Raw genomic sequence first — 55,015 nt, 5'->3', positions numbered from 1 at the left:
CCTCTCGAGGGACAGACGCTCTTCGGGCCACTGCAGCGGACGGTGCTCCCGCACAGCCATGTCGGATCGTTCGAGCAGGTGGTGCTCGACCGCATCCTGTCGGTGAGCTTCATCGCGACGCTGCCGGAGGCGGAACAGGCGCTGGTCGCCGATCGGCTGCGCGCGCTGAAGGATCGCTACGCGGAACTGCGCGAGCCGACGATCGCGTTCCCTTACGCCACCGAGGCCTGGCTCGCGGAGCGGCTCGTCACGGCGTGAACGCCGCCGCGCCGGCGGCGACGCAGGTGGGATTGTCCAGGCGGCTGGCGAGGAAGGCGGAGATGCGCCTTGTGTAGTCCTCGGGCGCGAAGTCGAACAGGTCCACGTGAGCGGCACCCGGCACCATCCACAAGGACTTGGGTTCGGCGGCGGCGGCGAAGAGCCGCTGCGTCTCCGCGGCAGGGGTGTGGCGGTCGTTGCTGCCGGCGATCACCAGCAGCGGCGCGTGCAGCTCGGCGATGTGATCGATCGGCCGCAACTGCTGCGCGGTGATGTCGAGCTGGAGCGGCAACTGCGACAGCAGCAACGGCGACAGTCCGCCGGCCCATCCGCCGAGGTGCAGCTTGAGCCGGTCGGCGACCGCGTCCTCGATGGTCGGGTACATCGACTCCAGCACCGCGGCGTCGATCCGCGGCCGGCCGCGCGCGAGCACGGTCGACGCGGCACCCAGCGACACGCCGATGACCGCGCGGCGCTCGCAGGGGACTTCCTTGGCGAGGAACTCGAGCGCGGCGACGACCGCTTCCGACTCGCGCCAGCCGAAGGTGATGGCGGTGCCGCCGCTTTCGCCGTGGCCGGGCAGGTCGATCAGCAACGCGCCGCGCCCCTGCCGATGCAGCAGTTGCGCGCGTTGCAGCATCTGGCGGCGGTCGCCGCGCACGCCATGCAGCAGCAGGACGGCGCCAAGGCCGGGACGACCGGGGCTCCACCACCCCGACACGAGCACGTCGGAGGTCGTCACCAACTGGATCTGTCGCGCCTGCAGCACGGGCGGCGGCGCGCCGATCGCGCGGAAGGCGGGCGCGGCGAGTTCCCGGCCGGCGAGCCAGAGCACCCCGGCGCCGAGGACGGCGAGCGCCGCGATCACGAGGAGGATCCGCGCCAGCCGTCTCATCGGCATCCGATCAGACCAGCTTCCAGCCGGCCAGCCAGAGTTGGTGGACGGCGGCGGCGTGGAGTTCGCGGCGCAGCGCGGCGGGACGTTCCCCGGGCCGCGAGACGCGCGGTGCGCTGAGCCACTGCGGGCCGACTTCGCGCGAGAAGCGGGCGCGACCATGGCGATCGGCGCGCAGCAGCGCGAGGCGCCAGGCGGCGTTCAGGCGCCGGGCCTGGCCGTCGTCGGCGAGCGGACCGATCCAGTCGTCGGCCTGGAGGCGGTGTGCGGCCTTGAGCAGTTCGAGGTCGGACGGGAAGCGGGAGAACTCGGCAACCGGTTCGCCCCAGGGATCGCGCAAGGTGCGCGGTGCCTGGACGGGCAAAGTGTTGGCCGTGGTGGAGGTGCGAGCGGCGCGGCGGCGGGACAGCAGCGAGTCGAACTGGGCCAGACGAGCGGACATGAAAAAACTCCGAGAGCCCACAGAGATCACCGGCGTTTGCCGGCCCGGGGGCAGTCGGAGCCGCAACGCTTTAGCCGCATTTGTTGATCGCCCGCAAGTAGTTGGTAAATCGGCGATGGCACAGGAGGGCTGGCGCCCGCGAGGTCCGGAACGGATTTAACCACAGGCGCCGGGCTTGAGTCGACGCCGGCGCGGCGTTGTTCGCACGCGGGTCGCACGGGGCGCTGCGATGGAGGGCGCAATCGAGGGTGGCTCGCCCGGAGCCCCTCGAAAGCTCGGATAGAATGCGAGGTGACGGGCCTCCTCGCATGGAAGCGCGGCCAACCGGGTCAGATGGGGAACCAAGCAGCCCTAACCGTTGTGACCAGTGCCGAGGGTAAGGCTCGTCAACCTCATTCAAGTGAAAACCGCCGGGAGGCGGTTTTTTCGTTTGTGGGCACTGACGACGGGACGCCTGGCTGCATCAAGATGCATTCCCCGAGAGGCGAACGTGGCACCGGTGAGTGCGGGGCCCCGACCCCGCTCCTTGAAGGTCTTCGCGCATTTCCGAGGGGCGCGCGACTCGTTCTCGATGCGGCGTTTCTTCAGTTGAGGTCGCCCGTGTAAATCAGGTAGTACACATAGACGTTGGTGGGCCTGGTTTCAGTGCTCTTGGAGCCGTCCACAGCCGTGCCAGTCACTCCGTTGCCGAGATTGGCGAGATAAACGCCGTAGTCGCCAGAAGAGTGGTAACCGTTTTGTTGGCCCAGTTGATGCGTATGGTCCTCAAAGCAGTAACCTTGAACGGTTCCCACCTCTGCACCACTGTTTCCACCCGGCGCCTGCGGCACTCGATAGACGGCGTCCGGATCCACACCCGCTCCGTCGTCCACGCCTCGCAGAAATCTTCCGCGCAGGTCGGGCACATTGAACAAGTTGTCGCCCTGCGAACCAAACGCCGTGCCGATAGAGGCAAACAGCCCTGGATATTGGGCGCTGGCGTATGAGGATCCGTCGCAATAGAGCCAGTTGTTTGGAACGGCTTCAGGATCACCGACAAAACTGATGATCGACCCAGGAAGAAGGTTGGTAGACATGGCGTCCTCAAACGGTTGGGGAAATGACTTCAATGAGAAGTGCTTTGGCGTTGCGGATGATTGCCCGGCAACAAAGTCACCCTATCGATCGCCACCGTCGAGGGCCATCAGTCAATTGCTGAGATGGGTCCTCGATGTGTCCCCAACCTCCTTTTCATATCGAGGCGGTCCAGATCGGTGCCCGCAGGCAGGCCTTTCCAAGTGACACTTGTGAAATGTCTGAAAGCTTCGATCTGCAGCGCTTTTGCGCAGCACAAACTTCCCAGGTCACCGACGTCGTCGCGGAACTGAAACGCGGCCGCAAGCTCAGCCACTGGATGTGGTACTTCTTCCCCCAGCTTCGCGGTCTGGGCGTCAGCAGCACGGCGCAGTTCTATGGGATCGAGTCGCTGGACGAAGCTGTCGCTTATCTGGACCATGAAGTGCTAGGGCCGCGCCTGCGCGAATGCGTGGCGCTGATGAACACCCACCGCAACAAGACCGCCGAGCAGATCCTGGGCGTCGTGGACGCGATGAAGTTCCGCTCATCGCTGACGCTCTTCGCGAAGGCGTCGGGCGACGAGGCCGTGTTCATTGAAGCGCTCGATCGCTACTTCGGTGGTCAGCCGGATCAGCGCACGCTGGATTTACTCGCCTAGCCGGCGAGCGCCGCTTCACGGCGTCGGTTCCGCCGCCGGCGTCTTCACGACGTCTTCCGACGGGTATGGCTGCAGCCAGGCGACGGCCACGTTCCACAGCGCCAGCACCACGAAGGCAGAGACTGGCACCGCCGCCAGCTGCACGATGTTGGCAATACGAAGCGAGGTCGGCGTGAGCGGAGGAACCAGCAAGGGCGTTGAGGCCGCAGGATTATGCGTGCCTCGGCCTTGCTAGAGTCACGGCATCCCGCACGTCGCGCCATGCCCGCCTTCACCCGCCTCCCCTGCCCGCTGCCCGGCATCGACATCGTCAGCGCCGACAGCGCGAGGGCGTTCCCGCGCCACATCCACGATGAATTCGGCATCGGCCGCATCGATCGCGGTGCGCAGAAGACCACCAGCGGCCGCGGCATGGTCCAGTCCGTCGCCGGCGACGTCATCACGGTCAACCCGGGCGAGGTCCATGACGGCCTGCCCCTCGGCGACCACGGACGCGCATGGCGGATGCTGTACCTCTCGCCCGACGTGGTCGGCGGCCTCGTCAACGACATCGCCGAAGGCCGCGGCACCGGGAACGTCGAGTTCCATCTCCCCACGCTGCACGACGACCGCGTCGCGGGTCGCTTCGAAGCGCTCTTCCGCGCGATGGCGGCCACGCCGCTGGACGCCGCCGACACGCTCCATGTCGACGGCGCGCTGATCCTGCTGTTGCAGTCGCTGCTCCAGCCGCGCGCGGCCGACCTCCCCGCGATCCCCGCAGGCATCGCGATCGCCCGCTCGCGCCTCGACGACGACCTCACCGCGCCCGTCAGCCTCGCGGACCTCGCGCGCGACGCCGGCCTCAGCCGCTTCCAGTTCCTGCGCAGCTTCACCCGCGCCACCGGGCTGCCGCCTCATGCCTACCTCGTGCAGCGCCGCCTGCAGCACGCGCGCCGGCTGATCGCCGTGGGAACGCCGCTCGCGGATGCCTCCGCCGCCAGCGGCTTCTTCGACCAGAGCCATCTGACGCGCCACTTCGTCCGCTGCTTCGGCATCGCGCCGGGCGCGTACGCCGCCGCCCTTCGCTGAGTCCTCGCCGAGCTCCTCGCTGAGTGCTTCGTTGAGCCCACTAGGTTGACTCGATGTGGCCAAACGCGACGGGCAGACGGCCCCGCCTGCAATTTCATCCAAGACGCGCCGCCAGCGCGCGCCGACGATCCCCTCCCCGCCTTCACCGCACCGAGGTCCGTCGTGCCCTTCTCCTCGCTCTCGAATCCCGAGTTCCTGATCACCTCGCTGATCGTCGTCGCCTCGCCCGGCACCGGCGCGCTGGTGACGCTCGCCGCCGGCCTGTCGGGCGGCGCTCGTGCCTCGCTCCACGCCGCCCTCGGCTGCACGATCGGCATCGTTCCGCACATGCTGGCCGCGATCACCGGCCTGGCCGCGCTGCTGCACGCCAGCGCCCTCGCCTTCGACGCGGTGAAATACGTCGGCGTCGTCTACCTGCTCTACATGGCCTGGATGTCGCTGAAGGAGCGCGGCCCGCTCGCCGTCGACGCCGACGGCCCGCCACGATCCGCGCGCGAGATCGTCTCCCACGCGGCCCTCGTGAACCTGCTCAACCCGAAGCTCTCGATCTTCTTCCTGGCCTTCCTGCCGCAGTTCATCGCCCGCGACGAGCCGCAACCGACGCCGCTGATGATCGAGCTCTCCCTCGTCTTCATGGCGATGACCTTCGCGGTGTTCGCGGTCTACGGCGTCTTCGCCGCCGCGATGCGCGACCGGGTGCTCACGCGACCGCCGGTGCTGCGCTGGATGCGCCGCGGGTTCGCGGCCGCCTTCGTGGGCCTGGGCGTGAAGCTCGCGTTGGTCCAGCGTTGAGCAGGCATTGAGAACACCGGCAGCGGCGCTTCAGGCGAAGCATCGACGAGGCATCGACAAGGCATCGACAAGGCGGCGGCGAAGCAACGCTTGACCCTCACGTCACGTGAGGCTTCATCATCGCGTCCATTGCCACGACTCCCTCGCCGATGCACCGATCGGCGCGGCCCCGCTTCATGGACTACACCGTCGGCGATCTCGCCAAGCGCAGCGGACTGACCGTCCGCACGCTCCACCACTACGAGCAGCTCGGGCTGCTCGTGCCCTCCACGCGCACCGACAGCGGTTATCGGCTGTATGGGGAGGCCGACGTCCGCACGCTGCATCGCATCCTGGCCTACCGCCAGATGGGCCTGGCGCTGAAGGACATCGGTCCGCTGCTCGCGCCCGACGCGGCACCGCCGTTGCGGGAGCTGCTGGCGCGTCAGATCGCCGTGGTGGAGGCGGAGGTCGCGGAGCAGCAGCGCCTGCTCGAGATGCTGCGGCGCGTCGAACGGCGCGCGGTCGAAGGCGCTGAAGACACCGAGGACCTGTTGCAGCTCATCACCGCCCAGCAGATCCTGCAGCGCCACTACTCGGACGAGGAGATGACGCGGCTTCGCGCCCTGCAGGATGCGATCCCGCGCGAGGTGCTGGAACAGCTGAAGATCGAGATTCCCGCGCTCCTCACGGCGTTCCGGGCCGCCAGGGACGCACGGCAGCAGGACCCCGACGCGCTGCTCGCCCTGGCGCGGCGTTGGCTGGCGATGGAACGTCTCGTTCCGGTGGACGACGAACTCCGCCGCAAGGGCCGGGAGATGCTGGGCACCGACACGGGCTTCCAGCAGATGAGCGGCATCGATCCCGGCTTGGCCCGGTTCATCGACGACGCGGTGGCCGCGGCCAAGGCGGCGGACGGAGACGACGCATGAGCACCGCGATCTCGCCTGATCCCCTCGACACGGAAGCGACCGCAGCTGCGACTGCAACTGTGACGGCGCCCTCGCCCCGCCTCTTCGCCGATCGCAATGTCAGGTGGCTGGCCGGCGGTGGACTGGTCTCGATGCTCGGCGATCAGTTCACGCTGCTGGCGCTGCCCTGGCTCGTGCTGCGCCTCACCGGCGATCCGCTCGCGCTGGGCACGGTGCTGGCCGCGATGGGGCTGCCCCGCGCGCTGCTGATGCTGATCGGCGGCGCCGTCGTCGACCGCCACGCACCGCGCCGCGTGCTGCTGGTCACGCGCCACGCCAGCGCGGTCCTGCTCGCGGCGCTCGCAGCGCTGGTGGCCAGCGGCCATGCATCGCTCGTGATGATCCACATCTTCGCCGTGGCTATCGGCATCACGACCGCGTTCTCCCATCCCGCCGCGAGCGCCCTGGTGCCGAGCTCGGTCCCGCCGGCGCTGATCCAGCCCGCCAACGCGCTGCTGATGTCGATGCAGCAGATCACGATGCTGATCGGCCCGCTGCTGGGCGCTGCGCTCATCGCGGGGAGCGGGAGCCACCTTGGCGGCGCCGACGCCGGGGGGCGGGATGTGGCGGGCCTCGCCTGGGCCTTCGGACTGGATGGCCTCAGCTTCGCCGTGGCCGCGCTCACGCTGCTGCCGGCGAAGCCCTGCGGGGCAACAGCGACGACGGCCAGCCCGTCTGCCGCCGGCGCGAACGATGCAGCCTATACCTTCGGTGCCGCCAGTGCCGCGGGGTCCGCCGGTTCCGCGCAGGCATCCGCCGCCAGCGCGCCCTCGCTCATGGCCTCGATCGCCGAAGGCCTGCGCGCCCTGTGGAGCGATCCGCTGCTTCGCGCGCTGTGCGTGTACGTGACGGCCATCGGGCTGCTGGTGGCCGGTCCGTTGCAGGTCGCCTTGCCGGTGCTCGTCCAGCGCCAACTCCACGGCGATGCCACGACGCTCGGTCTCCTCACCGCGGGTCACGGCGCCGGCATTCTCGTCGGGCTCTTGCTGGCGGGTCGCTTCGCCGGCGGGCGGATCGCCGCGCTGGGCTCGCTCGGCACGACCGTGCTCCTGATCGACGGCCTGGCGGGACTGGTCTTCATCGTCCTCGGACAGACCTCGCACCGTTGGGAAGCCGTCGCCCTGCTGGCGCCGATCGGCGCCATGGCCGGCTTCGTGCAGGTCGCGGTGATGAGCTGGATCCAGCGTCGCGTGCCGCCTCGCATGCTGGGTCGGACGATGTCCGTGCTGCTCTTCCTCATCCTGGGCTTGTCGCCGCTGTCGTCGGCGCTGGCGGGCTACCTGCTGCGCATCGTGTCCACGCCAGTCATGTTCGCGGCCTGCGGCCTGGCGATGATGGTCGTCGCCGCGATCGGCGCGATCGCGCTGCCGATGCGGCGCATCGACTGAAGCCCCCTCAGCCGGCCGCGCCAGCGGTCGGCATCGCGCCGTCGAAGTCGAACAGCTCCACCTTCTTCGGCTGCCCCGAGCGCCGCTCGACCTTGTGCTGCGGCCCGATCGCCTTGCCGGTGCGGGCGTCGATGAGCTTGAGTTCCACCGGCTCACCGGTCTCCGTGTCGATCAACCGCACCGGCTTGTTCTTCAGCGCCGCGTGCTTGTTGCCCCAGGTCAGCAGCGCCAGCATCACCGGCCGCAGGTCGCGACCCCGCGGCGTCAACACGTACTCGTAGCGCGGCGGCTTGTCGCTGTAGAGCCGCTTCTCGAGCAGCTCCCGCTCCACCAGTTCCGCCAGCCGGCGCGTCAGCGTGTTGGACGCGATGCCCAGTTCGGTCACGAACTCGTCGAAGCGGTGATGCCCGTAGAACACCTCGCGCAGGATCAGCATGCTCCAGCTGTCGCCCAGCATGTCCGTCGCCCTCGCGACCGGACAGGCCATGTCTTCAAAGCTCGTGCGGCGCATCGGGGGTCTCCTTGTCAGTGCCGGCGTCGGCGCCGCCGCGCCCGATCGGCGCGACGGCGGTCGGCCGTCCCGCGATTCTCACTGACTTTCATCATGGAAGTTACTTGACGAATCAGGAACAGTGCATTCCACGCCACGTGACTTCCATGATGAAAGTGACTTTCCTATAGTCCGCTCCATCGCTCGCCACCCGGCGGGTCCTCGATGCCGGAGTCCTTCCATGACCGCTTCAACGCCTTCCGCGCCCGCCGCCACGCCGGCCGCCGCCTCGTCCCGCCGGGCCCTCGGTCGTGCCACGCTGAAGTGGGCCGTGCTGACCGCCGCCGTGCTGGGCGCCGTCGCGTACGGCGCGCACTGGTGGACGGTCGGCCGCTTCCATGAAGAGACCGACGACGCCTACGTCGGCGGCGACGTGACCGTGATCGGCGCCAAGGTCACGGGCTACATCACCGAGCTGCCAGTCACCGACAACCAGTTCGTCCACGCCGGCGACCTGCTTGCACGCATCGACAGCCGCGACTACCAGGCCGCACTGCAACGCGCCATCGGCGCGGTGGAGGCGCAGGACGCCGCGATCGCCAACCTCGGCGCCTCCGCCGCGCTGCAGCAGGCGGTGATCGCGAAGACCCGTGCCGGCATCGACGCCGCCTCGGCTGAAGAGCAGCGCGCGCGTGACGACTTCGCGCGCTACAAGGACCTCGTCGGCCGCGCGGCCGTGTCGGTAGAAAGCAGCCAGCGCGCCGAGGCGAACTTCAAGACCGCGCAGGCCGGTTCCGCCCGCGCCCGCGCGGAGCAGCAGGCGGCCGAGCGCCAGCTCGACGTCATCGCCACGCAGAAGCGCCAGGCGCAGGCGGCGCTCGCCCAGGCAAAGGCCGAACGCGACATCGCCCAGCTCAACCTGGGCTACACCGAGCTGCGCGCGCCACGCGACGGCTACATCGGCAATCGCAAGGCGCGGCTCGGCACCTACGTCGGCGTCGGCACGCCGCTGCTGTCGGTGGTGCCGGCGCAGGGCCTGTGGGTCGACGCGAACTTCAAGGAAGACCAGTTGGCCCGCATGACCACCGGCCAGCCGGTGAGCATCCGCGCCGACGCCTGGCCCGGCGTCGTGCTGCACGGCACGCTCGGCAGCCTCGCTCCGGCGACCGGCGCCCAGTTCAGCGTGCTGCCCGCCGAGAACGCCACCGGCAACTTCACCAAGATCGTCCAGCGCGTGCCGGTGCGCATCCAGCTCGATCCCGCGGACGATCGCCTCGGCCGGCTACGCCCGGGCCTGTCCGTCGTCGTCGAGATCGACACCAACCACGCCGGCGCCGGTACCAGGAGTGCCACCGCGGAGGCGCCCCGAAGCGCCGCCAAGGCGACCACGGGCTCGGCCACGGGCTCGACTACAGCAACGGCGAGCGTGCAATGAGCGCCGCCCTCGCCCCGGCGGACGGCGGGGCGCCGCCGTCCGCTTCACCGCGCAAGCGCCCGCCCTTCTGGTCCGACATCGTCATCCCCATCGAGCAGTTGACGACCCGCGACAAGGTGCTGGCTTTCGCGACGATGTGCGTGGGCATGTTCATCGCGCTGCTGGACATCCAGATCGTCTCCGCCTCGCTGCGCGACATCGGCGGCGGCCTGTCGGCGGGCGCGGACGACACCACGTGGGTGCAGACCAGCTACCTGATCGCCGAGATCATCGTGATCCCGCTGTCGGGCTGGCTCGCGAGCGTGATGTCCACGCGCTGGCTCTTCGCAATCTCGGCACTGGGCTTCACGCTGACCAGCCTGCTCTGCGGCCTGGCCTGGAACATCCAGAGCATGATCGCCTTCCGCGCGCTGCAAGGCTTCATGGGCGGCTCCATGATCCCGATGGTCTTCACCACCGCGTTCATGTACTTCAGTGGCAAGCAGCGCGTGATCGCCGCCTCCACCATCGGCGCGATCGCGTCGCTGGCGCCGACGCTCGGTCCCGTCGTTGGCGGCTACATCACCGACGTGCTGTCCTGGCAGTGGCTGTTCTACATCAACCTGCTGCCGGGCCTGGTGGTCACCGTCGTGGTGCCGTTGATGGTCCGCGTCGACAGGCCCAACCTGTCGCTGCTCAAGGGCGCCGACTATCTGTCGATGGTGCTGCTCGCGGCGTTCCTGGGCTGCCTGGAGTACACGCTCGAGGAAGGCCCGCGCTGGAACTGGTTCAGCGACTCGACCATCATCGCCACTGCGTGGATCGCCGGCGTGACGGGCATCGCCTTCATCGCCCGCAGCCTGACGCACCCGCATCCGATCGTCGACCTGCGCGCGCTCAAGGACCGCAACTTCGCGCTGGGCAGCCTGTTCTCGTTCATCACCGGCATTGGCATCTTCGCCACCATCTACCTGACGCCGCTGTTCCTCGGGCGCGTGCGCGGCTACGGCGCGCTCGACATCGGGCTGGCCGTGTTCTCGACCGGCGTGTTCCAGGTGATGTCGATCCCGCTCTACGCCTTCCTCGCGAGCCGCTTCGACCTGCGCTGGATCCTCTTCGTCGGGCTCTCGCTCTTCGCGATCTCGATGTGGGAGTTCGCGCCGATCACGCATGACTGGGGCTCGCACCAGCTGCTGCTGCCGCAGGCGCTGCGCGGCATGGGTCAGCAGCTCAGCGTGCCGCCGGTGGTGACGCTGGCGCTCGGGGCGCTGCCGCCGGCGCGGCTGAAGTTGGCCTCGGGCTTGTTCAACCTGATGCGCAACCTCGGCGGCGCCATCGGCATCGCCGCCTGCGCCACCATCCTCAACGACCGCACCAACCTGCACTTCCAGCGTCTGGCCGAGCATCTGAACACCAGCAACGAGGCGATGACTCAGTTGCTAGCCTCGACCGGCGCATCACTGTCCGCCGCGACGCCGTCCGGCGACGCCGCCACCGCCGCGCTGCGCCAGCTCTGGTCGCTCACCTACCGAGAGGCGCTGACGATGACCTTCGCCGACGCCTTCCTGATCGTGATGGGCTGCTTCGTCGTCGCACTGGTGTTCGTGCCGATGCTGCGCAAGATCGCGCCACCGGCCGCGCCCTCCGCCGACGCGCATTGATGCCGTGGATCTCCACGGTCCGCCGCCCTCGCCTGTCCCGCCCCTCCTGACCCCTCTCGAACCCCTCGACTCCCTGGGAGACCCGCCATGGCGCGCCTGCACGCCGCTTTCCTCCGCCCGCTGATGCGGCTCGCGCCGCTGGCGCTCGCGGCCTTCCTCGCCGCCTGCGCGCAGATGCCCGGGCCGGGCGAACGCCCGCGCGCGCTGGACGATCACTTCGCCGGGCAAGCCCTGATCGCGCAGCATCAGGACGGCGCGGCGCCGGCCACGCTCAGCACCTGGTGGCAGGACTTCGACGATCCGTCGCTGACCGCCATCGTGCAGCGCGCGCTCGATCAGAACCTGGACCTCGCCGTCGCGCTGGCGCGCGTCGAGCAGGCGCGCGCCGCGGCGCAAGGCGCCGGCGCGCTGCGACTGCCGCAAGGTTCGGTGCAGGGTCAGGTGCTGAGCCAGCGCCAGTCGCTGAAAAGCCCCGAAGGATCGCTGGCGCGCGGATTCCCCGGCTACGACCGCAACCAGATGCTGCAGACACTCGGCGTGGGCGCGAGCTGGGAAGCGGACCTCGCCGGCGGCCTGCGCCAGGGGGAGGCCGCCGCCGTCTCCGAATGGCAGGCCGCCGAGGCCGCGCGCCTGGGCGCACGCGTGACCGTCGCGGCCGAGGCGTCCGATGCCTACTTCCGCGTCCGCGGCGCGCAGGCCCGCATCGAGGTCGCCGAGGCCCACCTGCGCACGCAGTCGCAATTGCTGCAACTGATCCAGGATCGCTTCCAGGGCGGGCTCGCCGCGCAGCGAGAAGTTGCCGAGGCGCAGGCGCTCCAACTGCAGGCGCGCGGCACGCTGCCGCCGCTGCGGGCCGAGCTCGCACAGCAGCAACATCGCCTCGACGTGCTGATGGGCGAGCAGGCCGGCACCTCGGCGGCGACGCTGACCGCGCCACAGCAATCCTCGCCGTCCTCGCCCGCCTCGCATTCATCGTCGTCTTCGCCGTCCTCGCGGGCTTCCACGTACCGAGTCCCCTCGCTGCCCGGCGATCTGACGCCCGCGACGCTGATGCGCCGCCGTCCCGACGTCATCGCCGCGGAACGCCAGCTCGACGCCAGCCAGGCGCGCATCGGCGTTGCGACGGCCGAGTACTACCCGCGCCTGACGCTGGGCGGCGTGCTCGGTGCGTCCAGCCTGCACGGCGGGCTGTTCAGCTCGGAGGCCTTCCAGCCTCAGGCGCTGCTCGGCCTGCATTGGCGGCTGTTCGACTTCGGCCGCGTCGACGCCGAGGTCGCGCAGGCACGCGGCGTGCGGGCGGAGGCGCTCGCGCAGGTGCGCCAGCGCATGCTGCGCGCGACCGAGGACGTCGAGAACGCGATCGTCACGCTCTCCGAGCTGGAGCTGCAACGCGGCGACCTTGCGCAGGAGGTCCGTGCGCACCAGGTAGCGCGCGACGCCGCCGAGGACGCCTACAAGGGCGGCGCGGCCAGCCTGATCGAGGTGCTGCAGGAGGACCGGCTGCTGCTCGCCGCGCGCGATCAGCTCGCGCAGCTGGACGCGAACCACGCACGCGCGGCGGTATCGGCCTTCCGGGCCTTCGGCGGCGGCTGGGACGCTGCGGAAAACCCGACGCGCTAGCCGCCCGGTCCACGGCGTGGCCTCGTTAGCATCAGGGCTCTATGAGCACGCCGCCCGCCTCGTCGCCATCGACGTCACCGTCGCCCAAGGTCCCCACCCCGTCCGCGCACGGCGCGGGCGGAGCCGGCGGCCTGCTGCCCCTGCTCTTCGTCGCCGTCTGGAGCACCGGCTTCATCGGCGCGAAGTTCGGGCTCCCGGACGCCGAGCCGCTGACCTTCCTGTCCTGGCGCTACGCGGCGGTCATCGCGCTGATGCTGCCTGTGGTGATGGTGCTGCGCGCGCCCTGGCCGCGCTCGATGGCCGCCTGCATGCACATCGCGGTGACGGGCCTGCTGGTGCACGGCGTCTATCTGGGCGGCGTGTTCACCGCGATCGGGCATGGACTGCCGGCGGGCATCACCGCCCTCGTCGTCGGCCTGCAACCGCTGGTCACGGCGCTCGGCGCGCGCGCGTTCCTCGGCGAACGCATCGACCGGATGCAGTGGCTGGGCCTGGCGCTGGGCTTCCTGGGCGTCGGACTCGTCGTCGCGCAGAAGATCGCGGCCGTCCCCGGCAATGCGCTGCTGACGATGCTTCTGCCGGCCGCGATTGCATTGATCGGCATTACCGCCGGCACGCTCTACCAGAAGAAATTCTGTCCGTCCTTCGACTTGCGCACCGGCTCGATCATCCAGTTCGTGCCCAGCCTGCTCGTCACCGCCGCGCTGGCCGCGATGACCGAGACGATGCAGGTGCACTGGACCGGCCAGTTCGTCTTCGCGCTGGCGTGGCTGGTGCTCGTGCTGTCGCTGGGGGCGGTCAGTCTGCTGAACGTGCTGATCCGCCGCGGCAGCGCGGTCAACGTCGCCAGCCTCTTCTACCTGACGCCGCCGACGACCGCGCTGATCGCCTGGGCGCTGTTCGGCGAGACCTTGAGCGGCCTCGCGATGGCCGGCATGGCGCTGGTCGCCATCGGCGTGTGGCTCGCGCGCCGGACGCGATGAAAAAAGGCGGCCACGCGGGCCGCCTTTCCTGGGGATGACAGCGGGATCAGTTGCGGTCGGCGCGTGCCGGCAGCGTACTGTCGGTCGTGGTCGTCGACATGTCGGTCGACGAGGTGCCCGCAGCCGGGGCGCTCATCGGCATCGGATCAGTCTGCGTGCGGACGTTGGGGTCCTGACGCTGCTCGGTGGTCGCATTGTTGCCGTTGTTCTGGCTGCTCGTGGCCGGCTGGCTGTTGCGCATGTCCGTCGCAGTCGCCGGTTGGCCCGTGCTCGGATTGGCGGCCGGCGTCGCGGGCGGCGCCTTGTTCTGGTCGTTGTTGTTGGACAGCGGATCATTGGTCTGATCGCGCGCGCCGACGGAGCCGGAGCTGCCGCCCTGGCCGCCGCTCTGGGCGTGAAGGAAGCCGACGCCGGAAGCCAGCGCAATCGCCATTGCCACGGTGGTGATCTTGGAACGGGGGTTCATGGTGGATCTCCTGGATGATGTGGATGGAAGGTCTTGCCGGGGGCCCGCCACTTGGTTCGCCATGCGTCCTATCGCATCTTGAGCCGTCGCAGCACCCTTGCAAGGAAAGACTGGCAATCCCGATGCCCGCTGGCTTCCCGATCACCCCTTGACCGTCGCGGTCTGCGCCGTCGAAGGCTCGAGTTCATCGAGCACGGCGCGGATCGCGACCGGCGCGCCGGAGGCGATCGGCATCACCAGCTCCTGCGCCAAGGGCTGCGCGAGCGCGCGGGCCTGCGCCGCACCGCGCGACTCCGCCGGCGTCGCGAGGCGTCGCAGGCGTTGCCCGATGGCATCGAGGCTCTCGGCCGCCGCTTCGTCGTCGTCTTGCGCGTCGAAGGGATCGAGGCTGATGCGGTCGGATGAGAGGCCGAGTCCCAGCGCGTGGAAGTAGCTCGCCTCGGTCACGACGCTGAGTTGGCTGGCGATCAGGCGATGGACTTCCAGGTCCGGCATGTCCAGCTGCAGGCCCTGCACCGTCGCAAGCACCGGCGTGCGCGTGATGCCGCCGGCAAGGCCCGCCAGGCGATGCGCGTTCGGGAGATGCGCATGCAGCACCGCCGCCTGCTTGTTGCGGATGAGCCCGATGAGCACCTGGATCGCGTGCCACGGCGGATCGTCGGGCATGGCGACGATCACGGTGTCGGCGCCCAGATCGCGCAACCGTTCCGCGTACGGTCCATCGGCGGGACAGACGACGGTGAAGCGCAGGTGGCCGCCGGGCCCATGCCGCTGCACGAGTCGCTCCACCAGCCGGGTCGCGCCGAGCCGATCCGACGCGGACGCGAGCGGGCACGCCTCATCGGGCGTCTCGTCCGAGGGCACGGCGCCGACGATCTCGACGATGTGCAGCGATGGCACGGGATTCGCTGTCGTCACGGCAGAGAGCGTCGGCGTCGCGCCGGGGCGTCGTTGTGCAGGGCGGTCCATCGCGAGCCTCTTCAAACCGCACCATGCGGTGACTATGCATGGCAAGGCTCATACCCGCGAGGGCCCTGGCGATCACAGAGGCTTCAACGACTGCAGCACGGTCGGGAGAAGTTCGCTCACCGTCGGGTGGATGCGCACGCCGCCGGCGGTGACGTCGGTGTACGGTCGCCTGGCCGCGATGACGTCGAGCAGCGATTGCACCGCCTCGTCGCCGTCGACGCCCAGCACCATCGCGCCGAGGATCGCCTTCGATGTCGCGTCGACGAGGATCTTGATGAAACCCTCGGTCTCGCCCTTCTCGATGGCCCGGCCGACGCGCGTCATCGGCCGCGTGCCGATCAACGCGGGGCGGCCGCTCGCGCGCACCTCCTGCTCGCCGAGACCGATGCGCGCCAGCGGCGGGTCGGTGTACAGCGCGTAGGTCACGACGCGGTCGCCGACGCCGCGATCGGCGCCGTCGAAGAGATTGGCCGCCGTGACCTCGAAGTCGTTCCACGACGTGTGCGTGAAAGCCCCGCGGCCGTTGCAATCGCCCAGGGCCCAGATGTGCGGCACGCTGCTGCGGAGCTGGTCGTCCACGACGATGTTGCCGCGCTCGTCCACGCGCACGCCGGCGCGGTCCAGGCCCAGGTCGTCGGTGTTGGGCTTGCGGCCGGTCGCGATCAGCACGTGGCTGCCGCGGACCTCGGGCTCGCCGGTCTGGCAGTTGACCTGGACGGCGACGCCCTCCTCCGCCGGCGCGAGCTTCACGCATTCGGCACCGGTGCGGATGGTCAGGCCTTCGCGTTCGAGGATGCCGCGCAGGGCTGCGGAGACATCGGCGTCCTCGCGCGGCACGAGCCGCGGACCGCGCTGCACGACGGTCACCTCGGAGCCGAATCGCCGGAACATCTGCGCGAACTCCAGCCCGATGTAGCTGCCGCCCACGACGACGAGATGCCGAGGAAGTTCCTGAAGCTGCATGATCGACGCGTTGGTCAGCCAGGGCACGGTGTCCAGGCCCTCGACACCCGGCTGCGCGGGGCGTCCGCCGACGTTGATGAAGAAGCGCTCGGCGCGCAGGCGACGCCCGTCGACGTTGACGGTGTGCGCGTCCTCGAAGCGTGCATGGCCCATGACGAGCTCGACCTTGGCCATGCCACGCAGCCATTTCTCGACGCTGTCGCGCGACTGGCCGGAGATGCGGTCCTTGCGCGCGATGACGGCCGGCAGGTCGATGCCGAGCGGCTCCGGCACCCGGACGCCCCAACGGGCGGCTTCGCGGACGACCCAGGCGGCATGGGCGCTGGCGACCATCGCCTTGGTGGGGATGCAACCGGTGTTGACGCAGGTGCCGCCGACGCGCGAGCGCTCGACGACGGCAACGCGCCAGCCGGCCTGCGACATGCGCTCGGCCAGCGGGGGGCCGGCCTGGCCGGCCCCGATGACGACGGCATCGAAGGCGTCGGGAGACTGGAGGGATTCACTCACGGCGACGCTCCTGGAGAGGGATCGTCGCGGAGTCTGCCATCGTCGCGCGGCGCGTCAATGCGCACCTGCTCTGCATCAATGCGCGTCGAGCAACGCGCGCAGCCCTTCGTCGCGGACGTCCAGGACGTCGAACAGTCCCAGCTCGCGCAGCGCGGGCAGCGCTTCCACGATGTCGCGTTCCGCATCGGCGCGGCGGTGGGCATCGACGGCGGGATCCCCCCACGCCTTCGCATTGACGAGGAACGCGCCGACGGTGCCCTTGCGGATCACGGTGCCGTTGCGTTCGATCTGGTTCTGCCCGTCGGGCAACATGTCTTGCGCCTTCATGCGTCTGCTCCTGGTGGTGAAAGGATGGACGGATCGTAGGCAGCGGCGCCTGGCCTGGGTACGGCATCCAGGACATAAGATAGTCCGATGACGCCACGACGATCCGCTCCACCCCGACGCGCGAAGTCCTTCGACATCGCCGCCCATGCGGATTCGCTGCTGCTGCGCGCGGTCGAGCAGACCTCCGTCGACGGCCGCTCGACGCGTCGCCATCGGCATGCGAGCGGACAGATGCTCGGCGCGATGCAGGGCCTGCTCACGGTCGACGTCAGCGACGCGCGCTGGGTCGTGCCAGCGACGCACGCGTTGTGGATCCCGCCGGACATCCCGCACGGCCTGCGCTCGCACGGCCCCTTCGCCGGCTGGAGCGTCTACGTCAGTCCCGAGGGCAGCGCAGCGTTGCCGGCGGAACCACGGATCGTGGCGGTGACCGGCCTGCTGCGCGAGGCGGTAGCGCGTGCGGCGACGTGGCCGGAAACCGCCCTCGCGCTCGACGCCGCGCAGACGCGGCTGGCAGGCGTGATCCTCGACGAGATCGCGGCCGCGGCGCCGGTCGCTCTGGGGCTGCCGATGCCTTCGGACCAACGGCTGCTCAAGATCGCCCGCGCGCTGTCGACCCGGCCGGACGACGAACGCCGGCTCGACGAATGGGCCGACTGGGCCGGCATCGCGCCGCGCACGCTCACGAGGCGCTTCGCCGGGGAAACCGGCTTCAGCTTCACCGAATGGCGCCAGCGCGTGCGCCTGCTGCGCGGGCTGGAGCTGCTCGCCGCCGGCAAACCGGTGACGGCGATCGCGCTCGAGCTGGGCTACGACAACGTGAGCGCCTTCATCGCGCTGTTCAAACGCACTTTCGGCGTCACGCCAGGGAAGTACGCCGGCCACGGGCCCGACCGCTGAGATCGGCTGGCCGCCGCGATCGATGGCGCCGAAAGGGCTGACGGCGCGGAGCCGATCAGGTCGCGCCGTGGCGCCGCCGGATCGCGGCCAGGGTGCCGCGCTGCTCCAGCACCTGGATCGCCTGGTCGATGCGGGCGAGATCGTGCTCATCGAGCCGTCGTCGGCTCAGCATCAGGCACACGGGCTGCACGCTGTGGCCGAAGGGCTGTCGCAGCAGGCGCACGTCCGAAGCGCGCGCCTGTGCGTGGACGTCCAGATCGTCGCCCAGGATCAGCGATGCGCGGCCAAGCCGCAGCATGTCGACGCCTTGGCGGGTCGTCTGGTAAGGCAGCAGCAGACCGGCGGCGCCGAGGCGTTGACGCCAATCCTCGAAGTCGGCACCGAGCCCTTGCGCGTCGACATGCAGCAAGGGGATGCGCCGTTGCAGCACCTGCTCGAACCCCTGCAGCCCGTCCAGGCGCGGATCGCGGCGATCGATGGCCGCGACCATGAAGGTTTCGTTGCGGTAGGGCCGGCTGTACATGACGGGCCGCTCGCGACCGGGCACCGGTGTCGCAGAGAAGATGACGTCGAACTGGTCGTTCAGCAGCTCGCGGAAGCGTCGCTTGCGCCATTGCGGCGAACCGCGGACCCAGCTGAGCTCGAACCCCGCCTGCCGGCAGATCGCCGCGAGCAGCTCCGCATCGAGCCCGCGCACGCTGCCGTCGGCGCCGGGTTCGAGGTAGGGCGGCCAGGATTCCACCAGGGCGCGCAGGACGCGCGGCCGCGCGCTCCCCCATACGGCGGGCCCCCAGCCGAATGCCAGGCCACCCACGACGGAGCGACGCCGGAGCCCTCGAACGGCGGACGGGCCGGATGAAGTCATTGCCTCTTTGAGAGCCATCGCGATGGGGATTCGAGCCAGTGTGCGCCTGGCTTCCGGTCGCCACAAGGCGGGGAGGACACGGGAGTCGACGACGCCCCTCGGATGGGGGCTGCTGGGGGATGGGGTCCAAAGAAAGTCACGTGGGCGCGCAACTGCTCGGTTTCCCATATGGTTTTGTCAATTCCAAAAGCGCAAAATTGATACATGAAAGTTGTTCTTGTCGAAGACTCCCCGCTGGTCCGCAAACATCTGTTGACGGCCCTGAAGGAACAGCCCTTCCTGTCGGTGGTCGGCCTGGCCGCCACCGAGGCGGAGGCCTTGTGCACCGTCGGGCTGACCCGGCCCCATGTCGTCGTGCTGGACCTGGCGTTGGCATCCGGCTCCGGGCTGGCGGTGCTGCGCAAGCTGCGCGGGGCCGGCTTCGGCGGAACCATCCTGGTGCTGAGCAATCGCGATTCGGAGGTCTACGGCCCGCTGTGCGTGCGCAACGGCGCGAACGCCTTCTACGACAAGGGCCGCGAGTTCGAACAGTTCCTCACCGACCTGAACATGCTGGCCGAAGCGCCCCGGCTGGCGGCCAGCCAACCGATGAGTTTGCGTTCGCTGCATATGCGCTGAGAACCCAAGCGCCCCTCTTCCCGGGCTCGCCACGGATCGCCGTCGAGAGTTTTGGAAGGGAGTGACGGAAACTGCCGCCAAGCTGCGCAGAAAAAAGAAAACCCGCTCTGGGCGGGTTTTCTAAGTGCTTGATCGAACAAGCTTTTCTGGAGGAGAGGGGGGGATTCGAACCCCCGAGACGTTTCCGTCCGCCTGATTTCGAGTCAGGTACATTCAACCACTCTGCCACCTCTCCGGAATTCGGTGATCGCCGTGGTTGTCAGCGACTAAGCCAAAGAGTTTAGCAAGTTTCCGACAGCCTGGGAACAACTGTAATCGGATTTGGGCGATTGCCGTTTCAACACAACAGTTGTCACCTCGCTCTCCGTAACAAGCGTCTTGTCGTTCAAGCCTTCAACACGTCCTTGCCGCCGAGGTACGGACGCAGCGCTTCCGGCACCGTGATGCTGCCGTCGGCCTGCTGGTAGTTCTCCAGCACCGCGACCAGCGTGCGCCCCACCGCCAGGCCCGAGCCGTTCAGCGTGTGCACCAGTTCGTTCTTGCCTTGGGCCGTCTTGAAACGCGCTTGCATGCGGCGGGCCTGGAAGGCGCCCATGTTCGAGCACGAACTGATCTCGCGGTAGGTGTTCTGCGCCGGGAGCCAGACCTCCAGGTCGTAGGTCTTCACCGAGCCGAAGCCCATGTCGCCGGCGCACAGCAGCACGGTGCGATACGGCAGGCCGAGCTTCTGCAGCACGGCCTCGGCGTGGGCGGTCATCTCTTCAAGCGCGGCCATGCTGTGCTCAGGCTGCTCGATGCGGACCATCTCGACCTTGTCGAACTGGTGCTGGCGGATCATGCCGCGCGTGTCGCGACCGGCCGAACCTGCCTCCGAGCGGAAGCACGGGCTGTGCGCCGTCAGCTTGACCGGCAGTTCGTCGACCGTCAGGACGCTCTCGCGCACCGAGTTGGTCAGCGAGATCTCCGAGGTCGAGATCAGGTACTGCTCGTTCTGCTCGTCGTCGCCGCCGCGCAGCACCCAGAACATGTCTTCCTTGAACTTGGGCAGCTGGCCCGTGCCCTCGAGGATCTCGCGGTTGACGATGTAGGGCGTGTAGCACTCGGTGTAGCCGTGCTCCTGCGTCTGCATGTCGAGCATGAACTGCGCGAGCGCGCGGTGCAGGCGCGCCACCGGACCCTTCAGGAAGGCGAAGCGCGACCCCGACAGCTTGGCGCCGAGCTCGAAGTCCAGGCCCAGCGGCGCGCCGAGGTCGACATGGTCCTCGACCGCGAAGTCGAACTCGCGCGGCTGGCCCCAGCGGCGCACCTCGACGTTGCCGCTCTCGTCCGCGCCCGCCGGCACGCTGGCGTCGGGCAGGTTGGGGACGCTCATCAGCATCGTGTTGAGCTCGACCTGGATCAGGTCCAGCTTCTCGGCGCCGGCCTTCAGCTCGTCGGCGATGCCGGCGACCTCGGCCATCACGGCGCTGGCGTCCTCGCCCTTGCCCTTCAACATGCCGACCTGCTTGGACAGCTGGTTGCGCCTGGCCTGCAGCTCCTCGGTGCGGATCTGCACCTGCTTGCGGTCGGCCTCCAGGGTCTTGAAACGCTCGACGTCCAGGAACGGTTGGGGATTCTTGCGCTGTTGGAGGCGCTCGATGACGGCGTCCAGGTCCTTGCGCAGCAGGGTGATGTCCAGCATGGTGTGTCTTTCGTGTTCTGCGCCGACGGCGGCCCTCTTCGGAGGGGCGTCGGCGATGAAGGGGGAATGTCGATCAGCGGGCGCTCGACGGGGAGCTCATCCGGAACTTGGCGGCGCCCCTCGGAAGAGGGTGGCCGCGACGATCAAGATCGACCGCTGGTGACTTCGGCCATGGACTTGTCGCCCAGCCCCATCGGCAGCGGGAAGCGCACGTGCTCCTCGACGCCCGGCAGCGTGCGCACCGTGGTCGCCCCCAGCTCGCGCAGACGCGCGATCACGGCCTGCACCAGCACGTCCGGCGCCGAGGCCCCCGCGGTAAGGCCCACCTTCGAGCGTCCGTCCAGCCATTCGGCCTGCACGTCCTCGGCGGCGTCGACCATGTAGGCCGGCGTGCCCAGGCGCTCCGCCAGTTCGCGCAGGCGGTTGCTGTTGGAGCTGGTCGGGCTGCCGACCACCACCACCACGTCGACCTGCGGCGCCATCACCTTCACGGCATCCTGCCGGTTCTGCGTGGCGTAGCAGATGTCCTGCTTCTTCGGCTCGCGGACCTCGGGGAAGTGCTTCTTCACGGCGCGCAGGATCTCGGCCGCGTCGTCGACGCTGAGCGTCGTCTGCGTGACCACCGCCAGCCGGCTGGGATCCTTGACCCGCACGTGCGGCACGTCCGAGGCTTCCTCGACGAGGTAGATCCCGTCGCTGAGCTGGCCCATCGTGCCCTCGACCTCGGGGTGGCCCTTGTGGCCGATCATGATGAACTCGTAGCCCTCACGGTGCAGCTTGGCCACCTCGACGTGGACCTTGGTCACCAGCGGGCAGGTCGCGTCGAAGATCTGGAAACCGCGCGCCTGCGCTTCCTGGCGCACCGCCTGGCTGACGCCATGGGCCGAGAACACCAGCGTCGCGCCCGGGGGCACCTCGGTCAGGTCTTCGATGAAGATCGCGCCCTTGGCCTTCAGGTCGTTGACCACGTAGGTGTTGTGCACGATCTCGTGCCGCACGTAGATCGGCGCGCCGAACTTCTTCAGCGCGCGCTCGACGATCTCGATCGCGCGGTCCACGCCGGCGCAGAAACCGCGCGGCTCGGCCAGCACGATGTCCTTCATGTTCACGTCCATCGCCGTCATCACAGCACCCCGATCAGCTGCACCTCGAAGCTGACGGGCTGTCCCGCCAACGGGTGATTGAAATCGAACAGCAACCAGTCCTCCCCCAGCTCGCGCACCACGCCGGCGTACTGGCCCTGGCCGTCCGGCGTCGGGAACTGCACGACGTCGCCGACGTGGTAGTCCTCGTCCGGATCGCCCAGCTGGCGCATCAGCGCGCGCTTCACGCGCTGCAGCAGCTCGGGGTTGCGCTCGCCGAAAGCCTCGCCCGGCGCCAGTTCGACGCGGGTGTGCGTGCCCTCGGCCAGGCCGACCAGGCGCGCCTCGATCGCGGGCGCCAATTCGCCGGCGCCCAGCGTCAGCGTGGCCGGCAGCTTGTCGGCGAACGTGTTGATCAGGTCCTGGCCGTCCGGCCCGCTCAGCCGGTAGTGCAGGGTCAGGAAGGATCCGGGTTGAACGAGGGTCACTAGTCAGGGGGATTTTGGGAATCGAGGCGTGATTTTAGGCTGGAGCGCCAAGGTCCTCCCGCCAAGACGCGCCATGCCCCTTTCAGACCTGCCCCCCGAAGTCCGTCCACGTGAACGCTTGACTGCCCTCGGCCCTGCCGCCATGACCGACTGCGAGCTGCTCTCCCTCATCTTGCGCACCGGGCTTCGCGGCGAATCCGTCCTTCATCTGTCCGCCAGGGTCCTCAAGCATTTCGGTGGTCTCCATAAGCTGATGCAAGCGGATGACGCCGCGCTGAGCCGCATCAAGGGCCTGGGGCCCGGGAAGCGCAGCCAGTTGCTCGTCATCACGGAAATGGCGCGTCGATCCCTGCGGGGACCTCTGGAGGATGTGCCTGTCTTTGAATCCTCGGAATCTGTCCGCACCTACCTGCGACTGCAGTTCGGCGACTTGCACTATGAATGCTTCGCCGTCATGTTCCTGGACATCCAACATCGGCTCATCGCCCTGGAGACCCTGTTCCATGGCACCCTTTCCCATACCATTGCCTATCCCCGCGAGGTGGTGAAGCGCGCGTTGGTCTTGAACGCCGCCGCCGTCATCCTGGTTCATAACCATCCGTCCGGCAGTACCAAGCCGTCCCCCGAGGACGTCAAGCTCACCCACGTGATGCTGCAGTCGTTGGCACTGGTGGATGTGAAAGTACTGGACCACTTCATCGTCGGCGCGGGCGACGCCGTACCGTTGACCGACCTGGGCCTGCTGTGACCGACCGACTGCGCAGCCTGCAAGACCTGCAGACGCTGCACCGAGAACTGAAGCTCCGCCAACGCGCGGAGGAAGAGCGCCGCGAGCGCGAGGCCGCGCTTGCGCGGCTGCGCGACGAGGAAGCCCGCATCTTCGAGCGCACCGTCGGCGTGGTCGTGCCGCTGCCGGAGACCAACCGGGTGATCCTGAACGCCGGTCGGCCCGAGCCGGAGCCGCGCCAGCGCGAGCTCGACGAGCAGATGGCCTGGAAGCAGGCGCTGTCGGACGATTTCGACGTCGACTCGCTGCTGGAGACGGACGAGACGCTGTCGTTCCGCAGACCCGAGATCTCGGCCGAATCGGTGCGCAAGCTGCGACGCGGCCATTGGGCGCTGCAGGCGCAGATCGACCTGCACGGCCTGCGCCGCGATCAGGCGCGCGAGGCGCTGGGCCTCTTCATCCACGACAGCGCCCGGCGCGGCCTGCGCTGCGTGCGCGTGGTCCACGGCAAGGGCAACGGTTCTCCCGGTCGCGAGCCCGTGCTGAAGGCACGCGTGCGCCGCTGGCTCGTCCAGAAGCAGGAAGTCCTGGCCTTCGTCCAGGCCCGCGCCAGCGATGGCGGCAGCGGCGCGTTGATGGTGCTGCTCAACAGCTGAGCGTCGCCGCTCTCCCCCTCTCCGCCCACGCGGGCTTTCCCCTCCCCCGAAGCGCGTTGTTTTCCGGAACACGCGATTGCGTCGCCATGCCCGCGTGGCTAGTCTGCAGACATGCCGGCGTAGTCGAGAACCGTTCTCAACAATTCTCAACAGATTGAGTCTTCGCAACCACGCAGCCATCGTTTCGATGGGGAGGGAACACGCATGTCGATGCACGCTCCGAACGCCCGCACCACCGGGCTCGTCCTGGTCGGCCTCGTCCACCTGCTGATGGTGGGCGCCCTGGTCAAGGGCTTCCAGCGCCACGCCGCCGAGGCGCCGCCGCTCATCCAGGTCAAGACGATCGACGAGCCCGAAAACAAGCCCAAGCCGGTCGAACCGCTGCGCATCCCCGAACCGGCGATCCCGATGCCGCGTGTGGTCGAGGTACCGATTCCCCCCGTGGACATCACCCCGACGAAGGAACCGGTGGTCGTCGCCGTGGGGGTCTCCGATGGCCGGACCAACACCCCCTTCGAGGTGAAGGACACCAGCCCCACGCAGGAAACGATCCCCGTCAAGACGCCGCCGGTCACCACCATCAAGACGGCCGGCGCAATCTGCACGCAGATGGCGGCGCCGGAGATGCCCGCGGTGAACTGGACCGGTGAGGCGGTGTTCCGCGCCGTGGCCGACGTGCAGGGCGGCCGCGTCGTCGCCGTGCAGCTGCAGGCGCTCGGCGGATCGATGGACGCCCGCACCCGACGCGCGTTCTCCAATGCGATCGAGGGCACGCTGAAGTCGCGCTACGTCTGCCCCGGCGAGCACCGCTTCCAACAGGACTTCGCGTTCCGCATGGACTGACTGCCCGCTGCGCGTCCGATCGCCCTCACGGGCGATCGCTGCGCCGCAATGAAAAACGCCGGTACGCAATCGCGTCCGGCGTTTCGTTCTTTGGGGGGAGCATCCCCCTCCCATACGCATCAATGCGGCATCAATGCGGCATCAATGCAGCATCAATGCAGCATCAGGCTGCCGTACGGCGACACCGGCGTGGTGAACGCCATCAGCAGCCGCTCCGGGCGGAACTCGCCGACCGTCTCGGCCCCCTGCCAGTGGGTCTCGATCGCATGCTCCAGGCCCTTCAGCACGCAGAACGACATGAAGGCGTGTTCCGCCTCCTCGCCGTCCATGTCCACGTGCTGCAGCCGCACGCAGGCTGCGCGCAGGAAGTTCAGCATCTGGATGGGACTGTCCGTGTCCGGGCAGTAGCCGGCGCAGACCTCGATGTCTTCCCGGGCGTCGTCGGACAGCCAGAGACGGCCGTCGTCGATCCGGACATGCATCAGGTCGGGATTGGCGTCGATGCCGACCTCATCGTCGTGGAGCAGCGTGTACATGATGGATCGGACGGTAGACGAAGCCGCGCAGCCGTGTTCATCGGCTCCCCCGCCGGGAGAGGCGTCAGTGTCAGATATGCACGCTGCAGGCACCGTTTACATCATTTCGTGGTGTGGGCGTAGAACGCCGCGCGCAGTACCGCGGGGCCTTCGGGTACCACCGGCGCCTGTCCCGCGCGCTGCATCGGCACCCCGGAGATCCGCAGTTCCAGCGCCCCGCCCTGCGCGTCGACGCCGGCGAACAGCAGCGCCTGCCGGTTGTCCGCCTCCATCTTCGAGACGGTGGTGCCCGGCCGCCAGCCCAGCTGCTGGAACGCGCGGGCCAGTTGCCCGCCTGCATCCGCCATGCGCAGGCGCAACGCCTCGTCGGGGGCGGCGTCGGTCGTCCACACCACGTTGACGTGGGTCAGCCGGCCCGAGGCCTGGTCCAGGATGTAGGTCACGGTCGCGGGCACCGGGCCGGGCTCCAACCGGTCGAGTCGCAGCACCAGGGCGCGCGGGCTCGCCTTCGGGTCTTCGACGACACGGATCGCCTGCGGCATCGCCCTGAAGTCGCGCTGGATGGCGCCGCGCAGGCTCGTCTCGTCCATGCCGAACAGTGCCGAGCGGAATCCCGAGACCCGATAAGCGCCCGCGGCCGTCGTCGACGCGGCCGCCGAAGCGGGATCCATCGCCGGATAGGGATCGGGCCGGTCGGCGTTCGCCACCATCCGCAGTCGCAGCTGCGACGGCCCCGCCGATGCGACGCGATGCTCGCGCGCCCGCGCCGGCGAGCTCGCGGTGCGCCCCCGCGCCTCCACGTCCACATCCACGCCCAGCAGCCGGATCTCCGCGCCCGCGCCCTGGAAGTCCTTGCCCGAGAACACGATCAGCGTCCCGTCCGGCAGCAGATGGCCGCGACGCGTCGCCAGCGGCGGCCAGCGCCAGCCGGCCATCGTCGCGCCGACGGCGCGGGCCGCCTCGACCAGCCCCGCGCGCTGCGCCGACGTCGACGGACCGTCGGTGGTCCACTCCACGTCGATCGCCACCAGCCGCGCGCTGGCCGCGCCGAAGCGGTAGCGGATCAGCACCGGCGTCGGCGCCGGCACCCGCGGCAGCGCGGCGACGCGCACCGTCAGGTCGACGGCGCCGCTGTCGGGGTCGACGTACTCGTGCGGCGGCGACACGGTCTCGGGATAGTCCCGCGCGACCGCGGCGCGGACCTCTGCGAGGCTCATGCCGAAGCGCGCCTCGCCGTGACCGGTGATCGCATAGGGACGGCCCTCGACGAGATAACGGGCGGGCTGGCCGGTGAGCGAGATTTCGAAAGGCATGTCGGCGGCCTGCGCCACGGGAACGACCGAGGCCATCGCCGCCGCGGCGGCGACTCCGGCCATGCCGGCCCGCAGGCGCGGGGTTGGGGAAAGTCGGGGGAATCGGGGAAATCGAGAGAATCGGAGAAGGAAGTTCATTCGAATGGTCCTCAAGGGCCGGTCGGCGAGACGTAGGTGACCTTGCCGTCCACCACGGCCAGTTGCACGCCCATGCTGTTGGCCATGCCGCGCAGCGCGGCTTCCTCGCGCTGGTTGGCGCCCGCGAAGTCGGAGCTGTGCGCCATGTCGATGGCCGCTTGCGGATTGGTCTTGAGCAGGTTCAGGAAGGTCGCCTGGTCAGCCTGCTCCTTCTTGATCAGCGCCTGTGTGCGGCTGACCATCGAGCTGTAGCCGGTGTAGAAGGCCTGCATGCTGTCCCAGGTCTTGCGGACCCCTTCGTCATAGAGGTAGTTCCACGGCCGATCCTTCCAGCGGGGGTTCTCGTCCAGGTACTTGAAGCGCGCCGCCGCATCCGTGATCGACGCGGCATAACTGCTGTCGGCCGCCGAGTAATGGTTGTCCGGCTCGCTGTGGTTCAAGCCGAGGACGTTGAACACCGCGCGGCCCGCGGCGTTGTCGAACATCGCCTCCGCGAGGCCCATCGGGTCGATCGAGAAGTTCAGCGACAGCCCCAGCCCGCCGAAGCCCAGCTGCGCGCCCAGGTCCAGCGACACGCTGATCGCGCCGTCCGAGATGCCGATCGAATAGTTGAAGGTGCCGCCGATCGATCCCGGCGAGTAGACCGTCGCGCCGCCGCCGACCGCGCCCGTGCTGCCCGTCACGCCGCCGGCGACGCCGACCGAGGAGCCGACCCCGACCGCGTTGTCGAAGCGCTGCGTCACGCCGTCCAGGCCGAACTTCAGTTCCTGGTCGGTGCGGGCGTAGACGAAGGTGCTGACCGTCGTGCTCAGGCGGGCGTCGCCCAGTCCGTCGACGTTGCCTCCCACCCCCGCCTGCGCCGACGCGCCCGCACGCGCCTCCGCACCGAGCTGCACGCCGGTGATGCCGACGCGCCCGATCGCGTAGGCCTCGCCCTGCGCGCCGAAGGTGACGTAGCCGGGGCCGGCGGTGATCGTCACATCGACGTGGCCGCTGGCGTTGGCCTCCAGCTTCACGCCGGTGATGCCGAACTTGGCCAGGGCGGTGATCTCGCCGCTGGCCTGCGTGGACAGGTCCACGCCGCCGATCGTCACGCCGGTCTGCACCGCGCCGCTGGCCGTGACGCCGGCGCCGCCGCCCATCGGTCCGACCGTCGCGTCCACAGCGACGCCGGTACCGGTGATGTGCCGACCGAAGTCCTCCGTCTGGCCGGAGCTGCTGCTGGTCCAGCCGGTCAGCGGCGGCGGCACCACCGCAGGCGCGGGCTGCGGCAACGGCGGGATCGTCGGGATCTGCTGCGCCGTGTCGCTGAAGCTGCCGCCCAACATGGCCGACGTGAACACGTCCAGGGTCCCGGGGTCGTTGGCGGTGTAGGGATAGCCGCCGTAGCCCGAGCCGAGGATCTGGAAGTCCCTCGCGTCGGCGCCGGCCAGACCGGTGACGCGGAAGACATAACGGCCGGGCACCAGATGGCTGAGGTCGCTCACCGGCTTGCCCTGCGGGTCGTAGGCGGTGACCACCGGATGAACGTCCGGGCCGCTGAAGGGACCGTCCGGCCCGCGCAGCGTGGCGATGCCCGGCGTACCGACGAGTTCGTTGAAGAAGATGGCGCTGGTGACGCTGTAGCTCAGCGACATCGGGCTGATGGTCAGCAGGCCCGGCAGGCTGCCGCTGTCGGCGATGCGGTAGTTCTTGGCCGCCGCGCCGGTCAGACCGGTCACGACCTTGAAGTACTGGCCCGCATGGGTGAAACGATCCGCCGCGAACGCATTGCCCGCGAAGTCGACCAGGCCGATCGTGCCGTCGATCGCGTCGCCCGGCAGGACGTTCTCGAAGGTCGCCCTGCCGAGGTTCACGCCACCGTCGACCGGGAGGCCCCACGGCGTGCAGCCGGTTCGGGTGCAGTCGTGCACGTACCCACCGTAGGTATAGCCCGTCGCGCCGATGCCGTAGGTCACCGGCCGCGGCGCGACCGTCAAGGTCCCGCCGAGGAGGCTCACCGCGTAGTTGCCGTTCTGCGCGCCGGTCAACGAGCCGGTCCAGTCATAGCCGCCGACGTCCAGGCGCGGCGCATAGAGCAGCGGATCGTTGCCCTTGCCGACCGCCTGGCTCTGCAAGGCCCCGCCGGCATCGACGCGCACGCCGACGTCGTCGCCGGCCAGCACGCCCGTCAGCGCGCCGAGCTTGGCCGGATCGCCGTACACGCTCGCCACGCTGGCCGGCGTGAAGACCAGCGACTTGCGGGCGATGCTCAGCGGTGCCGTCGCGCCGTCCGTGGAGACGAAGCGATAGTTTTTGCTGAAGTCGATGACCGTGTCCTGGCGGCCTTCCTGCTTCAGGCCGAGCACCACCTGCAGGTAGTCCCCCGCGGCAGTGCGGTCGCCGTAGCTGATCTCACCCGCGTTGTTGACGATGTGGAAATCCGGCTTGACCCACAGCGCGTCGTTGCCGATCAGCCCCGACACCGTCACCGCCGGCGCGACGTAGCTGCCGTAGACGGTGCTGATCGCGCCGACGGAGACGGTGACCGGCTTGGGCGCCACCGTGATCACCGCGATGCCGGTCGAGCCGCTGGCCGTGTAGTAGTTCGCCGCGTCGCGCCCCGAAAGTCGCGCGACGTAGAGGTAGCTGCCGACGTTGAGCTTGTCGTCGATCGCGTACTCGAAGCCCGGACCGACGGATCGCCCCTGCAGTTGCGTGGCGACGGCCACCGTGCCGAGGTTGACCTCGTCGCCCGGGAGGATCCCGGTGGTCAGGTGCAGCGCCGGCAGGCTGCCGCCGTAGAGGATGTCCAGGCTGCCGCTGTCCAGCGACCGCCCGATCTCGCGCTTCAGGACGTTCATGTAGCCCACGTTGGACGCGGGCAGATCGGGCGGTATCCCGTTGCCGGGCGCGATCACGTAATTCGCCGCGTCCGCGCCGCCCAGCCCGTCGACGCGGACCGGATACCGGCCCGACGGCGTCCGTTCCCACAGGCTCACCGGATCGAAGAGGCTGGTCAGTGCGGCGACCTGGTCGCCCGACAACACGCCGTTGAGGCTGCTGGTCGGCATCCGCGGCACGTCGCCGTAGGTGGACGTCGTGTCGGACGTCGTGACGGTGACCGGCTTCGGCCGCACGACGAAGTCGCCGAACGACGGCCTCAGCGTGTAGTTGCCGGCATCGGCGCCTTGCAGCGCGCCGCCGGTGGCGTAGCTGCCCACCGGCAGGCGCGCGGGGGCCGTCGTCACGTTGCCGCTGGGCAGGGTCAACCAGGCGTCGACGGACACCTGGTCGCCAGGCCGCAGTTCGTTCGACAACGAGGACCGGAAGCTGTACTGGTCCGAGCTGCCGTAGGTCGACAGGTTCACGAGGCCGTTCGGCCCCTGCAGCCAGGCGGTCCCGGTGATCGCGATCGGACTCACCGTGAGCGTCGCGCCCCGGTTGCCGGTGCCGGCCATCACGTAGTTGCCCGCGTCGGCGCCGGTCAGGCCGGTGCCGGTCATCGTGTAGGTGCCGACGTTGAGCGCGCCGCTGCTCGATCGCGGCATCGCCGAGACGCTCGTGACGACCGAGACCTGGTCCCCCGCCAGCAAGCCGTCGACGGCCCCCCGGGCGATCGGCAGGTCCGAGCCGACCATGCCGTAGCTCGGGTTGAAGGTGGAGAACGTGCCGTCCGGCGCAATGGTGCTGTACCGGACGTTCTGGAAGTAGCCGTCCACGGTGACGGTCACGACCTTGGGCGCGACGGTCAGCGTGGCCGTCGTCGAGCCGACATCCGTCGCCACGTAGTTGGACGCGTCCGCGCCGGTCAGGCCACGCAGGCCGAGCGTCCAGTTGCCCGCGTTCGTCCGGTCGGTCGGCGCGGCGCCGGTGGCCATCAACACGGCGGGACCGGCGCTCACCGTGTCGCCGGACAGCACGCCCAGCAGCGACGCGGCACCGAGGGTCGGCGTCGTGCCGTACGTGCCCGACGCATCCTGCGCGATATAGCTGATCGGGCGCGGCTGGACCGTCAAGGTGCCGGCCGCGTTGCCGGTCGTGGCCAGCATGTAGTTCGGGTTGCCCGTGATCGCCACGACCGCCTCGGTGTAGACGCCGGCATGCGTGCGATCGGTCAGCGCCACCGGCGTGATGCCGGACAGCAGCGCCGTCGTGTAGCCGACCGTGTCGCCCGCGAGCACGTTGCCCAGCGTCACCGCGCCCAGCGTGGCGAGGTTGCCGTAGACCGAGCTGGCATTGGCCGTCGCGAAGCTCACCGGCCGCGGCGTCACCGTCAGCGCGCCGACGGCGTTGCCGGAGCCGGCCAGCGTGTAATTGCCCGCATCCGCGCCGATGAGGGCGTTGACGCCCGCCCACCAGTTGCCGCCCACGGTCGGCCGCGCCACGACGCCGCCGCCGCCGTCCAGCGCCGTCAGCAGCGCACCGACGTTGTCGCCGGGCAGCACGCCGGTGAGCAAGGTCGAACTGCCCGCGACGGTGGGAAGGTCGCCGTAGATCGCGCTGCCGGCGGAGACGCTCCAGCTCAGCGGCTTGGGTGAGACGACCCAGCTGGCCGGCGTGTTGCCGCTCGCCGCGATCACGTAGTTGCCGGCGGCCGCGCCGTTCAGCGAGGCCGTCGTCGCACCGAAGGTGTACGTGCCGGCATGCGTGGTCGCCGACAGCGACTGCGGAGTGCCGCCGATGTCGAGCCTCGGCAGGGCCTCGACCTCATCGCCGCCGACGATGCCGCTCAGCACAGGCCTGCTCGCGACGGGCGAGGAGCCGTAGACGTTGCCGCCGCTGGTCGCGACATAGGTCAGCGGCTTGGGCTTGACGACGATGTCCAGCGCCGAATTGCCGCTGCCCGCGATGACGTAGTTGCCGGCGTCGGCGCCGGTCAGCCCGGCGACGCTGGTGACGTAATGGCCCACGGGCCAGGCCGAGGAGTTGCCGATGGCGACGGCGGTCTCGATGACATCGAAGCGCTGCGTGCCGACGACGGTGTCGCCTGCCAGCAGCCCGACCAGCCCGGGCGTCTGCAGCGTCTGGCCGTAGATCTGCTCGATGCTGCCGCCGACGTAGGTGAGCGTCTTGGGCGCGACGACGAGTCGTCCCGCCGCATTGCCGCCGCCGGCCAGCGTGTAGTTGCCCACCTGGGCGCCGCCCAGGCCGGTCACGATCTCGGCATAGGTGCCGGCGCGCGTGTTGGCGGCCAGCGAGAACGGCGTGCTGCCGTCGGCGCTGGCGGCGACGGTCCCCGTCACGACGTCGCCGGCGAGCACACCGCCCAGCGTCGCGACGCCCAGCGTGGCCAGCGTGCCGTAGACACTGCCGGCATCGGTCACCGACCAGGTGAGCGCCTTCGGATCGACGCGGAACACGCCGTCGCTGTTGCCGCTCACGGCGAGCACATAGTTCGACGCCGCAGCGCCGGCCAGCGTGGTCACGGAGGCCGCGTAGCTGCCGGCCGCCAGACGCGCGCTCGCCGCGACCGGCGACCCGCCCGCGCTCAGGCCGATGACGCCGCTCACGTCGTCGCCGGAGAGCACGCCGGTGAGCAGCGAGATCGGCAACGCCGACGCGGTCCCGTAAGTCTGCGCCGCGTTGCCGACGAAGAAGCTCACCGGCTTGGGCGCGATCGTGAGCGTCGCGCTCACGCTCCCGCTCAGATCGATCGCGTAGTTGGAGGCCGCCGCGCCGCCCAGGCCCGTCAACGCGAAGTTCCAGGTACCGGCGCCGACGCGCTCGCCGAAACCGTAGCCGGCGCCGTTGGCCGTCATCGCGACCCCGCCCTGCCCGCCCAGCGTGGCGATGGGCGCGACGCTGTCGCCGTTCACGATGCCGGTCAGGCTCACGACCGACGCCGGCGCGCCGTAGACGGCGTTGCCGGCGGCGACCGTCGGCGTCAGCGTGCGGCGCGTGATCGTCAGCGGCATCGTGGCGCTGCGCATGTCGACGAAGAAGTTGCCGACGACGCCCGGATCGAACGCCGCCGCGCCGGTCCCCGCCAGCGTCAGCGTGCCGCTGCCCGCGGCCGCCGTCACGCCGGGGCCGCTGACCGACAGCGAGCCCGGCAGGAACAGCCCGTCCAGCGTCGCCGCCGGACCGCCCACCTGGTGCACCGGCGCGCGGCCGAGGTGCTCGGCGTCCGGATCGGCATCGCCGTAGACGCGCGTGACCGCGCCGCCGACGCCGTTGCCCAGCGCCACGCGCGTCGCGTCGACGCCGCCCAGACGCGCCAGACGCGTGACGACGCCGTCCTCGACGAATCGGAACAGCCCCTCGCCCACGATGGTGTCGGTGGCCTCGGTGGTCCAGTCGACGGCATGGCCCTCGATCCGGCTCCCGCCGCTGACCTTCAGGGCGCCGCTCAGCGTCGCCGTGCCGGCGACCGAGACGTTGCCGCCGATGACGATCGGCACCGGCATCGGGCCGCCGGAACTGGCCGTGGGCATCACCGTCGCCGACAGCGATTCGCCCGCGAACCCGCCCAGCCGCAACGCCCCGGCATTGCGCTCGGTGTTGCCGGCGCCGTCGGCCATCAGCAGCGTGAGCGGGCCGTTGTCGGTGATGAAGTTCGCGCCACCCAGGTCGAGCGAAGCGAGCCCCGCGCCGCGTTCCGCATTGACGACACCGTGGGCCGCCGTGTCGTTGGCGGTGATGGTCCAGTGGCCGCCGCCGTTGCTGAAGGCGCCGCTGAGCAGCACCGAGCGGCCCGCCGCCAGCGTCAGGTCGCCCGCCGCCGCGCCGCCGGGACCGCGGGAGATGCCGGTGAAGAAGGTCGACCAGGTGATGTCCTGGCTGGCCTGCAGGCGCACGTCGACGCCCGCGCCCAGCAGCGACGCGAGGTCGCCGGAATTCAGCGTCGTCGTCCCGGCGGGGTTGTCCGTGAAGCCGATGTCGCCGGGCGGCGTGGCCGCCGCCGCGTCGCCGATGACGATGTCCTGCGGGTCCAGCAGCAGCCGCGCGCCGCGGCCCAGCACCAGCCGGTCCAGCGCCACCGCCTGCACCGTGGACGCGGACGAGATCTCCACCGCGCCGCCCGCCGCCGCGCCGTGCGCGTCGATCCGACCCAGCATCCGGGTGGCGCTCGCGCTCCACACGATCGCGGTCCCGCCGACGCCCGACGCGTCGTGCGCGGCGACGTCGATGCGGCTGTCCGCGTCCATGCCGACGCGGTCGGCGGCGGCCAGCAGCGGCAGCACGCCGAAGCGGCCGAGGTAGCGCCCGTCGGTGTCCGCCAGCGCCGCGTCCGCGCGTCCGCCCTGGAAGGCGCCGCCCACGCGCACGAGACCGCCGCGCGTGGCGCCGCTCGCATCGAGCGTCGCGCCGGCGAGGGTCACGTCATGCCCCGTGACGTCGATGCGTCCGCCGCCCGCCGTCGCCGAGGACGCATCCAGTGTGCCGCCGACACGCACCGTGCCGCCGGCGCCGCCGTCGAGCACGATGGACCCGTCCACGCCCGACAGCGTCGTGGCGCGTATCGTGCCCGGCAGGTGGATCGCTTCGCGCAGGGCCTCGCGCACGGTCGACGCGCGCAGCGCGACCAGGCCGGCCTCGATGCGGCCGCCGTTGCCGATCAGCGGCCGGCTGTCGCCGTCGACGGCGTCGGCCGGCAGCATCACCTGCAGGAAGCCGTCGCCGGAGAAGTCCAGCGTCGCGGCCGAGGCGCTGCCCAGCGCCACCTTGCCCAGCGGAGCGAGGATCAGGCCGTCGTTCTCGACCCGCCCGCCCAGGAGCGCGACCTGGCCGCCTTCGCCGGTGACGATGCGCCCCTGATTGAGGACGTTGCCGCCGCGGCCGTTGAAACGCAGCCGCCCGGCCATGAAGTCGTCGTCGGACAAGCCCAGCGTCGAGGCGACGAAACCGGCCCGCGTATCGACGAGGCCGCTCGCCGTGATCGCGATGCCTTGCGGGTTGATCAGGAAGACGCTGCCGTTGGCCTTCAGCGTGCCGGCGATCTCGGACCCCAACGGGCCGGTGACGACGTTCAGCGTCGACGCCTGCGCGTTGGGCTGGTTGAAGTTGACGACGCCGCCCGCGCCGATGGCGAACGCCTCCCAGCGCAGCACCGCGCGCTGCGAGTGCTGCTGGATGTCGAGCCGGTTGCCGTTCGGCGCGCCGATCGTGGCCTGGCCGGCGCTGACGCTGCCGCTCTTCGGCAGTACGGGCAGCACCGACGGCGCCGCCGTCTGCGCGCCGGCCAACGGCATCAGACCGGCCAGGATGGCGGCGGTCAGCGCCGTCAGGCGCGGGCGGGTCGGCGTCGAGGCGCGGGAGGAATGCGGGGAGCGTGTCATGGTCGTCAGAACTGGACTTGCGCTTTCACGAACGCCTGGAACTCGTCCAGGCCGAAAGGGCGGTAACGGCGGCGGCCGGCCTCGACGGAGAGCTCGGCGCCGCGCCAGCGCGTGCGCAGGCCCGCGCCGCCGGACGCGGCCAGGCGATGCCCCTGCGAGCCGGCGAATTCGGACCACGGCCGTCCCATCGCCGCGAAGACGTAGGGCTGCAACTGCAGGCCCGCGCCGCCGACGGTGGGCGTCCAGGCCCGCGACACCTCCTGGCGCAGGGTCCAGCCGTTGTCGTCCGAGATGGCGCCGGACCGGAAGGTCGACAGCGCGTCCTCGCCGTCCAGGCTGAACAGCTCGGCGCTCGGCAGCACGTGGCCGAGCGCGCTCTGCAGCCTGGCCGAAGTGCGCGCGCCCAGCCCCCAGGGCAGCTCGACCTCGGCGCTGGCGTTGAACTCCAGCTTCGTGAAGTAGGGCCGCGCGCCGTAGCGCGACACCGGCACGCCGGTGGCCGCGATGTCGGCCGCCGTGCGGGCGCCGAGTCCGGGCAGACCGCGCGACAGCGTCGCGCCCACGCGCAGGCGCGCCGACTCGCCGTTGCGGACGTAGTCCGCCGCGATGCGGCCGACGCGCAGCTTGTCCTCGCTCATGACGAAGTCGAAATCGGGCAGCGAGTCGATCTGCCGGCTCGCGTCGAACGTCCCGGTGAGGGTCAGTTCCTGCGCCCGCGTCAGCAGCAGCGGATAGATCAGGCGCAGGCTGTAGCGTTCGAGCTGGCTGCGCGAGCGCAGCGCGCCGGCGGGCGCGCGCGGCTGCGTGTCGGACACGGTGAATTCGGGGTTGAGGCTCAGGCCGTCGGCCGTCAGCGGCAGGATCGCGCCGCCGCCCAGCACCCGCCGCGGCGCGTCGTCGCGCCAGGCGGTGCCCCAGTCCTTGCCGCCCGAGGCGTAGGTGTAGAACTGCTCGCCCCGGCCCAGCGCCTGGTTCAGGCGCAGCTGGACCGTGGTCTGCCACGGGCCGAGCGACTCGCTCAGGCGTCGGTCCGCCGAGACGGTGATCGCCGATCCGACGTGTTCCCCTTCGAGCACCAGCACCGTGCCGCCGACCGCTTCGCCCGCGCCCAACGCGCTGCGCATCTGCAGGCCGGGTCCGCGACCCGCCAGCGTCAGCGCCCGCTCCAGCGCCTCGCCGCGCAGATGCCGGCGCCCCAGCAGGCCGGCCAACGCCTGCTCGACCGCCCGACGCGCCCGTTCAGGCACGGCCGAGGCATCGATGCGCTCCAGGTAGCCGTCCACCACGCGCAGTGCGAAGACGCCGCCGTCCTTCACCTGCTGCGGCGGCACGACCACGCGCACCAGCGGATAACCGGCCTCGCGGTAGAGCGCCTCGACGGCGTCGGCCAGTTGGTAGAACGCCGCCACCGTCTGGCGCCGACCGCGCAGCGGCGCCGCCAGCGTGGCGCAAGCCGCGGCCAGTTCCGGGAAGCCGTCGATGAAGCGCACCTCGTCGACGCTGACCTGCAGGTCGCGCGCCTGCGCCGGCACCGCGTTGGGCGCGGGCACCGGCAGCGGCGCGGCGGACGCGGCCGGCTCGGGCGGGCGCAGATCGCGCGGCGTGACCTGCGGCGCCAGCGGCGTGACCTGCGGCGGACTCTGCTGGGCCAGCGCCGCGCCGGCGGACAAGGCCAGGGCGGTGCCGCCGAGCACGGCGGAACGGAATGGACGCATGCGGGATTCCCTCGAACCGCCCGCGTGCGCGGGCGATCCCTCGTTGTTCTTGCTCGTTGTTCTTGCTCGTTGTCGTGCTCTCGTGGAGGCTGTCCTGGCAGCGGCGCGATCGTAGGCGGGGGTCCGCCCGGGCGGCGTAGAACGAATGGACTACACGGCCACCCCGTCGGCGCCAGACAATCGCCATCCGATGCAAACCGCACACGCCACCGCCCCCGCCGCGCCGCTCCCGGGCGCCACCGTCAACGGCTCTCCGTACGATGCGCTCATGACGCTCATCCACGTGGTCCTGGTCGAGGACGATCCGGGCTTCGGCGACGCCCTCTGCCGCGTCGTGGAGGATTCGCCGGGGATGCGCCTGGCGGGTCGCGCGGTCACGCGCGCCGAGGGCCTGGCGCTGCTGGCCGGTCCGCCGGCCGACGTGCTGCTGGTGGACCTGGGCCTGCCCGACGGCTCCGGCATCGACGTCATCCGCGCCGCCGCGCGCGACTGGCCCGCGTGCCACATCATGGTCAGCACGAACTTCGGCGACGAGACCCACGTGATCCGCTCGATCGAGGCCGGCGCCTCGGGCTACCTGCTCAAGGACAGCGTCCCGGCGCGCATCGTCGAGGAGATCCGCAGCCTGGCCGCCGGCGGCAGCCCGATCAGCCCCATCATCGCCAGGAAGGTGCTGTCGCGCTTCCGCCAGGACGCCGCGCGCGCCGTCCCGGCCGAGGCCTCGCCGCTGTCCGCCCGCGAGAACGAGGTCCTGGGCCTGATCACCAAGGGCTTCTCGACGGCCGAGATCGCGGACCTCATGACCCTGTCGCCGTTCACCGTGCGCAGCTTCGTGCGCCGCATCTACGGCAAGCTCAAGGTGAGCTCCAAGGCCGAGGCCATCTTCGAGGCGCGCTCGCAGGGATGGCTGCCGGAGTGACGCCCTCCCGCGCTTCCCCGCGCCCGTCCCCGGTCGCCTGGCTGGTGCTGCTCGCGTCGCTGGTGCTGGCGGCGGTGGTCGCGGCGGTGGCGCTCGGCGCCTTCGTCGACCGCGCCTTCAGCCCCGCGCTGCACCTGACTGAAGCCGACTGGCAGGTCTCCGAGCGCCCTGGCCGCGTCGCGCCGCCGGCGACGCAGGACGCCGACGCGCTGCCGCAGGACTGGCATCCGGTGACGTTGCCGCTGGCCCTGCCGGTGGCGCTGCTGAGCCAGGCCGAGGCCGCACGCGAAGGCGACGCCGCCGTGCGCACGACCTGGCTCCGCGTGCGCGTGCCGCAGGCGCCAGGTCGTGCGCACGGCCTGCTCGCGGGCCCGCTGGGCCTGTACGGTGCGCGCATCAAGACCGACGGCACCCTCGCCGTCTACGCCGACGGTCACCTGGTCCATCGCGCCCAGGAACAGGGCCCGCTGTGGAACAGCACCCGCACGCCGCTGTGGGTGTCGCTGGAGCCGTCCGAGGACGGCCGGCCGGTGCGCGAGCTGCTGATCCGGCTGGAACACACCGGCCGCAGCCAGGTCGCCGTCTCCAGCCTGTGGCTGGGACCCGTCGACGCGCTGCGCGCCCGCCATCACCTGCGCGCCTGGCTGCAGCTGGAGCTGCCGGCGATCCTCGGCGCGGGCTTCGCGGCGATCGGCGTGTTCGCGCTGTTCGTCTGGATCCGCCGCCCGCACGAGACCGGCTACCTGCTGTTCTTCAACCTGGCGGCGACGTCCTACCTGCGCGGGCTGCACTTCTACGTCTCGCTCCCGATCACCAACGACACCTTCGCCTGGCTCACCGTCAACTCGCTGTTCTGGCTGGTGACCGTCGTCCACTTCTTCCTGCGCTCGTTGCATGGCCAGCCGATGCGGGGCATGACCCGCGCGCTGGTGGCGGTGACGGTGCTGGTCGGCATCGCCACGCTGCCACTGCCCGGCCTGCTGCCCAACACGCCGCGCGTGACGCCGCTGCTCTACCTCGTCGTCGCCGGCATGGGCATCGTGGTCGGCACGGCGGGCGCGCGCGCCGCCTGGAAGAGCTCCCGCGAAGGCCGGCTCGTGGCTGCCGGCATCGGCGTGTGCGTGCTGCTGGGCATGTCGGACTGGGCACTGCAGAACAACGTCGTCAGCCCCGAGGGCTGGTACCTCGGCGCCTATGCCAACGCGGTGGCGTTGACGGTCTTCGGCCTGCTGATGTACCACCGCTACGTCCAGGCGATCGCCACCGTGGAGGACCTCAACGCCAGCCTGGCCGAACGGCTGGCCGCGCGCGAGGCCGAACTCGGCGAGAGCCACCGCCGCCTGCGCGAGATCGAGCGCCGGCAGGCGGTCAGCGACGAGCGCCAGCGCCTGATGCAGGACATGCACGACGGCCTGGGTGCGGCGTTGATCGGCGCGATCCGCAGCGCCGAGCGCGGCGCGCTGCCTGAGCGGGACATGGCGCGCGTGCTGCAGGACTGCCTCGACGACCTGAAGCTGACGATCGATTCGATGGAGCCGGTCGAGGCCGACCTGCTGCTGCTGCTGGCGACCTTGCGCTTCCGGCTGGAGCCGCGGCTGGAAGGCAGCGGCGTCGCCCTGCGCTGGGACGTGCGCGAGGTGCCGCCGTTGCCATGGCTGGAGCCCGCGAGCGCGCTGCACATCATGCGCATCGTCCAGGAGAGCATCGCCAACGTGCTGCGCCACACACGCGCGTCGGAGATCTGCCTGAGCACCTCGACCCAGGACGGCGGCGTGTGCGTCGAGATCGTCGACAACGGCCAGGGCTTCGACGTGGCGGCCACGCTGGCCCGCGGTGGCGGACGCGGTCTGCGGAATCAGCAGCGCCGCGCGGCGGCCATCGGGGCACGCGTGGACTGGCTGTCCGGCGCGCAGGGAACTCGCTTCAGGCTCTGGCTGCCGCTGGCGCCGCTGGCGCCGCCGGCCTCGCCGTCATCGCCGTCATCGCCGTCATCGCCGTCATCGCCGTCATCGCGAATTGGGCAAGCCACCTAGCAGCCGATCGACGCACCTCGCCTCAGACGTCGCGACTCAGACGTTCCGCATCCAGTCCGCCGTGTTGGCGAACGAGGCGGCCAGGCGCCGCTGCAGCGCCACGTCCAGCTCGCATTCGGCCATCGCCTGCGTCATCGCCGACATCCACTGGTCGCGCTCGGCGATGCCGATGCGATAGGGCATGTGGCGGGCGCGCAGGCGCGGATGGCCGAAGCGTTCGACGAAGTGGTCCGGACCGCCGAGCCAGCCGCACAGGAACCAGAACAGCTTGTCCCGCGAGCCGTCCAGCGTCGTCGGGTGGATCGCCCGCAGCTGCGCGAAGCGCGGCTCCAGGTCCATCAGGTCGTAGAAGCGGTCGACGAGGCGACGGACCGCGTCCTCGCCGCCGACCCACTCGAAAGGGGTGGCGGGCGCGGCGCCCGCCGGCGTGCCGTCGGCACCGGTCTCGGTGGAATCAGTCATCGGGATCGGGGTCGGGATCGGGGACCAGTGACAAGGACGGGAACAGATCGGGAACAGATCGGCAAACCGCGCCGGTCTCAGGCGTGTCCGGCGGAATATTCCAGCACCTTGGTCGCGAGCCCGCGGATCCCCTGCGCCGCGTCGCAGCCGGGGTAGTGTTCCAGCAGCAGCTGCCGCTTGAGCACGGCCTGCCGGACCATCGGATCGTTCTTGACCTCGCCGAGCAGTTCCAACTTGAAGGTCTGGCCCGGGGTCGGGCCGACGAAACGCTGCAGCACCTGCTGCAGCTGACCGCAGATCAGCTTGCCTTCGCCGGGCCGGTTGGCCTGGTTGACCACCAGGCGCACCAGTCGGCGCTCCTGCTGGGTGGCCAGCACCTTGATCGTGGCGTACGCGTCCGTCAGCGAGGTCGGCTCCGGCGTCGCGACGACGAGCACGTCATGCGCCATCGACACCGAGAACAGCACCACGTCCGAGATGCCGGCGCCGGTGTCCAGCAGCACGTAGTCGAAACGCGGCCGCACGACCTCGAGGATGTGCAGCAGCTTGTCGCGCACGTCGGGCGTCAGCCGCGAGTACTCGACCATGCCCGAGCCCGCCAGCAGCACGTGGAAGCCGCCCGGCGCGGGCAGGATGGCCTGGTCCAGGGTGCAGCGTTCGGTGAAGACGTCGTGCAGCGTGAGCTTGGGGTGCAGGTTCAGCACCACGTCCAGGTTGGCCAGGCCGAGGTCGGCATCCAGCACCAGCACGCGTTCGCCGCGCGCGGCCAGGGCCGCCGCCAGGTTGGCGGTGACGAAGGTCTTGCCCACGCCGCCCTTGCCGCTCGTGACGGCCAAGGTGCGAGCGCCTCCGCGGGCATTCGATGCAGCAGGAGCTGTTGTATTGCTCATTCACTATCCTGTTGCGTTACGGCGAACAACATGCCCTTTTCCTCGGCGCTCACCAGCGAGTCCACATGACTCTCCAGGCAGGCGCGGTTGCGGCCTTCGGCCTTGGCACGGTAAAGCTGGCGGTCCGCCCGTTCCGTCCAGATCAGTGTCGATGACCGCACCCACTGGGGCGCGAACGCCCCGCCGATGCTGATCGTGCAAGTCAGTGGCGGCTGCCCGCCGCCCGCGCTGATGGCCAGCGCCTGCACCCGCTGCCGGATGCGTTCCGCGACCGTCACCCCGAACGAGGTCGGGCAGTTGGGCAGGATGATGGCGAACTCTTCGCCGCCGATCCGCGCCACCGTGTCCATCGGCCGCACCGTCTGCGCGATCGACTGCGCGACCGCGCGGATCACCAGGTCGCCGGCGGCGTGGCCGTGCTTGTCGTTGACCGCCTTGAAGTGGTCGATGTCCAGCATCAGCAGCAGCGCCGGTTCGCCGGACCGCGCCACGCGGTCGACCTCGCGCGCCAGCGCCATCTCGAAGCTGCGGCGGTTGACCAGGCCGGTCAAGGCGTCCTTGCTGGAGAGATCGCACAAGGCGTCGAGGATGCCCTGCAGCCACGGCTCCGAATACGGCTCCGCGTCGGGCAGCATCGCACCGGCCTGCTGCAGCAGCTGCAGGGCCAGGTCCAGGCGCAGCTTGTGGGCTGCAATGAGACTGTGCGGAGCGTCCAAGGTCGATTCAGGCAATTTCGGGGCAGTCTAGCGGCTTCCCCCCCAAATGAGCGCGCAGAAAAGAGGGGTTCCCCCCACCTCTTTCACACATCAAATGGACCAAACCCAATCAAACTAGATATTGTCGACAATGGCGATCACCCGGTGCTACGGCATCTCCTCTTCGAAGAAAACCAGACAGCCCCATGCGCCCAGGTCAACCGGTCTCGCTCGCGGCCCCGTCGCCGGTAGAGGCGATCGATCATGAGTTCAGCTTCAGCAAGGCCGACTTCGAACGCGTCCGCCAGCTGATCTACCAGCACGCCGGCATCTCGCTGCACGACGGCAAGCATGCGATGGTCTACAGCCGGCTGTCGCGCCGGCTGCGCGACACCGGCTACAAGAGCTTCGCCGACTACCTCCAGTGGCTGGAGGGCGTCTCCGGCCCGCAGGGCGACCAGGAGTGGCAGGAGTTCGTCAACTGCCTGACCACCAACCTGACCTCGTTCTTCCGCGAGGACCACCATTTCCTGTCGCTCACCGACGACCTCAAGACGCTGACCGGCAAGCCGATCCGCATCTGGTGCTGCGCGGCGTCGACCGGCGAGGAGCCCTACTCCATCGCGATGACCTGCCAGGAATCGCTGGGCGCGAACAGCGGCGTGCAGATCGTCTCCAGCGACATCGACACCAACGTGCTGAACACCGCGCGCAAGGGCGTCTACGCGGCCGAGTCGCGCGGCCTGTCGCCGCAGCGCCTCAAGCAGTTCTTCCTGCGCGGCACCGGCGCCAACGAGGGCCGCATCCGCGTGCGCCCCGAGCTGGCGAAGATGATCGACTTCCGCCCGCTGAACCTGATGCATGCCTCGTGGTCGCTGGGCGACCCCTTCCACGTGGTGTTCTGCCGCAACGTCATGATCTATTTCGACGCCCCGACGCAGCGCAAGGTGCTGGAGCGCATCCACAAGGTGATGCGTCCCGGCGGTCTGCTGTTCGTCGGGCATTCCGAGAACTTCACCGATTCCCGCGATCTCTTCCGCCTGCGCGGCAAGACGATCTACGAACGCGTCGGCTGATCGGCACGAACGATCCGCCGTACGACGATCCGAAGAACCTCCATCCATGGCCACCCTCATGACCCTGCCCTCCGCCTCCTCCGCGATGCAGCAAAGCGCGGCGCTGGCCAGCGCCGGCGCGGCCCGCGTGGCCCAGCTCAAGTCGGTGACGCGCAAGAACGGCGAGGCGTCGTTCTTCTTCTACGAAGCGCATTTCAAGAACGCCGCGGTCAAGGTCCTGCCCGGCGAGTATTTCGTCGACAACGACGACCTGCTGGTGATGACCACGCTGGGCTCGTGCATCGCGGCCTGCCTGTGGGACCGCCACGCGCAGGTCGGCGGCATGAACCATTTCATGCTGCCCGAAGGCCAGGGCGACTCGGGCCGCTACGGCTCGTTCGCGATGGAACTGCTGATCAACGAGATGATGAAACGCGGCGCGTCCAAGAGCCGCATGGAAGCGAAGATCTTCGGCGGCGGCGCGGTGATCGCCGGCATGAACACGATCAACGTCGGCGAGCGCAACACCAACTTCGTCATCGACTTCCTGAAGCTCGAACGCATCCCCATCGTGTCCAAGGACGTGATGGACGTGTATCCGCGCAAGGTGTGCTTCCTGCCCAAGAGCGGCAAGGCGATGGTCAAGCGCCTGGCGCCGACCAACACCGACGCGCTGGTGCAGCAGGACAAGGCCGCCGCCCAGCAGGCGCAACCGGTGGCGAGCACCGGCGGCTCGATCGACCTGTTCTGACGCGCACGCACACTGAGACCACATCGGGGCGGCACTGAGGCGGCAAGAGCGCCGCAGCGGACCCGGCAGTACCGAGGAGTAAAAGACATGGCCAAGACCACCGTCGTCGTCGTCGACGATTCCGCGCTGGTGCGGAGCATCCTGACCGAGATCATCAACCGTCAGCCCGACATGCAGTGCATCGGGGCCGCCAGCGATCCGCTGGTCGCGCGGGAGATGATCCGCAACCTCAACCCCGACGTGATCACGCTCGACGTCGAGATGCCGAAGATGGACGGCCTCGATTTCCTGCAACGCCTGATGCGCCTGCGGCCGATGCCGGTCGTGATGGTGTCGACGCTGACCGAGCGTGGCGCCGAGGTCACGCTGAAAGCCTTGGAACTGGGCGCGGTGGACTTCGTCGCCAAGCCCAAGATCGGCGTGGCCGACGGCATCCGCGCGCTGGCGCAGGACATCACGGACAAGATCCGCATCGCGGCGAAGGCGCAGATCCGGCGCCTGCACGCGCCCGGTCCGGCCGCGGCGCCGGGCGCGCCCGGAACCCCCACCGCGACCGGCGGCGCGACGCCGCCGCTCAAGCCCGCCTCGCCGATCGCGAGCCTGGGCCGGCTGTCGACCGAGAAGATCATCTTCATCGGCGCCTCGACCGGCGGCACCGAAGCGACCAAGGACGTGCTGATCAACCTGCCGGCCGACTGCCCGGCGGTGTGCATCACGCAGCACATGCCGGCGGGCTTCACCCGCAGCTATGCGGCGCGGCTGGACGGCCTGTGCAAGATCCGCGTGAAGGAAGCGCAGGACGGCGAGCGCATCCTGCCCGGCCACGGCTACATCGCGCCGGGCGGCATGCATTTCAGCGTGGAGCGCTCGGGCGCCAACTACATCGCCCGCGTCCAGGACGGCGAGGCGGTGAACCGCCACAAGCCGTCGGTGGAGGTGCTGTTCAATTCCGCCGCGCGCGTGGTGGGCCAGAACGCGCTGGGCATCATGCTCACCGGCATGGGCGCGGACGGCGCCAAGGCGATGAGGACGATGAAGGACGCGGGCTCCTACAACCTCGTGCAGGACGAGGCGACCTGCGTCGTCTTCGGCATGCCGCGCGAGGCCATCAACGCCGGCGCCGCCGACGAGGTCCTGCCGCTGCACCAGATCGCCACGCGGCTGATCGAGCGCCTGCGCAGCACGGCGGGCATGTCGATGAACCGCGTGTGATCACCGGTCCTTGGCCCGGTTGACGACGGGCAGCGCACGCGCCTGCGCCGGCGCGGCGGTCTGACGATCGTTGGCCGTGGCGACCAGCGCCGCCTGGCGCGCGGCCTGCTCGCGGGCGACCCGTTGCGCTTCCACCTTCGCCAGACGCTGCTCGCGGGCGGCGATCTGCAGCTCGGCGTTGACGTCGTTGAACGCGTGGGCGTTGGAAACCAGCGCCAGCGCCGAGAGGATCGCGATCAGCACGGTCAGCGCCGGTCCGATCACCGGGAAACGCGCCCACGGCGAGTAGGCGTAGCACGGGACCTGCGGGGTCAGCCGGGGGCGGAGGCAGGGAGTGATGTCGGGCTCGTTCATGGTCGTTCCTTCGTTCATCGGGGGGAGTTCGGGATCAGTGCTGGTAATCCTAGGTGCCCAGCAGGCGCTCTCCAAACGCTATATCCTTGCCTCCTTGAGTAGCCAGACTTTCCAGTAAGTCGCTACAGTCGCCCTCGCTTTCCCTTCCCGTTCTCCCGGAGGACACCCGATGCGACTCCCCCGCCTTCCGCTCCAGTACCTGGCCGCCTTCCGGGCCGCCGCGCTGCACCAGAACCTGCGCGCGGCATCCGAGGAACTCAACCTGACCCACAGCGCCGTGAGCCAGCAGATCCGCGCGCTGGAGCTGCAGCTCGGCTTCCCCGTCTTCGACCGGCAGGGGCGACGGGTCGTGCTCAATGCCGCCGGCGGCGCGTTGCTGCGCGGCGTGGAGCGCGCCTACCAGGAGCTCGACCAGGGCCTGCGCGCCGCAACGGCCGCGCACGGCGTCGAGCAGCGCAGCCTGCGCGTGACGGTGCTGCCGTCCTTCGCGCAGCGCTGGCTGCTGCCGCGGCTGGGCCGCTGGCATGCGCGGCATCCGGAGGTGACGATCGAGATCGAGGCGTCCCCGCGCCTCGTCGACCTGGAGCGCGAGAACTTCGACATCGCGCTGCGCCAGGGCCTCGGCCCGTGGCCGGGCTTGGACAGCGAGCCGCTCTTCGACCTGTCGATGCTGCCGGTGGCCTCGCCGGCGCTGGCGCACCAGCTGATCGGCGAGCCGCTGGAAGCGCTCGCGCAGGCGCCGCTGCTCGGCGACGCGGCGCAATGGGAGGATTGGTTCTCGCAGGCCGGATTGCGGCGCCAGGTCGTGCCCGTCGCGATCTTCAACGACTTCGGCATCCTGCTGCAGGCCGCTGAGCAAGGCATGGGCGTCGGCCTGACGCGCGAGCTGCTGGCCGCGGATGCGCTGCTCGACGGGCGCCTCGTGCGCGTCGCGCCTCGGCAGGCGATGCTCAAGGAGCCGCAGCGCTACCACATCGTCTACCGGCCGAAGTCGCGCGAGGAGCCCGCCGTGTGCGCCTTCATCGACTGGCTGCACGAGGAGACCGCGCAGTCGCGCGCCGCGCTGGACGGTGCGAAGACCTGCCTCGCGACGGGCAAGGTCACGCCGGCGGCGACGCCTGTCACGCTCTGAGCCTCAGGCGCTCAGGCGCTCAGGCACTCAGGCGCTCAGGAACAGTTCCTGCAGATCGCTGAGGAAGTCGAAGCCGCGCGGCGTCGCGCGGATCACGGCGGGATCGAGGTCGAGCAGGCCCTTCTCGCGCCCTTGCGCCATCGCCTTGGCGATCGCCGACGGCGGCAGGCCGGTGCGCTCGAGGAAGCTCTGCATCGTCACGCCTTCGCGCAGGCGCAGCGCGTTCAGCATGAACTCGAAGGGCAGCTCGTTGCGGGCGACCTCGTTCTCGTTGGACACGGCCTGACCCTCGGCCGCCTTCTGCATGAAGGTCGCGGGATCGCGCCAACGCACCTGACGCAGCAGCCGGTGCGCGAAGCTCAGCTTCGTGTGCGCGCCGGCGCCGATGCCGAGGTAGTCGCCGAACTGCCAGTAGTTGGTGTTGTGCGTGCAACGGTGGCCGTCGCGCGCGTAGGCCGAGACCTCGTAACGCGACATGCCCTTGGCGCCGGTGCGCGCGGTGATCAGGTCCAGCATGTCGCTGGCCAGGTCGGGATCGGGCAGGTGCGCCGGCGGCGCATTCGCGAAGCGCGTGTTGGGCTCGATCGTCAGGTGATAGACCGACAGGTGCGGCGGATCGAAGGCCAACGCGATGTCCAGGTCCTGGTCGAGCTCCGCCAGCGTCTGCCCCGGCAGCGCGTACATCAGGTCGATGTTGAAGGTGCCGAACGAGCGGGCCGCCTCCTCGATCGCCGCGCGCGCCTGCGTGCCGCTGTGGATGCGGCCGAGCGCGTGCAGCTTCGCGTCGTCGAAGCTCTGCACGCCGATGGACAGCCGCGTCACGCCGGCCTGCGCGAAGCCGGCGAAGCGGTCCTTCTCGAAGGTGCCGGGATTGGCTTCCATCGTGATCTCGCAGCCCGGCTCCAGCGGAAGCCGCGCGCGCAGGTCGGAGATCAGTTCGGCGATCTGCTCCGGCGCGAACAGGCTGGGCGTGCCGCCGCCGATGAAGATCGACACGACGGCGCGTCCCCAGATCAGCGGCAGCGCCGCTTCCAGATCCGAGCGCAGCGCGGCGAGGTACTGGCGCGCGGTCTCCACGTCGAGCTCGCGCCCGTCGCGGTATTCATGCGAGTTGAAGTCGCAGTACGGGCACTTGCGGATGCACCATGGCAGGTGCACGTACAGCGACAGCGGCGGCAGCGCCGACAGCGTCAGGGTGCCGGGCCGCATCATGCGGATGATGTCAGCCAAGGTGCCAGCTCTCGCGCATCTGGCGCAGCAGGTCTTGCGACGCGAGCGCACGATGGCTCAGGCGGTTCTTCGCCTCGGTGCCCAGCGCCGCCACGCTCTTCCCGAGTTCGGGAATGAACAGCAGCGGGTCATAGCCGAAGCCGCCCTCGCCTTCCTGCGCGTGCAGGATCTCGCCGTGCCAGCGGCCCATCGCGATCAGCGGCTCGGGATCGTCGGCCGAACGCACCGCGACGAGCGCGCAGACGAAGCGAGCGCGCCTGTCCGCGATGCCTTCGAGCTTCTCGAGCAGCACGCGGTTGTTTTCGGCATCGCTCTTCTCGCGGCCGAACAGGGTCGCATAACGCGCCGACAGCACGCCCGGCAGGCCGCCGAGCGCGTCGACCGCCAGGCCCGAATCGTCCGCCAGCGCCGGCAGGCCGCTGGCCTTCGCCGCGTGGCGGGCCTTGGTCAGGCCATTCTCGACGAAGGTGTGGAAAGGCTCTTCCGCCTCCGGGATGCCGAGGCTGCCCTGCGTGACGAGTTCGATGCCGAGCGGCTCGAACAGCGCCTGCAGTTCCTTCAGCTTTTTCGCATTGTTGGAGGCCAGGACCAACTTCATCGCTTGCTCCAATCGGACAGGAATCGCGGGATTACTTCAGCCCGAGCGCTTCGCGCTGCGCGACGAGCAGCTCGCGGATGCCCTTCTCAGCCAGGTTCAGCAGCACGTCGACCTCGGCGCGTGTGAACGCGACGCCTTCGGCCGTGCCCTGCAGCTCGACGAAGTGTCCCGCGCCGGTCATGACCACGTTCATGTCGGTGTCGCAGGCGGAGTCCTCGACGTACTCCAGGTCCAGCAGCGCCTGGCCGTCCAGGATGCCGACCGAGATCGCGGCGACCGCGTCCTTCAGCGGCGACGCGGCGATCTTGCCCTGCGCGATCAGCCAGCTCACCGCGTCGTGCGCGGCCACGTAGGCGCCGGTGATCGCCGCGGTGCGCGTGCCGCCGTCGGCCTGCAGCACGTCGCAGTCGATCTGGATGGTGCGCTCGCCGAGCTGGGACAGGTCGAACACCGCGCGCAGCGCGCGGCCGATCAGGCGCTGGATCTCCTGCGTGCGGCCGGTCTGCTTGCCGCGCGCGGCCTCGCGGTCGCTGCGGGTGTGCGTGGCGCGGGGCAGCATGCCGTACTCGGCGGTGACCCAGCCTTCGCCGCTGCCGCGCTTGTGCGGCGGCACCTTCTCTTCGACGGAGGCGGTGCACAGCACCTTGGTGTCGCCGAACTCGATCAGCACCGCGCCTTCGGCGTGGCGGGTGTAGTGGCGGGTGATGCGGACCGGACGCAAGGCGTCCGCCGCGCGCCCTTGCGGGCGGGTGGCGCTGCTGCTCATGAGGAAATCCTTTGGTGCCTTCAGTGGGGCTTCTTGCCGGCCTTGCGGATCGCGTCCTGGATCTCGCGCACGGCGGAATCGATCTCGGCCTCGTCGAGCTGCACGTCCTGGGTCGCCCCGTGGATCGTGGAGGCGAAGCCTTCCTGGTCGAGGTCCTGCGTGGAGATGGAATCCGGGGCGTCGCCCTCGCCTTCCCACTCCACGGCCAGGGCCGTCACATTGTCGCTGCGCGCGCCGGCCTGGCGCAGCGCCTGCTCGACGAGCTCCGGCACCGCGTCGCCGACCGAACGGCTGTCGGACATGTGGCGCAGGATGTCCACGTCGCTCACCGAGCTCCACAGCCCGTCGGAGCACAGCAGCATGCGGTCGCCGTTCTGCAGCAGCACCGGGCCGTTGACGTCGATCATCGGCTTGCCGGGGCTGCCCAGGCAGGTGAACAGCACGTGGCGGTTGAAGCGCTCGGCGCCGGTCGCGTGGCGGCCCAGCGCCTCCTGCAGCTCGCTGTAGGAATGGTCGCGCGTGCGGGCGATCAGCTCGGTCTCGCGCAGCAGGTACATGCGGGAGTCGCCGCAATGCGCCCACCAGATCTGGCCCTGCTGCATCAGCCCGACGACGATGGTCGTGCGCGGCGTGTCGTTCATGCCGCGCTGCTGGGCGTAGGTCAGCAGCTGCTGGTGCGCGAGCAGCACGGCGGTCTCGAGGAACTGCGACGGCTCCTTGATCACCGGCTGCGCGTCGCGCTGGAACAGCGCCGCGACGTTCTGCAGCGCCAGGTGGGCGGCGACCTCGCCGTCCGGATGGCCGCCCATGCCGTCGGCGAGGGCGAAGAGACCGGCCTCGCGGGTATAGCAATACCCCATGCGGTCCTCGTTCTTCTCCCGTCCGCCCCGACGGCTCACCTGATAGACGGAGAACTTCACGCCTTGGCCCCGGTCTTCAGGTTCTCCAGCTGCAGCTTGAGGCGCTCGCTGAAGCTGAGCTTGGTGTAGCGGCGCTCGGTCTCGCGCGACAGTTCCTTCTGCAGCGCGAAGACGCTCTGCGGACGGGTCAGCGGATCGAGCGACATGCACCACTCGGTCACTTCGAGCAGGTTGTCGGAATACACGTTGCGCAGGCGCGAGAGCGACAGCCCGAGGCGGTCCTTCTCCAGGCGCTGCGGCGCGTCGTTGGGCGGATAGCCCTGCATGCAGGCGTAGATGCAGGCGCCGATCGCGTAGATGTCGGTCCACGGGCCCAGCGAGCCGTCGCGTCTGTACATCTCGGGCGCGGCGAAGCCGGGCGTGTACATCGGCCGGATGAAGTTGCCTTCCTTGGACAGCACTTCGCGGGCCGCGCCGAAATCGAGCAGCACCGCCTTGTTGTCGTTGGTGATGAAGATATTGGCCGGCTTGATGTCCAGGTGCAGCATCTTGTGCTGGTGCACGATGCGCAGGCCCTTGAGGATTTCGTCGAACAGCGAACGGATGGTCGATTCGCGGAACACCTTGTCACGCTTCAAATCGCGTGCGGTCACGATGAAATCCTGCAAGGTATCGCCCTGCAGGTAATTCATGACCATATAGACGGTCTCGTTCTCGCGCAGGAAATTCAGCACCGAGACGACGCTCGGATGCGAAATTTGCGCGAGGGAACGGCCTTCCTCGAAAAAGCTGCGCAACCCCAGGCGGTACAGGGGTTGTTTCTCCGGTTTCACGCGGGGCGTGAGTTCTCCGGGAGATCGTTCTGCAAGGGACGAGGGGAGGTATTCCTTCAGAGCGACCAAGTGATGGTCGGGGTCTTCGGCGAGATAAACGACGCCGAATCCACCCGCAGCCAGTTTCTTGATGATCTGATAGCCCCCCACCACCGTGCCTGCGGGCAAGGGCGCCGGTTTCGGCTTTGACATAATCGCGGTTCGATTGTTCTACCGATAGCTGATGCCAGTTTACAGCATGACCGGTTATGCCAGCGCCACGGCACAACCCGCGAACTCCGGCGAAACCCCTAGCCCGGCCACCCAACCCGCGGTCACGGTGGAGGCGCGCTCGGTGAACGGACGTTTCCTCGACCTGAGCTTCCGCATGCCCGACGAGCTTCGCTCGCTTGAGCCGGCCCTGCGCGAGCTCGTCTCGGGCAGCGTCAAGCGAGGCAAGATCGAACTGAGGATCAACACCCACAAGGACACCGACACATCCTGGCCGAACCCGCAGCCAGAGCAGCTCAACCGGCTTTCGCGGCTGGAATCGCAGGTTCAATCCTGGCTGCCGAAGGCGCAGGGATTGAGCGTCCAGGAAGCGCTCAACTGGTGCAAGACCGGCGCGACCGGCGCGTCGGCGAACGACGAGACGGTGCTCGACGCGGCGCGTCAGTGCATCAAGGGATTCCTCGAGGCGCGCGAGCGCGAAGGGGCGAAATTGGTCACGATGCTCAAGCAGCGCGTCGCCACTTTGCGGGACCTCGCCACACAAGCCGAGCCGCTGATCCCGGCCGCGGTGCAACGCCAGCGGGAGCGTTTCCTCGAGCGCTGGCAGGAGGCGCTGAGCGCGACAGGCGCCACGCAGACCATCTCCGAGCAGTCGCTGCACGAGCGCGCCGTCAACGAGGCGGCGGCCTATGCGCTGCGCATCGACGTGGCGGAGGAGCTCACGCGACTGCGCGCGCACCTGGACGAGATCGATCGCCTGCTCAAGAAGGGCGGCGAGGTCGGCAAGCGGCTGGACTTCCTGATGCAGGAGCTGCACCGCGAGGCCAACACGCTGGGCTCGAAGGCCGCGGCCATCGAGCTGACCAACATCTCGGTCGAGATGAAGGTCGCCATCGAGCAGATGAAGGAACAGGTGCAGAACATCGAGTGAGCGGCGCCCCGCGCCCTCGACTCAACGGAACCGCAAGATCTGCCGAACGGCAGGTCTTGTGAGCCGTCACCGCACCGCGCCCCCCGTCGACGGCAAACCGAAGCGACCCTCGAGCGGCACTGATTGAGTTCGGTGCCGAGAAGCGGTGCCAGTAGACGAACATGAAGTCGAAGGACGCCGGATAGCCGACGAACACGGGCTGTCCGGGCAGGCCGTCCAGCCACGCCACGTAGTCGAGCATCGCGGCCAGCGGCGGCCGCGGATCGACGCGCGACGCCTGCCAGGCCTCGGGATGCCGCGCCCACCACGCCATCGTGTCGGGATGCCCGGCCGCCTCGGGCAGCGTGTCCAGATTCGCCGAGACGGTCGCCACCAGGCCCCCTATCGCCAGGGCATCCCCCCAGTTCCGCAATTGACCTGTCCGGGGTGGTGGCCTAGCTTGGCGACTGGCACACCGAGGCGCCGCGCCTGGTCATACGAACACACAGACACACGGGCAACCTCCTGGGAGGAGTGATGGTGAAGCGAAGTTCGCGCGCACGGCGACGTCTCCTCGCCGCGGCAGGAGCGCGCCCATGCTGAGCGAACGCTCGCCCCAGCTCGTGGGCCGCGCGCCGGCCTTCCTGCAGGCGCTGTCGCTGATCGAGCGCATGGCCCGCTACGACGCGCCGGTGCTGATCGTCGGCGAGACCGGCACCGGCAAGGAGCTGGCGGCGCGCGCGATCCACTACCAGTCCGAACGGCGCGACGCGCCCTTCGTGCCGCTGAACTGCGGCGCGGTGCCGGAGACGCTGATCGAGAGCGAGCTCTTCGGCTGCGAACGCGGTGCCTTCACCGACGCGCGCCAGGCCCGCAGCGGCCTCATCGCGGCCGCCGAGGGCGGCACGCTCTTCCTCGACGAACTCGATTCGCTGCCGCTGCGCGCGCAGGTGTCGCTGCTGCGCTTCCTGCAGGACTTCCGCTACCGGCCGGTCGGCGGCACGCGCGAATGCTGCGGCGACGTGCGCGTGGTCGCCGCGGCCAGCCCCCGGCTGCATGAGCTGCTGGAGACCGGCGCCTTCCGCGACGACCTGGCCTTCCGCCTCAACGTGCTGCTGCTGGAGATGCCGCCGCTGCGCGACCGGCCCGGCGATGCGCGGGTGCTGGCGGCGCACTTCATCGCGCGGCATGCGCGGCAGCATGCGTTGCCGCCGCGTGCGCTCGCGCCCGGCTGCGTCGACTGGATCGCGCGTTACGCGTGGCCCGGCAACGTGCGCGAGCTCGACAACCGCGTGCAGCGGGCGCTGATGCTGTCCGACGGCGACGAGCTGGACCTGCGCCCGTGTGCAACAAGCGCGGTCGGCGCGGTCGGCACGACGGGCGCGACGGGCGCGATCGGCGCGACGGCTGCGAGCGGAGAGATCGTCCCGGGCGGCGCCTCACGCGTCGGCTCCTCCGACCGCCGCGCCTCCGCCGGCGACCTCCGCGCATTCAACGATGCGCGCGAGGAAGCGATGCTGCACTTCGAGCGCAGCTACCTCGAACAGCTGATGCACTCCGCGCACGGCAACGTGACGCACGCCGCGCGACTCGCCGGCAAGGAACGCCGCGCGCTGGGCAAGCTGCTGAAGAAGCACGGCCTCGAACGCGACGGGTTCGAGGCGCCGAACTGATCCCGTCACCGGGTCGACGCCGACCCGGCGGGTGGCGGGCAGCGGGTCCGCCATCACCCACCCGGCCGCATCCGCCACTCGCCTCTCCTCTGAAGACGGCCGTCGAAGCCTCCCCGCATCCCCTGGCACGTTCCTCGCATTGAGGGCTCACAACGTTGCTGGAGACGCCGTTGTGCGAAGACGCAGGCACGAGAAGACGGCGAGCGGAGTCGGCCATCCTGGCCCACCTCGCCCGCCATCCGCTCGCCGCCGACACCGAACAGGGGATCGCGCAATGGTGGCTGGGCTCGCAGGGCGTGGACGTTCCGCTGGTCGACGTGCGGCAGGCGCTGGAGACGCTGCAACGCGAGGGCCGCATCGAACGCGCCACGCTGCCCGACGGACGCGCGATCTTCCGCGCGCCGCGGTCGGGCGGCCCGTGATCCGGCGGCGTCCGCCGTCAGGCGTTGCCACCTCATCCCGAGCTTGTCAGAGGACTTCAGCCGCATGGCCAACATCCAGGCGATCCACTCGGTCGGACACTCGATCGTGACCTACCTGCGCAACACCTACCCGGCCGACGCCGGCGGGTCGGCGATGCCGGAGTGCGACGTCGCGCTGGTGTCGTCCGGAGAACTCGCGGGACCGCAGGACGACACGACGCGGCTCACGCTGTACCTGTACCGCGTCACCGTCAACGAGCACCTGCGCCAGCACCGCCCCGACCGCATGTCCGGCGAGCAGCAGGCGCCGCTGGGGCTGGACCTGCACTTCCTGCTGAGCGCCTGGGCCAACAACCCGCAGGACGAGCTGCTGCCCTTCGCCTGGGCGATGCGGCAGCTCTACGAGCATCCGCTCCTCGACGCCTCCGCGCTGTCGCCCGAGGCCGGCTGGGGCCCCGACGAGGTGATCCAGATCATCCCGTCCGAGCTGCCGACCGAGGACATGATGCGCATCTGGGACGCGCTGGAGCCGGCGTATCGACTCTCCGTCTCCTACATCGCGCGCCGCGTGCGCCTCGATCCGGACTCCCTCCTCGACGCCGCGCCGGTCGTGGCCACGCGTTTCGGGTACGGCACGGCCGTGCCGGCGGGGACTGCATCGCCGGGCGTTGCGCCCGGAGGTGCGCCGGGAGGCCCGCCATGACGCTGCTGATCCGCGAGCTCGAGCGCATCGACACGCGCGTGCTGGGCGCCCTGCGCTGCATCGACGCGACCACCCGCGCGCAGGTGGACACGCCGCTGGACGTGCGCATCGATGGCGCGACGGTGCGACGCAATCGCAGCGGGCTGTACGTGATCGTCCGCGCGGAAGCGCTCCCCGCACTCCCGGCGCTCTCGGCGCTCGCGGCCCACGAGGCCGCCTTCGACAACCCGCCCGCCACGCCCGCCGTCGGCGCCGTGACGCTCGCCGTGACCGTCACCGATCCCGCCGGCCGCTATCTGCCGCGCCGCGCGGCGCTGGCCCTGCCGCGCGATCCGCAGCCGGGCAATGCCGCGTCGTCCGACTCCCTGTTCCGTCCGGTCGAACTGCCGCTCTATCCGTCCGCCATCGCGCCGACGGGCATGAACTGGTCGGTGCTGCGCCTGAGCGTGCACGAGACCGGCAGCCTCGACGCGCTCGGCGGCGCCCTGTTGCTCGCCCGCGCCGACGGCAAGGTGCTGGCGCGCGCGCTCACCGACTGGCGCGGCGAAGCGATGCTGCCGGTGCCCGGCGTGCCGGT

Annotated in this window: 52 protein-coding genes, 1 tRNA gene and 1 other RNA gene (2 of these 54 cut by a window edge); 27 read left to right on the top strand and 27 right to left on the bottom strand. The window is 69.8% G+C overall.

Annotated elements, in window-relative coordinates:
• A protein-coding gene (locus AC07O8_RS08565) for a class I SAM-dependent methyltransferase (RefSeq protein WP_495047593.1) crosses the window boundary here: on the top strand, positions 1-258 show its 3' portion. The gene continues 528 nt to the left of window position 1, outside the view; the window shows 258 of its 786 coding nt (coding positions 529-786); the start codon falls outside the window, past its left edge; the stop codon is at positions 256-258.
• Here the strand turns inward: AC07O8_RS08565 and AC07O8_RS08560 are convergent.
• On the bottom strand, positions 248-1,153 hold the full coding sequence (locus AC07O8_RS08560) for an alpha/beta hydrolase (protein ID WP_495047592.1): 906 nt from the start codon (positions 1,151-1,153) through the stop codon (positions 248-250). The two genes, AC07O8_RS08565 and AC07O8_RS08560, sit on opposite strands and share 11 nt — an antisense overlap.
• Before the next feature lie 10 nt (positions 1,154-1,163).
• A complete protein-coding gene (locus tag AC07O8_RS08555; protein WP_495047591.1) occupies positions 1,164-1,595 on the bottom strand; it encodes a hypothetical protein in 432 nt (143 codons plus the stop codon).
• A 293-nt stretch (positions 1,596-1,888) separates the two neighbouring features.
• Between AC07O8_RS08555 and ffs the strand changes: the two genes are divergently transcribed.
• An RNA gene (ffs, locus tag AC07O8_RS08550) (signal recognition particle sRNA small type) lies at positions 1,889-1,986 on the top strand.
• Positions 1,987-2,179: 193 nt separating this feature from the next.
• Here the strand turns inward: ffs and AC07O8_RS08545 are convergent.
• Positions 2,180-2,671: a phage tail protein gene (locus tag AC07O8_RS08545; protein WP_495047590.1), complete on the bottom strand. Its 492-nt coding sequence runs from the start codon at positions 2,669-2,671 to the stop codon at positions 2,180-2,182.
• A gap of 134 nt (positions 2,672-2,805) precedes the next feature.
• Between AC07O8_RS08545 and AC07O8_RS08540 the strand changes: the two genes are divergently transcribed.
• The gene (locus tag AC07O8_RS08540) at positions 2,806-3,309 is read left to right on the top strand and encodes a DUF1810 domain-containing protein (RefSeq protein ID WP_495047589.1); all 504 of its coding nucleotides are present in this window, start codon (positions 2,806-2,808) and stop codon (positions 3,307-3,309) included.
• A 15-nt stretch (positions 3,310-3,324) separates the two neighbouring features.
• Here the strand turns inward: AC07O8_RS08540 and AC07O8_RS08535 are convergent, their stop codons facing one another.
• Positions 3,325-3,501: a hypothetical protein gene (locus AC07O8_RS08535; RefSeq protein ID WP_495047588.1), complete on the bottom strand. Its 177-nt coding sequence runs from the start codon at positions 3,499-3,501 to the stop codon at positions 3,325-3,327.
• 69 nt (positions 3,502-3,570) lie between these two features.
• On the opposite strand from AC07O8_RS08535, the gene AC07O8_RS08530 reads away from it, so the two are divergent.
• The 4 genes from AC07O8_RS08530 (at position 3,571) to AC07O8_RS08515 (ending at position 7,507) form a co-directional block, all read left to right on the top strand.
• The gene (locus AC07O8_RS08530; protein ID WP_495047587.1) at positions 3,571-4,377 is read left to right on the top strand and encodes an AraC family transcriptional regulator; all 807 of its coding nucleotides are present in this window, start codon (positions 3,571-3,573) and stop codon (positions 4,375-4,377) included.
• A gap of 162 nt (positions 4,378-4,539) precedes the next feature.
• On the top strand, positions 4,540-5,169 hold the full coding sequence (locus tag AC07O8_RS08525) for a LysE family translocator (RefSeq protein WP_495047586.1): 630 nt from the start codon (positions 4,540-4,542) through the stop codon (positions 5,167-5,169).
• A 176-nt stretch (positions 5,170-5,345) separates the two neighbouring features.
• Positions 5,346-6,080 (top strand): MerR family transcriptional regulator, encoded by a 735-nt coding sequence (locus AC07O8_RS08520; protein ID WP_495047585.1) that lies wholly within the window; start codon positions 5,346-5,348, stop codon positions 6,078-6,080.
• Positions 6,077-7,507, top strand: coding sequence for an MFS transporter (locus AC07O8_RS08515; protein ID WP_495047584.1), 1,431 nt, complete (start codon positions 6,077-6,079; stop codon positions 7,505-7,507). Before AC07O8_RS08520 ends, AC07O8_RS08515 begins: the two co-directional genes overlap by 4 nt.
• Before the next feature lie 7 nt (positions 7,508-7,514).
• On the opposite strand, the gene AC07O8_RS08510 is transcribed toward AC07O8_RS08515, so the two are convergent.
• Entirely contained in the window at positions 7,515-8,018 is a 504-nt protein-coding gene (locus AC07O8_RS08510) for a winged helix-turn-helix transcriptional regulator (protein ID WP_495047583.1), read from the bottom strand.
• Positions 8,019-8,238: 220 nt separating this feature from the next.
• Between AC07O8_RS08510 and AC07O8_RS08505 the strand changes: the two genes are divergently transcribed.
• The 4 genes from AC07O8_RS08505 (at position 8,239) to AC07O8_RS08490 (ending at position 13,675) form a co-directional block, all read left to right on the top strand.
• Positions 8,239-9,432 carry an HlyD family secretion protein gene (locus AC07O8_RS08505; RefSeq protein ID WP_495047582.1) on the top strand — a complete coding sequence of 398 codons (1,194 nt, stop codon included), beginning with the start codon at positions 8,239-8,241 and terminating at the stop codon, positions 9,430-9,432.
• Positions 9,429-11,072, top strand: coding sequence for a DHA2 family efflux MFS transporter permease subunit (locus tag AC07O8_RS08500; RefSeq protein ID WP_495047581.1), 1,644 nt, complete (start codon positions 9,429-9,431; stop codon positions 11,070-11,072). The genes AC07O8_RS08505 and AC07O8_RS08500 overlap by 4 nt, the downstream gene beginning before the upstream one ends.
• An 87-nt stretch (positions 11,073-11,159) precedes the next feature.
• Positions 11,160-12,692 carry an efflux transporter outer membrane subunit gene (locus AC07O8_RS08495; protein WP_495047580.1) on the top strand — a complete coding sequence of 511 codons (1,533 nt, stop codon included), beginning with the start codon at positions 11,160-11,162 and terminating at the stop codon, positions 12,690-12,692.
• Between the two features lie 41 nt (positions 12,693-12,733).
• A complete protein-coding gene (locus AC07O8_RS08490; protein WP_495047579.1) occupies positions 12,734-13,675 on the top strand; it encodes a DMT family transporter in 942 nt (313 codons plus the stop codon).
• A 46-nt stretch (positions 13,676-13,721) separates the two neighbouring features.
• Here AC07O8_RS08490 and AC07O8_RS08485 read toward each other — a convergent pair whose 3' ends face one another.
• The 4 genes from AC07O8_RS08485 to AC07O8_RS08470 form a co-directional block, all read right to left on the bottom strand.
• Positions 13,722-14,141 (bottom strand): hypothetical protein, encoded by a 420-nt coding sequence (locus tag AC07O8_RS08485; protein ID WP_495047578.1) that lies wholly within the window; start codon positions 14,139-14,141, stop codon positions 13,722-13,724.
• Positions 14,142-14,282: 141 nt separating this feature from the next.
• On the bottom strand, positions 14,283-15,110 hold the full coding sequence (locus AC07O8_RS08480; RefSeq protein WP_495047577.1) for a glycosyltransferase: 828 nt from the start codon (positions 15,108-15,110) through the stop codon (positions 14,283-14,285).
• A gap of 72 nt (positions 15,111-15,182) precedes the next feature.
• Positions 15,183-16,580: an FAD-containing oxidoreductase gene (locus AC07O8_RS08475; RefSeq protein ID WP_495047576.1), complete on the bottom strand. Its 1,398-nt coding sequence runs from the start codon at positions 16,578-16,580 to the stop codon at positions 15,183-15,185.
• Between the two features lie 75 nt (positions 16,581-16,655).
• Positions 16,656-16,907 carry a hypothetical protein gene (locus AC07O8_RS08470; RefSeq protein ID WP_495047575.1) on the bottom strand — a complete coding sequence of 84 codons (252 nt, stop codon included), beginning with the start codon at positions 16,905-16,907 and terminating at the stop codon, positions 16,656-16,658.
• An 87-nt stretch (positions 16,908-16,994) separates the two neighbouring features.
• Between AC07O8_RS08470 and AC07O8_RS08465 the strand changes: the two genes are divergently transcribed.
• Positions 16,995-17,807: an AraC family transcriptional regulator gene (locus tag AC07O8_RS08465; RefSeq protein WP_495047574.1), complete on the top strand. Its 813-nt coding sequence runs from the start codon at positions 16,995-16,997 to the stop codon at positions 17,805-17,807.
• A 55-nt stretch (positions 17,808-17,862) separates the two neighbouring features.
• Here the strand turns inward: AC07O8_RS08465 and AC07O8_RS08460 are convergent, their stop codons facing one another.
• A complete protein-coding gene (locus AC07O8_RS08460; RefSeq protein ID WP_495047573.1) occupies positions 17,863-18,549 on the bottom strand; it encodes a substrate-binding periplasmic protein in 687 nt (228 codons plus the stop codon).
• A 327-nt stretch (positions 18,550-18,876) separates the two neighbouring features.
• On the opposite strand from AC07O8_RS08460, the gene AC07O8_RS08455 reads away from it, so the two are divergent.
• Entirely contained in the window at positions 18,877-19,290 is a 414-nt protein-coding gene (locus AC07O8_RS08455) for a response regulator (protein ID WP_495047572.1), read from the top strand.
• 147 nt (positions 19,291-19,437) lie between these two features.
• On the opposite strand, the gene AC07O8_RS08450 is transcribed toward AC07O8_RS08455, so the two are convergent.
• The 4 genes from AC07O8_RS08450 to AC07O8_RS08435 form a co-directional block, all read right to left on the bottom strand.
• A tRNA-Ser gene (locus AC07O8_RS08450) sits at positions 19,438-19,525 on the bottom strand.
• A gap of 150 nt (positions 19,526-19,675) precedes the next feature.
• Complete coding sequence (serS, locus tag AC07O8_RS08445) at positions 19,676-20,971, bottom strand: serine--tRNA ligase (protein WP_495047571.1); 1,296 nt, start codon at positions 20,969-20,971, stop codon at positions 19,676-19,678.
• Between the two features lie 143 nt (positions 20,972-21,114).
• Positions 21,115-22,095: a 4-hydroxy-3-methylbut-2-enyl diphosphate reductase gene (ispH, locus tag AC07O8_RS08440; protein ID WP_495047570.1), complete on the bottom strand. Its 981-nt coding sequence runs from the start codon at positions 22,093-22,095 to the stop codon at positions 21,115-21,117.
• A complete protein-coding gene (locus tag AC07O8_RS08435) occupies positions 22,095-22,541 on the bottom strand; it encodes an FKBP-type peptidyl-prolyl cis-trans isomerase (protein ID WP_495047569.1) in 447 nt (148 codons plus the stop codon). Before AC07O8_RS08435 ends, ispH begins: the two co-directional genes overlap by 1 nt.
• A 73-nt stretch (positions 22,542-22,614) precedes the next feature.
• On the opposite strand from AC07O8_RS08435, the gene radC reads away from it, so the two are divergent.
• From radC to AC07O8_RS08420, 3 genes are all read left to right on the top strand, one after another.
• Complete coding sequence (gene radC, locus AC07O8_RS08430) at positions 22,615-23,289, top strand: RadC family protein (protein ID WP_495047568.1); 675 nt, start codon at positions 22,615-22,617, stop codon at positions 23,287-23,289.
• Entirely contained in the window at positions 23,286-23,924 is a 639-nt protein-coding gene (locus AC07O8_RS08425) for a Smr/MutS family protein (protein WP_495047567.1), read from the top strand. Before radC ends, AC07O8_RS08425 begins: the two co-directional genes overlap by 4 nt.
• A gap of 204 nt (positions 23,925-24,128) precedes the next feature.
• Positions 24,129-24,767, top strand: a complete 639-nt coding sequence (locus tag AC07O8_RS08420) for a hypothetical protein (RefSeq protein WP_495047566.1) — start codon at positions 24,129-24,131, stop codon at positions 24,765-24,767.
• A gap of 152 nt (positions 24,768-24,919) precedes the next feature.
• Here the strand turns inward: AC07O8_RS08420 and AC07O8_RS08415 are convergent, their stop codons facing one another.
• The 4 genes from AC07O8_RS08415 to AC07O8_RS08400 all read right to left on the bottom strand — a co-directional run bounded on the left by AC07O8_RS08415 (position 24,920) and on the right by AC07O8_RS08400 (position 36,730).
• On the bottom strand, positions 24,920-25,303 hold the full coding sequence (locus AC07O8_RS08415) for a hypothetical protein (RefSeq protein ID WP_495047565.1): 384 nt from the start codon (positions 25,301-25,303) through the stop codon (positions 24,920-24,922).
• A gap of 101 nt (positions 25,304-25,404) precedes the next feature.
• On the bottom strand, positions 25,405-26,679 hold the full coding sequence (locus tag AC07O8_RS08410) for a hypothetical protein (RefSeq protein ID WP_495047564.1): 1,275 nt from the start codon (positions 26,677-26,679) through the stop codon (positions 25,405-25,407).
• Positions 26,680-26,765: 86 nt separating this feature from the next.
• Positions 26,766-35,015, bottom strand: coding sequence for a two-partner secretion domain-containing protein (locus AC07O8_RS08405; RefSeq protein WP_495047563.1), 8,250 nt, complete (start codon positions 35,013-35,015; stop codon positions 26,766-26,768).
• 5 nt (positions 35,016-35,020) lie between these two features.
• Complete coding sequence (locus AC07O8_RS08400) at positions 35,021-36,730, bottom strand: ShlB/FhaC/HecB family hemolysin secretion/activation protein (protein WP_495047562.1); 1,710 nt, start codon at positions 36,728-36,730, stop codon at positions 35,021-35,023.
• A gap of 268 nt (positions 36,731-36,998) precedes the next feature.
• Here AC07O8_RS08400 and AC07O8_RS08395 point away from each other — a divergent pair, with 268 nt between their 5' ends.
• Positions 36,999-37,649, top strand: coding sequence for a response regulator (locus AC07O8_RS08395; protein WP_495047624.1), 651 nt, complete (start codon positions 36,999-37,001; stop codon positions 37,647-37,649).
• A complete protein-coding gene (locus AC07O8_RS08390; protein ID WP_495047561.1) occupies positions 37,634-39,682 on the top strand; it encodes a sensor histidine kinase in 2,049 nt (682 codons plus the stop codon). The genes AC07O8_RS08395 and AC07O8_RS08390 overlap by 16 nt, the downstream gene beginning before the upstream one ends.
• A 36-nt stretch (positions 39,683-39,718) precedes the next feature.
• Here the strand turns inward: AC07O8_RS08390 and AC07O8_RS08385 are convergent, their stop codons facing one another.
• The 3 genes from AC07O8_RS08385 to AC07O8_RS08375 form a co-directional block, all read right to left on the bottom strand.
• Positions 39,719-40,144 carry a group II truncated hemoglobin gene (locus AC07O8_RS08385; RefSeq protein WP_495047560.1) on the bottom strand — a complete coding sequence of 142 codons (426 nt, stop codon included), beginning with the start codon at positions 40,142-40,144 and terminating at the stop codon, positions 39,719-39,721.
• 77 nt (positions 40,145-40,221) lie between these two features.
• Entirely contained in the window at positions 40,222-41,034 is an 813-nt protein-coding gene (locus AC07O8_RS08380; RefSeq protein ID WP_495047559.1) for a MinD/ParA family protein, read from the bottom strand.
• The gene (locus AC07O8_RS08375) at positions 41,031-41,750 is read right to left on the bottom strand and encodes a GGDEF domain-containing protein (protein WP_495047558.1); all 720 of its coding nucleotides are present in this window, start codon (positions 41,748-41,750) and stop codon (positions 41,031-41,033) included. The genes AC07O8_RS08380 and AC07O8_RS08375 overlap by 4 nt, the downstream gene beginning before the upstream one ends.
• A 185-nt stretch (positions 41,751-41,935) precedes the next feature.
• On the opposite strand from AC07O8_RS08375, the gene AC07O8_RS08370 reads away from it, so the two are divergent.
• The 3 genes from AC07O8_RS08370 to AC07O8_RS08360 all read left to right on the top strand — a co-directional run bounded on the left by AC07O8_RS08370 (position 41,936) and on the right by AC07O8_RS08360 (position 44,747).
• Complete coding sequence (locus tag AC07O8_RS08370; RefSeq protein ID WP_495047557.1) at positions 41,936-42,805, top strand: CheR family methyltransferase; 870 nt, start codon at positions 41,936-41,938, stop codon at positions 42,803-42,805.
• 58 nt (positions 42,806-42,863) lie between these two features.
• Positions 42,864-43,535 (top strand): chemoreceptor glutamine deamidase CheD, encoded by a 672-nt coding sequence (cheD, locus tag AC07O8_RS08365; protein ID WP_495047556.1) that lies wholly within the window; start codon positions 42,864-42,866, stop codon positions 43,533-43,535.
• A gap of 87 nt (positions 43,536-43,622) precedes the next feature.
• Entirely contained in the window at positions 43,623-44,747 is a 1,125-nt protein-coding gene (locus tag AC07O8_RS08360; RefSeq protein WP_495047555.1) for a protein-glutamate methylesterase/protein-glutamine glutaminase, read from the top strand.
• Here the strand turns inward: AC07O8_RS08360 and AC07O8_RS08355 are convergent, their stop codons facing one another.
• Positions 44,748-45,101, bottom strand: a complete 354-nt coding sequence (locus AC07O8_RS08355) for a hypothetical protein (RefSeq protein WP_495047554.1) — start codon at positions 45,099-45,101, stop codon at positions 44,748-44,750.
• Positions 45,102-45,270: 169 nt separating this feature from the next.
• Between AC07O8_RS08355 and AC07O8_RS08350 the strand changes: the two genes are divergently transcribed.
• Positions 45,271-46,233, top strand: a complete 963-nt coding sequence (locus AC07O8_RS08350) for a LysR substrate-binding domain-containing protein (protein WP_495047553.1) — start codon at positions 45,271-45,273, stop codon at positions 46,231-46,233.
• Between the two features lie 27 nt (positions 46,234-46,260).
• Here AC07O8_RS08350 and hemW read toward each other — a convergent pair whose 3' ends face one another.
• The 5 genes from hemW to AC07O8_RS08325 are packed head-to-tail and all read right to left on the bottom strand — an operon-like array spanning position 46,261 to position 50,712.
• Positions 46,261-47,445, bottom strand: coding sequence for a radical SAM family heme chaperone HemW (gene hemW / locus AC07O8_RS08345; RefSeq protein WP_495047623.1), 1,185 nt, complete (start codon positions 47,443-47,445; stop codon positions 46,261-46,263).
• Between the two features lie 10 nt (positions 47,446-47,455).
• Positions 47,456-48,061, bottom strand: coding sequence for an RdgB/HAM1 family non-canonical purine NTP pyrophosphatase (gene rdgB, locus AC07O8_RS08340; RefSeq protein ID WP_495047552.1), 606 nt, complete (start codon positions 48,059-48,061; stop codon positions 47,456-47,458).
• Positions 48,062-48,092: 31 nt separating this feature from the next.
• On the bottom strand, positions 48,093-48,827 hold the full coding sequence (gene rph, locus AC07O8_RS08335) for a ribonuclease PH (RefSeq protein WP_495047551.1): 735 nt from the start codon (positions 48,825-48,827) through the stop codon (positions 48,093-48,095).
• A gap of 20 nt (positions 48,828-48,847) precedes the next feature.
• A complete protein-coding gene (locus AC07O8_RS08330) occupies positions 48,848-49,747 on the bottom strand; it encodes a PP2C family protein-serine/threonine phosphatase (protein WP_067275106.1) in 900 nt (299 codons plus the stop codon).
• Positions 49,744-50,712, bottom strand: a complete 969-nt coding sequence (locus tag AC07O8_RS08325) for a serine/threonine protein kinase (protein WP_058936168.1) — start codon at positions 50,710-50,712, stop codon at positions 49,744-49,746. Before AC07O8_RS08325 ends, AC07O8_RS08330 begins: the two co-directional genes overlap by 4 nt.
• A gap of 31 nt (positions 50,713-50,743) precedes the next feature.
• Here AC07O8_RS08325 and AC07O8_RS08320 point away from each other — a divergent pair, with 31 nt between their 5' ends.
• From AC07O8_RS08320 to AC07O8_RS08300, 5 genes are all read left to right on the top strand, one after another.
• Positions 50,744-51,661: a YicC/YloC family endoribonuclease gene (locus AC07O8_RS08320; RefSeq protein WP_495047550.1), complete on the top strand. Its 918-nt coding sequence runs from the start codon at positions 50,744-50,746 to the stop codon at positions 51,659-51,661.
• Positions 51,662-52,236: 575 nt separating this feature from the next.
• A complete protein-coding gene (locus AC07O8_RS08315) occupies positions 52,237-53,313 on the top strand; it encodes a sigma 54-interacting transcriptional regulator (RefSeq protein WP_495047549.1) in 1,077 nt (358 codons plus the stop codon).
• A gap of 170 nt (positions 53,314-53,483) precedes the next feature.
• The gene (locus tag AC07O8_RS08310) at positions 53,484-53,735 is read left to right on the top strand and encodes a hypothetical protein (protein ID WP_495047548.1); all 252 of its coding nucleotides are present in this window, start codon (positions 53,484-53,486) and stop codon (positions 53,733-53,735) included.
• A 64-nt stretch (positions 53,736-53,799) separates the two neighbouring features.
• The gene (locus tag AC07O8_RS08305) at positions 53,800-54,438 is read left to right on the top strand and encodes a Pvc16 family protein (protein WP_495047547.1); all 639 of its coding nucleotides are present in this window, start codon (positions 53,800-53,802) and stop codon (positions 54,436-54,438) included.
• Positions 54,435-55,015, top strand: partial view of a hypothetical protein gene (locus AC07O8_RS08300; protein WP_495047546.1) — the 5' portion only. It continues 280 nt past the right edge of the window; only the first 581 of its 861 coding nucleotides appear in the window; the start codon lies at positions 54,435-54,437; its stop codon lies beyond the right edge, outside the window. Before AC07O8_RS08305 ends, AC07O8_RS08300 begins: the two co-directional genes overlap by 4 nt.

This window comes from Roseateles sp. GW821-FHT09G09, assembly GCF_059415965.1.
Note: the sequence above shows the minus strand (reverse complement) of the source record. Positions and strands in the feature narration are given on the sequence as shown.

Bases quoted from the DNA above. Each gene is read 5' to 3' on its own strand.
- AC07O8_RS08495 (WP_495047580.1), top strand. From the start codon at position 11,160: ATGGCGCGCCTGCACGCCGCTTTCCTCCGCCCGCTGATGCGGCTCGCG.
- AC07O8_RS08390 (WP_495047561.1), top strand. From the start codon at position 37,634: ATGGCTGCCGGAGTGACGCCCTCCCGCGCTTCCCCGCGCCCGTCCCCG.
- AC07O8_RS08405 (WP_495047563.1), bottom strand. From the start codon at position 35,015: ATGACACGCTCCCCGCATTCCTCCCGCGCCTCGACGCCGACCCGCCCG.
- AC07O8_RS08505 (WP_495047582.1), top strand. From the start codon at position 8,239: ATGACCGCTTCAACGCCTTCCGCGCCCGCCGCCACGCCGGCCGCCGCC.
- radC (WP_495047568.1), top strand. From the start codon at position 22,615: ATGCCCCTTTCAGACCTGCCCCCCGAAGTCCGTCCACGTGAACGCTTG.
- AC07O8_RS08485 (WP_495047578.1), bottom strand. From the start codon at position 14,141: ATGAACCCCCGTTCCAAGATCACCACCGTGGCAATGGCGATTGCGCTG.
- AC07O8_RS08465 (WP_495047574.1), top strand. From the start codon at position 16,995: ATGACGCCACGACGATCCGCTCCACCCCGACGCGCGAAGTCCTTCGAC.
- AC07O8_RS08305 (WP_495047547.1), top strand. From the start codon at position 53,800: ATGGCCAACATCCAGGCGATCCACTCGGTCGGACACTCGATCGTGACC.
- AC07O8_RS08515 (WP_495047584.1), top strand. From the start codon at position 6,077: ATGAGCACCGCGATCTCGCCTGATCCCCTCGACACGGAAGCGACCGCA.
- AC07O8_RS08400 (WP_495047562.1), bottom strand. From the start codon at position 36,730: ATGCGTCCATTCCGTTCCGCCGTGCTCGGCGGCACCGCCCTGGCCTTG.
- AC07O8_RS08540 (WP_495047589.1), top strand. From the start codon at position 2,806: ATGTGTCCCCAACCTCCTTTTCATATCGAGGCGGTCCAGATCGGTGCC.
- AC07O8_RS08555 (WP_495047591.1), bottom strand. From the start codon at position 1,595: ATGTCCGCTCGTCTGGCCCAGTTCGACTCGCTGCTGTCCCGCCGCCGC.
- AC07O8_RS08325 (WP_058936168.1), bottom strand. From the start codon at position 50,712: ATGTCAAAGCCGAAACCGGCGCCCTTGCCCGCAGGCACGGTGGTGGGG.
- AC07O8_RS08420 (WP_495047566.1), top strand. From the start codon at position 24,129: ATGTCGATGCACGCTCCGAACGCCCGCACCACCGGGCTCGTCCTGGTC.
- AC07O8_RS08545 (WP_495047590.1), bottom strand. From the start codon at position 2,671: ATGTCTACCAACCTTCTTCCTGGGTCGATCATCAGTTTTGTCGGTGAT.
- cheD (WP_495047556.1), top strand. From the start codon at position 42,864: ATGACCCTGCCCTCCGCCTCCTCCGCGATGCAGCAAAGCGCGGCGCTG.
- AC07O8_RS08395 (WP_495047624.1), top strand. From the start codon at position 36,999: ATGACGCTCATCCACGTGGTCCTGGTCGAGGACGATCCGGGCTTCGGC.
- AC07O8_RS08530 (WP_495047587.1), top strand. From the start codon at position 3,571: ATGCCCGCCTTCACCCGCCTCCCCTGCCCGCTGCCCGGCATCGACATC.
- AC07O8_RS08385 (WP_495047560.1), bottom strand. From the start codon at position 40,144: ATGACTGATTCCACCGAGACCGGTGCCGACGGCACGCCGGCGGGCGCC.
- AC07O8_RS08520 (WP_495047585.1), top strand. From the start codon at position 5,346: ATGGACTACACCGTCGGCGATCTCGCCAAGCGCAGCGGACTGACCGTC.
- AC07O8_RS08355 (WP_495047554.1), bottom strand. From the start codon at position 45,101: ATGAACGAGCCCGACATCACTCCCTGCCTCCGCCCCCGGCTGACCCCG.
- AC07O8_RS08380 (WP_495047559.1), bottom strand. From the start codon at position 41,034: ATGAGCAATACAACAGCTCCTGCTGCATCGAATGCCCGCGGAGGCGCT.
- AC07O8_RS08490 (WP_495047579.1), top strand. From the start codon at position 12,734: ATGAGCACGCCGCCCGCCTCGTCGCCATCGACGTCACCGTCGCCCAAG.
- AC07O8_RS08480 (WP_495047577.1), bottom strand. From the start codon at position 15,110: ATGGACCGCCCTGCACAACGACGCCCCGGCGCGACGCCGACGCTCTCT.
- AC07O8_RS08470 (WP_495047575.1), bottom strand. From the start codon at position 16,907: ATGAAGGCGCAAGACATGTTGCCCGACGGGCAGAACCAGATCGAACGC.
- rdgB (WP_495047552.1), bottom strand. From the start codon at position 48,061: ATGAAGTTGGTCCTGGCCTCCAACAATGCGAAAAAGCTGAAGGAACTG.
- AC07O8_RS08560 (WP_495047592.1), bottom strand. From the start codon at position 1,153: ATGAGACGGCTGGCGCGGATCCTCCTCGTGATCGCGGCGCTCGCCGTC.
- serS (WP_495047571.1), bottom strand. From the start codon at position 20,971: ATGCTGGACATCACCCTGCTGCGCAAGGACCTGGACGCCGTCATCGAG.
- rph (WP_495047551.1), bottom strand. From the start codon at position 48,827: ATGAGCAGCAGCGCCACCCGCCCGCAAGGGCGCGCGGCGGACGCCTTG.
- AC07O8_RS08510 (WP_495047583.1), bottom strand. From the start codon at position 8,018: ATGCGCCGCACGAGCTTTGAAGACATGGCCTGTCCGGTCGCGAGGGCG.
- hemW (WP_495047623.1), bottom strand. From the start codon at position 47,445: ATGATGCGGCCCGGCACCCTGACGCTGTCGGCGCTGCCGCCGCTGTCG.
- AC07O8_RS08455 (WP_495047572.1), top strand. From the start codon at position 18,877: ATGAAAGTTGTTCTTGTCGAAGACTCCCCGCTGGTCCGCAAACATCTG.
- AC07O8_RS08315 (WP_495047549.1), top strand. From the start codon at position 52,237: ATGCTGAGCGAACGCTCGCCCCAGCTCGTGGGCCGCGCGCCGGCCTTC.
- AC07O8_RS08320 (WP_495047550.1), top strand. From the start codon at position 50,744: ATGCCAGTTTACAGCATGACCGGTTATGCCAGCGCCACGGCACAACCC.
- AC07O8_RS08500 (WP_495047581.1), top strand. From the start codon at position 9,429: ATGAGCGCCGCCCTCGCCCCGGCGGACGGCGGGGCGCCGCCGTCCGCT.
- AC07O8_RS08360 (WP_495047555.1), top strand. From the start codon at position 43,623: ATGGCCAAGACCACCGTCGTCGTCGTCGACGATTCCGCGCTGGTGCGG.
- AC07O8_RS08410 (WP_495047564.1), bottom strand. From the start codon at position 26,679: ATGGCCGGAGTCGCCGCCGCGGCGGCGATGGCCTCGGTCGTTCCCGTG.
- AC07O8_RS08370 (WP_495047557.1), top strand. From the start codon at position 41,936: ATGCGCCCAGGTCAACCGGTCTCGCTCGCGGCCCCGTCGCCGGTAGAG.
- AC07O8_RS08350 (WP_495047553.1), top strand. From the start codon at position 45,271: ATGCGACTCCCCCGCCTTCCGCTCCAGTACCTGGCCGCCTTCCGGGCC.
- ispH (WP_495047570.1), bottom strand. From the start codon at position 22,095: ATGACGGCGATGGACGTGAACATGAAGGACATCGTGCTGGCCGAGCCG.
- AC07O8_RS08415 (WP_495047565.1), bottom strand. From the start codon at position 25,303: ATGTACACGCTGCTCCACGACGATGAGGTCGGCATCGACGCCAATCCC.